We start from the raw sequence: 57,089 nt of genomic DNA on the forward strand, positions 1-57,089 counted from the left end.
CGCGTGAACCACGCCAGATCCGAAGTCCACCACTCCCCGGGACGCTATCGCTCTCGCCGTACATCGGCCTGGTGGGCCAGTACTCGCCGACGGCGTTCATGGCCGGCATCCTCGCCGGCGAAGAGCCAATCGACCACTTCCAGAAGGGCATGATCCGCGAGGGCGCCAACCTGCCGCCGGCCGTGCTGCGCACCATGCAGATCCACATCGCCGAGGAAGCCCGCCACATCTCGTGGGCCAACGAATTTCTCAAGACCCACATGCCGGATCGGTCGTGGCGTTTCAAAGCCTTCGCCACCGTCGCCTTCCCGCTGACGCTGCGCTGGCTGGCGCACGAGATCATGGCCTCACCGAAGTCGTTCGGCAAGCAGTTCGACATCCCGGAAGACGTTATGCGGCAAGCATTCTGGCGCAGCCCACAGTCGCGCAAGATCATGGCGAGCTTCTTCGACGAGACCCGCGCGCTCGCCGAGGAGATCGGGCTGATGAACCGCGTCGGCCGCTGGATGTGGAAGCGCTGCGGCATCGCCGGCGAGACGGCCCGCTACCGCAGTGCCCCCAACCGCGAGGCACAGTTGATCGCCTGATGCCCCACGTCATCACGCAGTCCTGCTGCAGCGACGCGTCGTGCGTCTACGCCTGTCCGGTCAACTGCATTCACCCCACGCCCGACGAGCCCGACTTCCACACCGCCGAGATGCTGTACATCGACCCGGTGGAGTGTGTCGACTGTGGCGCGTGCGTGACGGCCTGCCCCGTCGACGCCATCAAGCACGACGGGTCGTTGACCCCGGCCGAGAAGGTCTTCCTCGACCTCAACGCCGACTTCTACAGAGAGCCCCGGATCCGCCCGCTGCTGGCGCCCGTCGTCCCCCCGCTGCAGGTCCGGGCACCCGGCGCCATCAGCGTGGCCATCGTCGGCTCCGGCCCCGCCGCAATGTACGCCGCGCACGAAGTCCTGACTATCCCGGCGGCACGCGTCCGGATGTACGAGCGGCTCCCTCAGACCGGCGGGCTGGCCCGCTTCGGCGTCGCACCCGATCACCAGCGCACCCGGGGCGTGTCCCGCCAGTTCGACACCATCTGTGCCGACCCACGGCTGGAACTGGTGACGGGTGTCGAGGTCGGCACCGACATCACCCACCAGCAGCTGCTCGCCGACCACGACGCCGTCATCTACGCCGTCGGCGCGTCGACGGACCGTCCGCTCGATGTGCCCGGCGCCGACCTGCCGGGCGTCAGTTCGGCCACCCGTTTCGTGGCGTGGTACAACGGCCATCCCGACTTCGCCGGCGCCGACTTCGATCTGTCTCAGCCGCGCGCCGTCGTCATCGGCAACGGCAACGTCGCGCTCGACGTCGCCCGCATTCTCACCACCGATCCGGATCGCCTCGCCGCCACCGACATCGCACCACATGCCCTGAAAGCATTGCGCCAGAGCAACATTGAAGAGGTCGTCGTCGTGGGACGACGGGGCCTCGCGCAGTCGGCGTTCACCGTTCCGGAGCTCGTCGGCCTGACGTCCATGCCCGACGTCGACATCGTCGTCTCCCCGCAGGATCTGGCGTCACTGCCCGACACCGACCCGCGTGCCCGCATCCTCAGCGACCTGCCACAACGGCCCGGCAATCGCCGCATCACTTTGGAGTACCTGCAGTCACCCACGGCGATTCGAAGCACCTCGGCCGGACTGGAAGTCGAATTCGCCCGCAACGAACTCGTGGCGGCGGCCGACGGCACCACGAAGGTCAAGCCGACCGGTGAGCTGAACCCCGTCACCGCCGGGCTGGTACTGACGTCCATCGGCTACCGCGGCCGGCCGCTGGCCGGCCTGCCGTTCGACGACGCACGCGGCACCGTCCCCAACGACAAGGGCCGCGTCGACGGCGTCGCCGCAACCTACGTGACCGGCTGGATCAAACGCGGACCGACGGGCTTCATCGGCACCAACAAGTCGTGCGCGCAGGAGACGGTGCGCAGCCTCGTGGCCGACTACAACTCGGGCTTGCTGGCCTGACCCGCCAGCGCGGCGACCACGGCGACCAGCGGCTCGTCACGGCTGACCTCGAATCCGATGGCCCGCGCAGCCCCGTCGAGGACATACCAGGTGAAGTCGGCCAGGTGCGCGACCATCTCGTCGCGCGTGTGCGTCGGCGCCGGGCTGCGCACCCACGTGAACAGCGTCTCCTCGACCATGGTGACGATCGCCAGCGGCGCGAGCTTGAACGCGCTGTCGTCGACGCCGATGGCCAAGGTGATGGCGGCGATGATGCCGTCGGCGCGTTCGATGATGCGCAGCTTCAGCTCACCGACGGCGTCGAGCGTCTGGTCCCCCTCGAACGACGGGCCGCTGCGCGCGAACTCGTTCAACCGCGGATGGTCGATCATCCAGTCCGCGACGGCTTCGATGGTCCGGGTCAGGATCTCGCGCAGCGAACCGTCGGTGATATCGAGCTTGCCGACCAGGACGGACCCGAAGTCGTCGATCAGGTACGACCGCACCCGACGCTCCAGTTCCTCCTTGCCGGAGGTCTGCCGGTAGATGACCGACTTGGCGACGCCGGCGCGCTTGGCGATGGCCGCGACGGAGATGTCGGCGCCAGGTGGGCTCTCCTCCAGCAGCTCGATCATGGCCAGCAGGATCTGGGACCGGCGTTCGGCGTTGTGCTGCTCCCACCGCGCCTCGTAGCCACTCACCGACGCGGGGTTCGGGGCCACAGACATGTGTGCCACGGTAGTCGGTGGCCTTTTACGTGACGCCCGCCACACCCCGTCACACATCGCGCTGCTGCCTCGTCCACCAGATATGACGACATCAACACGCATCGAGCCCCTGCCCCCGCAACGTGCCGGCCTGCTGACCCGGCTCATGTACCGCTACGCCAAGCGTGAGTTCGGCGAGGTGCCCGAGCCCTTCGCCGTCGCGGCACATCACCCGCGACTGCTGGTCGCCAATGCCGTGCACGAGGGCCTGTTGAAGAGCGGCTCGAAGACGCTGCCGGATTCGGTCCGCGATCTCGCCGTGTTCTGGACCGCGCGGACCGTGGGCTGCTCCTGGTGCGTCGACTTCGGCACCATGCTGATGCGCCTGGAGAGCCTGGACGTCGACCGGCTCAAGCACATAGATAGTTATGCGACTTCTCCTTTGTTCACCGACGACGAGCGGGCCGCCATCGCCTACGCCGACGCGATGACCACCGATCCGCACAACGTGACCGACGAACAGGTCGACGATCTCAAGCGCCGGTTCGGCGAGGCCGGGGTGATCGAGCTGACCTATCAGATCGGCGTGGAGAACATGCGGTCGCGGATGTACGCCGCGCTCGGGATCACCGAGCAGGGCTTCAGCTCGGGCGACGCGTGCCGGGTGCCTTGGGAGACCCAGGCCGAGTGATCCGAGGGCGCTGGCTTCGCGCCCCAGCCAGGTGGTAGAACACGTTACAGAAATGGCGGGCAACGCCGCCGAAACCACCTGCTCAGCAAGGAGCACCCATGCACTGGTACACCGGAAACACGTTCTATGACACGGTGCTGACCGCTGCCTTCGGGTTCGCCGTGTTCGTGATCATCGGCGGTTTTTTCGCGCAGAGTTCGTACGGGCGGTTCTCGACGACGAAGCTCGGCCTGAACCTCAACCCGAAGCTCGGCTGGTGGCTGATGGAGATCCCGGCGACGGTGGTGTTCCTCATCAGCTACCTGGCCGGGCCGCACCGCTTCGAGCCGACGTCGCTGGTGCTGGCCGGCATCTGGCTGCTGCACTACGCCAACCGGGGCTGGTTCTTCCCGCTGGCCATCCGCCAGGTACCCGGCAAGCGCGGCACCTTCAACGTCTCGGTGATCGTGATGGGCATGCTGGTCACGTCGATGCACGGCTACCTCAACGGGACGCTGTTCAGCCACGACTTCTTCGGGCAGTACACCACCGCTTGGCTGACCGACCCGCGGTTCCTGGTGGGGCTGGCGATCTACCTGTGCGGTTTCGCGCTGCTGGTCAATTCTGAGTCGATCGTGCGAAACCTGCGCGACAAGAACAATCCGGGCGGTGCGGAGTACCGGATTCCGTTCGGCGGCGGGTTCCGGTTCGTCACCAGCCCGGCGTACCTGGGCGAGCTCATCGCCTGGTCCGGCTTCGCGCTGCTGACCTGGGCGCTGCCCGGCGTCGTCATCCTGTTGATCACCGCGGGCAACCTGATTCCCCGGGCGCTGGGCACCCACACCTGGTACCAGGAGAAGTTCCCCGAGTACCCCACCGATCGCAAGGCGTTGATCCCCTACGTCCTGTGACCACTAGCCCGATTTCAGCGGTGACGCTGTGAACTTGTCCGGGTTCGCGATGTCCCACAGCGCGACGACCTTGCCGTCGCGCACGGTCAGTGCGGTGACGCGCGGCAGCATCTCGGGATGCTCGCCGTCGGCCGGCAGGCCGGGGTTGTACGCGCCGAGCTCGCCGTTGATGAGTGCCAACTGGGACGTCGAAAGCCATTGCGGCCCATAGCGCCTGGCCAAGCCGAACAGGAACCGCGCCACCTTGTCCGCGCCGACGATGGTGCGGGGTGCCGTGGGTGCCCGCCGGTTGGAGTCGCCGGTGAACGTCGCCTCGGGGTGCAGCAGTTCGACGACGGCAGCCATGTCACCACCGGCCAGCGCGGCCATCAGCTTGCCGACGACCTCGTTGTGCCCGGCGTCCGGCGGCGGTGCGGGTGCCGCGGCCACTGCGCGTCGCGCCCGTGACGCGAGCTGCCGCGCACTCGCGTCGCTCACGCCGAGCACCGACGCGATCTCGGAGAACGGCACCGCGAAGCCGTCATGTAGCACGAAGGCCACCCGCTGGTCGGGCGTCAGCCGCTCCAGCACCACCATCGCGGCGAAGCGGGCGTCCTCCCCCGCGACCACGGCGGCCAATGGGTCGGACGCGTCGAAGCCCGTCACCACCGGCTCGGGCAGCCATTCGCCGAAATACGCCTCGCGCCGGTGCGCGGCCGAGCGCAGCCGGTCCAGGCCGAGACGACTCACGACGGTCGTCAGCCAGGCACGCGGCTCTTCGATGGCGTCGACATCCGCACTGTGCCAGCGCAACCAGGCGTCCTGCACGATGTCCTCGGCGTCGGCGTACACGCCGGTCAACCGGTAGGCGACAGACAGCAGGTGCGGGCGCAACCGCTCGAACTCGTCGGTGTCCTGCGCAGTGGTCACCGTTGCCTCCTCGTGAGTAAACGTGAGTGCGTTTCTCCCATCAGGCTGCCTCGCCTTGCGGTGAGGCGCTTCCATTGCTGGATTCAGGTTTCACAGCCACCAGCGCCGCCGAAGCGGTCGTCTTACGGTCGGCTCCACCATTGTCGAAGCAGGCACTCTGCTCCGCCCGCGCTATGCGCGCGAGGTTGATCGCGGCGTTGAGATCACGGTCGATCCTCAACCCGCAGTTCTCGTGCTCACAGACGTAGGTACGTTCTGACAGATTCAGCTTGGCTTTCACCGAACCGCAGCCAGAACACGTCTTCGAGCTTGGATACCACCGATCGGCTTGCACACGACGCGAGCCATACCACGCGGTTTTGTAGTCGAGCTGGCGGGAGAACTCACCCAGCCCAGCGTCAGCGATCGAACGATTCAGCCCACGCTTGCCAGAACCGCCTTTGGCCATCATGTTCTTCACCGCGAGCGTCTCGGTACCGATCACATCGAAGGACAGCGCCAACAGCGTGGTCAGTTTGTGCAGGCGATCACGACGCAGGTTCGCCACCCGAGCGTGCTGCGCACCGATCCCCTGTTGGGTCCGCGTCCACGCCTTCGACGGCTCCCGCCGGGTCCCGGCCGCCGCATCCCACGGCCCAGCTTGCCGGGCGGCTTTGCGCTGCAACGCCCGCAGCATGCGCGACGCCCGCGCGAACTCTCTGGGCGCGGCGACCCGCAGGAGTTCGCGGCCGTCGGGTGTGGCCACCACGATCAGGTCTTTGACACCGAGATCAACACCAACCACGCCGGCGCGGCGTGTGACATGAGCGGGCCGTTTCGCCGCTCGCTCGACCACGCACGTGAAGCTCACCAGCCAGCGGCCCCGCTCGAACCGCACCGTGGCCTTCAACACCCGCGCCGAACCTTGCTCCAGTCGTCGGGCGAGTTTGCGGGTGGACTCGTGCACCCGCAGAGAGCCCAGCCGCGGCAGCGTCACATGGTGGCGGTCCGGCTCGATGCGGATCGCGCCGGTGGTGAAAGCGAAGACCTTGGTCGATCGCTTGGACTTGAACGACGGGAAACCGACGCGGGGGCCTTTGCGTGTTCCCTTGCGGGAAGTGGACCAGTTCGTCAACGCCGACGAGAGGTTCTTGCAGGCGTTCGCGTACGCCTCTTTGGAGTTCTCACCCCACCACGGTGTCCCGTCATCACGCACCGCGACAACGTGTTTGCGCCGATTGAAGTCATTACGCAAAGACTGGAACGACCACGACAGCAGCGGCGTGAGATCGGTATCGGCCCAGCCGTAGGACCGCTCGGCCGCACGCTGGCTCAGGTTGTCCTTCACCGCCCGCAGCATCGTGTTGTAGGCGAACCGCGCCGCGCCGGCGTGCGACTCCAGCAGTGCGGTTTGTGCGTCAGTCGGATCGAGGGCGTACTGATACGCCTGCAACACCCAGCCCGTAGGAACGTCGAACTTCTCGGCCATCACGGCGCCCCGGTGTCGGAGGCCTTGGTGGCGGTGAGCGCCCGCATCGCCCGGTTTCGCGCTCCGCGCCGCCCGTAGCGGCGGGCGCACATCGAGGTCAGCACCTCGATCATGTCCCGGACCAGATCGTCGCCGGTCTTACCGGTGTCGGGCACCACGATGCGGCGGCCCTGCGCGGACAGGGCCGCCTCCAGGTGCTCGACCCCGAAACGAGCCAGCCGGTCGCGGTGCTCCACAACAACCACACTCGCACAGGGGTCAGACAAAACCCGACGGATCTTCCGACGCCTTGATCACATTTACCCACACATCACCGAACAGTTCGCAACCCCACCAACCTACGACTCGTCGCTTCGCGGCGGCGAACCGTAGCATCTCTTCGGCAATGAACCGGGGATGAGCAGGGAGCAGATGACAACAACAGCGCCAAACATCGTGGTCGAGGACAAAGGCCTCAAGCGGGGTGCCCTCGGCCTGGTGTCCAGCGTGGTGGTCGGGCTGGCGTCGACGGCGCCCGCCTACAGCCTGGCCGCGACGCTCGGCCTGGTCATCGCGGCCGGTGGCACGCTGCTGGCCGGCGTCAAAGCCCCTGCGATCATGCTCATTTCGTTCGTGCCGATGTACCTCATCGCCGTCGCCTACCAGGAGCTGAACAAGGCAGAGCCCGACTGCGGCACCACGTTCACTTGGGCCGCAAGGGCTTTCGGGCCGGTGGTCGGGTGGCTCGGCGGGTGGGGCATCATCGCCTCCGACGTCATCGTGATGGCCAATCTGGCACAGATCGCCGGGTCATACTCCTTCACATTCGTCGGTGACCTGGGCTGGCATTCGGCCGCCGGTCTGGCGAACAGCACCCTGTGGTCGACGGTGGCGGGCGTCATCTGGATCGTCCTCATGACGTACATCTGCTACCGCGGCATCGAGGTGTCGGCCCGGTTGCAGTACGTGCTGTTGACCGTCGAAGTGGTCGTGCTGATCGTGGTGTCTGTCGGGGCGCTGGTGAAGGTGTACACGCACCACGGGTACGCCTACTCGATCATGCCGTCCTGGTCCTGGTTCTGGCCTGGCGGAATGGATTTCGGCACCGTGATTGCCCCGGCGGTCCTGGCCACCATCTTCATCTACTGGGGTTGGGATACCGCGGTGGCGTGCAACGAGGAGTCCGACGATCCTGGCCGCACTCCCGGACGCGCCGCCGTCATCTCGACGTTCCTGCTGCTGGCCACCTATGCGTTGGTGACGGTCTCGACCATCGCGTTCGCCGGCGTGGGCACCGAAGGCATCGGGCTGGGCAACCAGGAGAACGCCAAGGACGTGTTCACTGCGATCGGTCCATCGTTGTTCGGCGACAGCGTGATCGGGAAGATCGGCATGCTGCTCCTGTCGGCGTCGATCCTGACGTCGGCGGCGGCCTCGACGCAGACCACCATCATGCCGACCGCACGTACCACCCTGTCGATGGGCGTATACCGGGCGCTGCCAGAGAGTTTCGCGAAGATTCATCGCCAGTACCTGACGCCCACCACCTCAACCATCGTGATGGGCGTGGTGTCGGTGCTGTGCTACGTGCTGTTCACCGCGATCAGTGCCGATCTGTTGACGGCCCTCATCGGTTCGGTCGGCCTGATGATCGCGTTCTACTACGCGCTGACCGGGTTCGCCTGCGCCTGGTTCTACCGAAAGACGTTGACCCGCAACGCGCGTGACTTCGTGATGCGTGGCGTGTTGCCGGTGGTCGGTGGCATCACGCTGTCCGTGGTGTTCGGGTACGGCCTGGTCCAGTACAGCAAGCCGGATTGGCTGAAGGACGAAAACCACCACGACGTCACCATTTTCGGCTTCGGCGCGGTGGGTGTGGTCGGCGTCGTCGGACTGCTGCTCGGTGTGGTGCTGATGTTCGCCTGGCGTCTCGTGCGTCCGGAGTACTTCCGCGGACTGACGTTGCCACAGCGCCATGACCTGGTGCTGGATTCGCCGGTGGTAGCGCACTTCGGGCTGCCGGACTCCGGTGACATACCGACGGTCATCGCGCCCGACCTGTCGAACCTGCCGCCGGGCGAGACCGCAGTGGACGCCGCGACGGGCAAGCAGATCCGGCGGGACGATCCCGCCGGCTAGATGCAATGGTGTTCAGCCGGCTCCTGCCCGCCGTACACCGCACACCCTCCGCCGCCGGACCGCTTGACCCCGTACATGGCGGCGTCTGCGCGGCGGATCACGTCCTCGAGCAGGAAGTGCCGCGCCGACGTCGTCGCCACGGCAACGCCGATGCTCGTTGAGAGCGTTTCCCCGCGATCCAGATCGAGTTGCGTCAGCGTCGTCAAACGGGTGAGCAGCCCGGGTATGTCGGCCTCGCCGGTCGTGAACGTCACCAGGATGAGTTCGTCGCCGCCGATCCGGGCGGCGATCTCACCGGGCCGGGCAATCGACCGCAAGCTGTCTGCCAATGCGATCAGCGCGGCATCGCCGGCAGCGTGACCGTGCTGGTCATTGAGCCGTTTGAAGCGATCGATATCGATAACCGCCACCACGAGATGCGTCGGCGCCGACTCTGGGGCCAGGACCCGATTGACGACGTGGTGCATGCCGCGCCGATTGCGGAGCCCCGTCAGCTGATCCGCCTGTGCCGACCGCGCCATTCTGATGATCGCGCGCCGGCCCCTGTCGATCAGTAGGCAACCGCCGATCGGGATGCACACCACCCAGGCAAATGCCGGCATGTAGATCACGAACAGCCCGAACCAGCTGGCGTGGTGTTCGACCACCGCCCAAGCGGTGATTCCGGCAATGAGCAACGCACCGAATACGCAGTGCGCGGCCAGCACCCGCGCCCCCAGCAGAAACCCGATGAATCCCCCGATGACGCCCAGATACAGCGTCGTGCACAACCGTGCCTCCACGGTGGACATGGTCAACGCGACGGCGGCGATTGCAATGTCGGCCCAGACCACGAACGCGATTGCGCCCGCGTATCCGGGCCACGGCCACCGCAGCCATCGGCAGCCGTACCCGACGGCGGAGACAATCGCGACCACCTGCACCGCGTGCGGAACCACCCCGGTGGGTCCGGCGGGGTGGAATTGCACAACCGCGGCCAAGCCGGCCAGCATGAAGCACCCGACGACCACCACATGGCTGAATGCGCGCATGAATTTGCCTTCGCGAAGTGCGTTGGTAGCAAATCTGAACTCGGCCCCGCCCACCGCCACTCCCCGCGTCAATCAGGTGCACAATCTTGTTGCACGACATGCTATATGCCGTTTGTGACAGCCAAATATGCCGGGCGAAACATGACCACCCAGACGGCTATTGGCACATTTCATATACATTGCCATAACTGCATCAGCCGACCAGTCTCGCATAGCGACCTCGTGGCTCCCACCGGCGAGTTACCGTTCATGCGTGCCGAACAAGCCGTCCATCAATCCGGTGCGCTGGACCCCGCCGCCGGTCGACGCCCTCCCCGATTTCCCATCCGCGGAACTGACCATCGTGCCGATGCCGGGCGACGCCCCGGAAGACGTCGTCGTCGACGGTGACGGCGCGCTGTGGACGGGCCTGGTCGACGGCCGGATCGTGCGGGTATCCGCCGATGGCACCACGGATGTGGTGGCCGATACCGGCGGCCGGCCGCTGGGGCTGCATGTCGCCCGCGACGGCCGGGTGCTGGTCTGCGACAGCTATCGCGGGCTGATGGCGCTGGACCCCACCACCGGCGCCCTCGATGTGCTGGTGCCCGATATCGACGGCCGACCGCTGCGATTCTGCTCGAACGTCACCGAAACCGACGACGGCACAATCTATTTCACTGAGTCGACCAGCTCGTTCCATTACGAGCATTTCCGCGCGGCCATCCTGGAGGCCCGTGGCGACGGTGGCCTGTACAAGCTGGCGACCGACGGCACGGTGAGCACGGTGCGCGACGGCCTGTACTTCGCCAACGGCGTCACCGTCACGGCCGACGGCACTGCGCTGGTGTTCGCCGAGACGCAGGGCCGTCGACTGTCGAAGTACTGGCTGTCCGGGCCGCAGGCCGGCACCATCACTCCGCTGGCGGTCAATCTCCCCGGTATGCCCGACAACATCTCGACGGGCGCCGACGGCCGGATCTGGGTCGCGTTGGTCACCCCGGTCAACGCCGCAGCGGAATGGCTGGCACCGCGGCCGACCATCCTGCGCCAGCTGGTCTGGCGGTTGCCCGACGCGCTGCAGCCGCAGATGCCGCTGGAGGTGTGGGCCGTCGCCTTCGACCCCGACAGTGGCGAGGCCGTCTCCGGGGTACGCATGCCGCACCGGCAATTCGGACAGGTCACCGGACTGGTCGAGCGTGACGGGCAGCTGTGGATGAGCTCCATCGGCGTCCCCGCGCTGGCGTACTGCGCGATCCCGGAACGCCGGTAGCCGCCCGTTACCCAATTCACATTTGTAACTTCAACCCCAATTGTCACAGCGCGGCAACATCGTTTCCGGGGCTCCGTCGCCTAATCTGGCGAGACCATGGCGACCACCCGATCGACGGCACAACGCGCTGCAGCCCTGGCAGCAGCGTTTTTCCTGACGGCTGCACCGGCAGTGGCCTTTGCCGAACCCGACCCACCGGCCGCCGACCCCTGCCCGTACCGGGTGAACACCCCGCCCGCGGTCGACCAGTCCGAGGTTCCCAAAGCCGGCGACCCGCCGGCCCCGATTCCCGTACCGGCCACACCGCTCGGCGGCGAGCTGATGGCGAGCTGCGGCATCGTCGCCGCGCCCGACATGCCGCCCCTGCCCGGCGACGTCTCGGCTGATGCCTGGCTGCTGGCCGACCTGGACAGCGGCGACATCATCGCGGCGAAGGACCCGCACGGCCGGCACCGCCCGGCCTCCATCATCAAGGTGCTCATCGCGACCCAGGCCCTGCGTGAACTGCCCATCAACAAGCGCGTCACCGGCACGCCGGACGACGCTGCGGCCGAGGGCACCCGGGTAGGCGTCGATGACGGCGGCGTCTACACCGTCAACGACCTGCTGCACGGCCTGCTCATGCACTCGGGCAACGACGCCGCCCACGCCCTGGCGATGCAGGTCGGCGGGATGGACACCGCGATCACGAAGATCAACGACCTGGCCTCCAAGCTGGGCGGCCGCGACACCCGGGCGGCCACGCCGTCCGGCCTCGACGGCCCCGGCATGAGCACCTCGGCCTACGACATGGGCCTGTTCTACCGCTACGCCTGGCAGAACCCGACGTTCGCGTCCATCGTCTCGACCCAGAAGTACAACTTCCCGGGACATCCCGCGAAGCCCGGCGAGCCCGGTGACCACCCCGGCTACGAGCTCGAGAACGACAACAAGCTGCTCTACAACTACCCGGGCGCACTGGGCGGCAAGACCGGATACACCGACGACGCCGGGCAGACGTTCGTCGGCGCGGCTGATCGCGGTGGACGCCGTCTGGTCGCGATCCTGCTGCACGGCACCCGGGTCCCGATCGCGCCGTGGGAGCAGGCCGCACGGCTCCTGGACTACGGCTTCGCCACCCCGCCGGGCACCAAGGTGGGCACGTTGATCGAGCCGGACCCGTCGCTCACCCAGCGCAAGCCCGACGCCAAGCATCCGGCGGCCGCACAGGCCCTCGATGGCCTGCCGCCCGTCGACGCACTGCCGATCCGCGTCGGCGTCGGCGTCGTCGGGGCCGCGATCGTGCTGTCGCTGATGCTGGCGGCCCGTTCGATCAATCGGCGCCCCCAGCACGCCAACAGGTAGAGAATGACCGGCGATGACGCTCATCTCGGCCGGGACCGTTGTTTTGGGAGGCTCAGCGCTTGACGCTGTGTGCCGGCCCGGGTGGCTGGAGATCAGCGGCAACCGGATTCTCACGTGCGGTAGCGGCGCCGCGCCGCGCAGCGTCGACGTCGACTTCCCGGAAGGCGTTGTGGTGCCGGGCTTCGTGGACATGCATGTGCACGGCGGCGGCGGATTCTCCTACAGCACCGACGACCCCGGCGAGGTGGCGCGCGCCGCCGAATTTCACCGCGCCCACGGCACGACCACGACCCTGGCCAGTTTGGTCACCGCGGCGCCGGAAGTGTTGCTGGCGCAGGTGCAGACCCTGGCCGACGCGGTACGCGATGGCATTGTCGCCGGCATCCACCTGGAAGGTCCGTGGCTGAGTTCCGCGCGGTGCGGCGCACACGACGTGACACAGCTGCGGGAACCCGACCCCGCCGAGATCGACAGCCTGCTCGCCGCGGCCGACGGGACCATCCGGATGGTGACAATCGCCCCCGAGCTACCCGGCGCCGACGTCGCGATCGAACGCTTCGTCGACGCGGGAGTCATTGTGGCCGTGGGCCATACCGACGCCAGCTACGAGGAGACCAAACGGGCGTTGCAGCTGGGCGCCACCGTCGGCACCCACGTGTTCAACGGCATGCGTCCATTGCACCACCGTGATCCCGGCCCGGCGCTGGCCCTGCTGGAGGACACCCGGGTGACGGTCGAGCTCATCGCCGACGGCGTGCACCTGCACCCGGCGCTCGTCCACCAGGTCGCCGTCACCGCGGGCTCGGACCGCGTCGCGCTGATCACCGATGCGATGGCGGCCGCCGGCATGCCCGACGGGTCGTACCAACTGGGCGGCCTCGATGTCGAGGTCAGCGGCTCGGTGGCGCGGCTGCGCGAACGATCCACCATTGCGGGCAGCACCGCGACCATGGACGCCCTGTTCCGCACGGCGGCAACGGGTTTGGAGTCCTTATCCGATACGGCGTTGCAGCACGCGGTACTGATGACGGCGACGACCCCGGCGCGCACACTCGGATTCGACGACACCGGCGCACTGCGGCCCGGCGCGTCGGCCGACCTGGTCGTGCTGGACCGCAAACTGCACGTGCGGGCGGTGGTGCGGCGCGGGGTGTGGTCGGCGCCCGAAGCCATCCTCTCTCGTTGACCCTGTATCCAGGGCGCATTTGTTCGAGTGACTCGCGCCGCCATGTCAGGATCAACGACGGTGACCGCTGACACCGCGAGCGGGCACCTGGGCCCTCAGATCACCGTGAGCGGCAAGGCCTTTCCCAAATCAGTGCCCGCGGCGATGGACATCCGCTGACGCCCCAGAGCCGGCCACGCCTGCACCGCGCAGAACGGCGCGCACTGGTCCTGGCTGGAACGGGTACCGACATGCACGCAGCACTGCACCAGGCGCTCCTCGATCATGGTCGAGATGTCCATGAACGGTTTGACGGTGATGCGAACAACCCTCTCCCCCAACAGCTTCCGCACCCGATTCTTGCCACCGGGCAGCGCCGACGAGGATAGGGCCAGCAGCGTGGGCATGCCGAGATCGCAGTTCTGGCAGATGGTCCGCCACACATCGCCGATCCCGGGGTGCGACAGCGAGGACTGTTCAGAGAGCAAGCCGAGCAGCGATTCACGCACCGCCAGTTGCAGTTCCTGCGGCAGCTCGCTGTCGGCAATTCTGTTGGACACCAACCCGAGTCGGTCCTTGAGGGTGTCGTGACCGATCAGCGACACCAGCGACCGCCACCGCCCGGCATCGTCGCGCAGCACGTAGCCCACCGAGCAGCAGTGCGGATGCGAGCACGGCAGCGCGGTCAGGTCACGCCACGTCACCAGGCCGTCGGTCTGCGGGCCGAGCCGGCTGAGCACACCGGTGTGCGTCAGCCGGTCGCGCGCGTCCAGGCTCCCGGAGCGCCCCGAACCGAACTGCGGCTGAATGGTGATGCCACCGACGTACGGGGTACCCAGCGCCAGCTGCACCATGTCACCGATCTCGTTGTCGTTGACGCCCAGCGCGGCGGCCATCACCAGGGTCGTAAAGATCTGCTGAGACGAAAGGCGCTGCAGCACCTGCTGTTTGAGCCGTCGCAGATCGCCGCCGCGATGATGCCGGTGCGCCGCCTCGGACAGGCCGTCGTACTGCAGGTACACCTCGACCCGCTGCCGATGGGAGCTGATCAGCTGAAGCAGGGCGTCATCGGTCGCGATGCGAACTCCGTTGGTGTTGATCAGGATTCGCGTGATGGGCCGGCGGGTGAGTTCGTCGAGCAGTTCTGCCAGGTCGGGATGCAGCGTCGGTTCTCCGCCGGAGAGCATCAGCACGTCCAGTCGCCCATTCTCCCGGGCCAGCCGCTGGTCGACGTTCGCGAGCACCTCGGCAACCGGCACGACGTTGCGCAGATCGGGCGACGAATCGGTGAAGCACGTGGGGCATCGCAGGTTGCAGGCCTCGGCGATGTCTTCGAGCAGGATGCAGGTGTGCTGGGTCTGCATCTCCGGCAGTCCGCGCAGATAGGCCGACGGGATCGGATCGAAATTGCCTGCCACATCGGGGATGTGCGCCTTGGTCGGCGCCGTCCACTCCTCCAGATACGACAGAATCTCCGGGTTCTCGTCGTAGAGCGTGCTCACCAGACCGTGCGCCGGGCAGCCCCGCTCCAGCCACACCCGTCCGTCGCGTTCGACCAGCCGGCCGGACAGGCGCGCGACGTCGGCAAGCGGCCGTTCCGGCGCTTCATAGTGGCAGTTCGGGCAGTACGCCGTCACGTAGCGCAGCAGCCGGTCACCGCGCAGACCCATCCCGGCCGTCATGTGTACATCGTCGGGTTCAGGCCGGTGCAATAACCGACGGTCAGGATCGAGGTGAGCGCCCAGCCGATCATCAGACCGAGGCCGAGCCCCTTGGGTACCGGGCTGCCGGTCTTCCACAACGCGAAGCCGCCCCCGAACGCGATGAGCGCCAACAGCGCAGCGCCGAACGCCAGCAGCGCCTTCCCCTGGTCGGCGAGCATCACCGTGACGAACCCGATGCCGAGGTTCAGCACCGGAAAGATGAAGACCCCGCCGATGACGGCGCCGACCGAGACCCCGTTCGGGTTCTGCACCGGCGGCGGCGGATAGCCGTACTGCGGGTATTGCGGCGGGTACTGAGGGTATTGCGGATACTGCGGCGGGTACTGGGGATACGGCGGATTCTGACCGGGCGGCATGCCATTGCCGGGCTCATCGTCTGGATAATCAATTGGCGGCTCGGACACGGTCGCCCTCCTTGTCTGCCGACGAAATCGGGTAGTAGCCACGGCAATAGCCGCGCCATATCCGGAACCCCAAGAGCGCCAATGATGGCAGCAGAAACCATTGCGGCCGTGTCAGATCCAGCCACACCGTCTGGTTGGCACGGACGAACTCCACGAAGAAGCGGAACACCGCGTACGCGGCGATGTAGATGACGAACAGCTCGCCGGGATGGGTGATGCGGGGCCGCAACCACATGAGCACAGCGAAAGCCGCCAGCTGGAAGACGATTTCGTACACGAACGACGGGTGCATGGCCAGTCCCGCCACGCACCCTGGGCACTCGGGGGTGCTCGCCGGGGCGTGCACCCCCCAGGGCAGCGTCGTCGGCCGTCCGGGTGCCTCGGTCAGCAGACAGCCGATTCGGCCTACCGCCATCCCGAGGGCGACCGCCGGCGCGAACAGGTCGCCGGTCTTACCTCGGTACCCCCCAATTCGCTTGGCGACCAAGACGCCGAGGTAAGCGCCGAGTAGCCCACCGAGGATGCTCTTGGACCCGTACTCCCACGCCTGCGCGACAGTCGGGTTGGCACTGAAATCCAGGTGACGCGCCAACCCCGACGCCCGCATGCCGATCGCCCCGCCGACGAGGGCGCCGGTGACGGCCACGAGTGACTGTTCGTTCACCGCACCGCGGCGGCGCGCCTCGTGGACGAACACGATCACGGCGGCCAGCACGCCCAGCCCCACGAACAGACCGTGCACCGGTACCTGCACCGGTCCGATCTGCCACTGCGGGATCACCGAGATCACGCGGTCCAAGCTACAACCCGGTTCGGTCAGTGCACGATGATCCCGCGAATGTTCTTACCCTCCCGAAGGTCCTGGTAGCCCTGATTGACCTCTTCGAGGGTGTACCGCGTGGTCACCAGGTCATCGAGTTGGAGCTGGCCGTCGTTGTAGAGGCGCAGCAACCGGATGATGTCGTACTGCGGGTTGGCCGAGCCGAACAACGAGCCGCGAATGGTCTTCTCGAACAACGTCAGCTCCAGGCCTGAGACATGAATGGTGAGTTTCTCGGGGTTTGCCATGCCGATGACGACGACGGTGCCGCCCTTGCCGATGGCGTGGAATGCCGAGGTGACGACGTCCTCGTCGACGGTCCCGACGCAGATGATGGCCTGGTCGGCGCCCTGGCCCCACGACAGCTCGTTGATCTTCTCGGCCGCGGCCTCGGCGCTCGCAAAGACATGTGTGGCACCGAATTTCAGCGCGGTATCGCGCTTGAAGGCCACCGGGTCCACGGCCACAATGTATTTCGCGCCGGCGTGCGCGGCGCCCTGGACGGCGTTGATACCGATGCCGCCGATGCCGTAGACGACGGTGATGTCGCCCGGCCGCACATTTCCGGCATACGTGGCGCCGCCCCAGCCGGTCGGCACCCCGCAGCCGACGAGCACGGCGGTTTCCAGCGGCAGCCAGTCGTCGACCTTGACCACCGAGTGCTGCGAGATGGTGGCTTTCTTGGCGAACGTGCCCAGCATGCACATGGCACCGAAATCCGTGCCGCCCTTGTGAAATCGGAACGAACCGTCCGGCATGGAGCCTTCGAGGATGGTCGCGCCCATGTCGCACAGGGCCTGCCTGCCGGTCGAGCAGTACCGGCAGTGGCCACAGCTCGGGATGAAACTGCACACGACGTGGTCGCCGGGCTTGACCTTGGTGACGCCGGGGCCGACGTCCTCGATGATGCCGGCGCCCTCGTGCCCACCGACGATGGGATAGCGCGGCGGGAGGTCACCGTCGGACAGGTGCAGGTCGGAGTGACACAGTCCCGCGGCGGTGTAGTTGATCAGCACCTCGCCGGGGCCGGGGCCATCGAGATCGAGTTCCATGATCTCAAAGGGCTTGCCCGGCTCCAGGAGTACGGCTGCGGTGGTCTTCATCGATCAATTCCTTTCAGGCAGAGTGGGTTTCGTACAGGTGGCCTTGTGTCGGCGCCAGATCGCGCTTGAGGAAGTCGAGCTGGTCGGCCAGAGCCCGCTGTTGCCAGGGACCGTCGTAGAAGTCGAGATGGTCGGTGGGGTACTCCCGCAGCTGCGCCCAGTACCCGGCGCGACGGGCCGCCTTCCGCGCCGCGACCGCCGGCGCGATGCGGTCGTCGGTGCCGGGCTGCACGAGAATCGGACAGTTCAACTTGCCGGCCTTCGTGATCGGTCGGTTGAACGCGACGCCGAGGGCGTGCCGGCCGCGCACCTCGTTGCGCCACGTCGGCCCGGCGACGGGCAGCCAGGCCTCCTCCGATCCCGACGTCGCGATCACCGCGTTCGATCCGGGCTGCCCGACCACCGGCACCATGTGCGCGGGCCGCCCGAGCGCGCTGCCGATCACGTCCCGCAGGGCGTTGACCGTCGAGCGCACCAGGTAGCCGGTCCCGCAGGTACGACGCAGATGCGCCAGCGTGGCGACACCGTCGACTGCCGGATTCATCGAGATGACGGCCGCGACGCGCTGATCGCGAGCTGCGACAGCGATGACGTGACCGCCCGCGTACGACGTGCCCCACAGCACGATGCGGTCCGGGTCCACCCCGGGCAGGTGCCGCGCCGCGGCGATGGCGGCATGGTAGTCCTGCCGCTGGCGAGGAATCGAAATGTCCTGCCGGGGAACGCCTTCGGACTCACCGAACCCGCGGTAGTCGAACACCAGAACATCCAGCCCGGCGGCGGCGAAGGGCTCGGCGAAGCCGAGCAGCGCGGTGTCCTTGGTCCCACTGAAGCCGTGGGCCATCACCACGCACGGCCGGCCGGACTCACCGGCCAGCGCGTCGGTGGCGGCGGTCAGATGCCAAGCGGCGCAACGCACCCCGTGGCTGTAGAAGTAGAGCTGTTTCATGATGATCCTTTACGACGCGAACGCGACAGACTTGACGGATGAGAACCGCAGGCCCGGGTCTTCGATGTCGCCGTTGCGCAACCGCTCGGCGTCCATCTCGTAGGCGTGCTTGACCAGCCACGAACCGCTGTCGCCGCTGCGGGGGAACTGCTGGATTCCGCGCTGGACGTAGCCCGACGACAGGTCCATCAGCGGGCCACGCTCCATGTCGGGGTTCTCGACCACGGGGACGACGACGTCGTGCCCGTGGGCCTCCATGTGGTCCAGCAGTCGGCAGAAGTGCTCGCAGACCAGGTCGACCTTGAGGGTCCAGGCGATGTTGGTGTACCCCATCGCGAATGCCATGTTGGGCACGTCGGAGATCATCATCGCCTTGTAGACGGTGTGGTCCGGCATGCTGAGTACCTGATCGTCAACGCTCAGCGCGATCTTCCCGAACGCCGACATGTTCAAACCCGTTGCGGTGACGATGATGTCGGCCTCCAGCTCCTGGCCGGATTTCAGCAGGATGCCGCGCTTGGTGAACCGCTCGATCTGGTCGGTGACCACCGATGCCTTGCCGGCCTTGACCGCCTTGAACAGATCGCCGTCGGGCACCATGGCGAGGCGCTGCTCCCACGGGTTGTACCGCGGTGTGAAGTGCGTATCGACGTCGAAGCCCTTGGGTAGCTGCCGGGCGACGTTGGCGATCAACAGCTTTCGCATCAGCTTTGGGTATTTCTGGCACAGCTTGAACAACCCACGGCTGGTCGCGATGTTCTTGCGCCGCACGATCGGGAACGCGCGCTCGTGGCCCAGTACCTTGTTGAGGGTGTTGGTGATCGGGTCGGCGGCCGGCACCGACAGCACATAGCTCGGGGACCGCTGCAGCATGGTGATGTGAGCGGTCTTGTCCGCCATCGACGGGATCAGCGTGACAGCCGTTGCGCCACTACCGATCACGACGACCTTCTTGCCGGCGTAGTCCAGGTCCTCCGGCCACAGCTGCGGATGGATCACCGGGCCCTCGAAGTCGTCCTTGCCGGGGAAGTCGGGAATGAAGGGCTTTTCGTAGTCGTAATATCCGGTGCCCAGGAACAGGAAGCGGCCGGTGAAGGTCGACGTCTGGCCGCCGTGCGTGGTGGTGACGGTCCAGCGCCCGGTGTCCGAGTCGAAGTTCGCGTTCTGCACGTGCTGGCCGAATCGGATGTGCTCGTCGATCCCGTTCTCGTCGACGGCCTGCTGCAGGTAGTCCAGGATGATGTGGCCGTCGGCGATGGACTTGCGGTGTGTCCACGGCTTGAAGCCGAAGCCGAAGGTGGGCATGTCGGAGTCCGAGCGGATGCCGGGATACTTGTGCAGGCTCCAGGTGCCGCCGATGGCGTCGCGCCCCTCGATGATCAGGAACGACGTACCCGGGCGGTTCGCCTTCAGGTGGTACGCCGCGCCGATGCCGGAGATACCCGCTCCGATGATCAACACATCGACATCGCGCGTCTCGGACCGCTTCATTGAGGTGGACACTGTGACTCCTGATCGGTTGGAGGTGATGGTGTGATGGCACTAACGCTATGGATGTTGCGACACACAGCACAGGTGCGACGGCCCAGTACTCACGCAGTGATATGTGCAGGCGCATACTGCGTTGATGGCCGCTGAGACCCCATCACCTGAGGTCATCAACCTCATGGGAGACGTCGCCGAACTGATGCTGGCCGAGATCGACGACCTGGTCGCCGAGATGGACGCCGCCGAGGTCGCGCTGACCCCCGCCGCCGGGTCCGACGCGGCCGTGCTGGCGGACACCTCGGCCAGTAACCGCGCCAACGCAGCCCGGCTGCTGTCGATGTACGCCCGCCGCGAGGCCAAGATGGCGGCCATCGACATCCCGCCCGAGGCCCTCGATGTCGCCCGCACGGTTGCCCGGCGCGGCATGGACCTCGACGTGATCTTCCAGTCCTACCGGCGCGGCCAGAACGTGGCGTGGCGGCGCTACATGGCGCACGCCACCCAGCTCGTGCCGTCCGGCCCGCTGCTGATCGAGCTGCTGGAAGTGGCGTCGGGGCGCATGTTCGAGTACGTGGACCACGTCGTCGCCAACGTCATCGCCGCGGCGCAACGCGAGCGGGAGGAGGTCCTCGGCGGGGCCATCGCCCGCCGCGCCGAGACCATCAGGCTCATCCTCGACGGCGCCGCCATCGATGCGGCGAGAGCCGGCGAACGCCTGGGCTACGACCTGCGTCAGCGCCACACCGCGCTGGTGCTGTGGACGCCACCGCACGGCGACGTGCAGGGCGCGCTGGAATCGGCGGCGGCTGTGCTGGCGCGAGCCGCGGGCACGCGTCCGCCGCTGACGCTGTCCGTCGGCCCGTCGACGTTGTGGGCCTGGCTGGGCAGCACCAACGAGCCGGCCGTCGACTCCCTATCTGACGCAATCAACCAGGCGCAGAACCATATTCGCGTCGCGGTGGGACCGACCCGGCCGGGCATCGCCGGCTTCCGCCGCTCCCACGAGGCGGCGGTGTCCATCCAGAGTCTGCTCGCCGGGCACCCCGGTGGCGCACGCGTCGCGCTGTTCCGTGACCTGGAGGTCACGGCGCTGGCGGCCCAGAATGCCGACCGCGCAGCCGAATTCGTCGCCGCCACACTGGGCCCGCTCGCCGAGGACACGTCGGCGGCGGCCCGCCTGCGCGATACCCTGCGCGTCTTCCTCGACGAGGCCGACAACGCGCCGCGCGCCGCCAGCCGGCTGCACACCCACCGCAACACCGTGCTGCAGCGCGTGGCCCGCGCGACCGAGCTGCTCGGCTACCAGCCGGGCGAACGGCGCCTGGCCATGGAACTGGCACTGGAACTGGCGCACCAGCTCGGTCCCAGGGTGCTCACCGCGGGTCCGCCCGACGCCTGACGATCACGCCGTCGGCAGCGTCACATCCAGCCGGAACCCGCCGGGCACGTGGGCAGCGGAAACCTCGCCGCCGTGCGCCTCGACGATGCCCCGCACGATGGCCAGGCCGATGCCGGCGCCCGCCCCACCGTCTTCCGGGGTGCGGGCCGCGGTGCCACGCCAGCCCATGTCGAACATCCGGCCCAGATCCTGGGACTGCACGCCTGGTCCCTGGTCCAGCACCGTGAGCACAATCCGGTCGCCGTCGAGCCGCTGCGCCGAGACCTCGATCTCGGAGTGCTCCGGCGCATGCCGAATGCTGTTGACCAACAGGTTCGCCACCACCCGGGACAGCTCTCCGGCGTCAGCATGCAGCACCGCGTCGGCCATCCCCGCGTGGGTGATGCGGATGCCGCGGGTGGCCGCGAGGGCCTGCATGTCGGACACGACGTCGGAGACGAGGTCCAGGAGCACCACAGGCTCCTTGCTGAGCTTCAGCATGCCGCTCTGAATCTTGGACAATTCGAACAGCCCGTCGACCATGCGATTGACCGAGTCCACCTGATCGCGGATTTGCCGGATGTACTCGGCCGGGTCGTCGACCACGCCTTCCTCGAGCGCTTCGGCCATCGCGCGCATCCCGGCCAGCGGCGTCCGCAGGTCATGCGAAACCCAGGCGACCAGCTGGCGGCGGGACTGATCCAGCTGCTCGACTTCCGCGCGGGCAGCGGCCAGTTGCGCGGAGGATTGCGCGAGCTGGCTGGACAATTCGGCGAATTCCCTTGAGCTTTCGACGTCCGCTGTGACGATCTCACCGCTGCCGATCTGTTGCGCAGCCTGCTGCAGCCGGGCCAGCGACCGCCGCAGCCGGCGCAGCATGAACCCGGCGGCGAGAGCGGCCATCAGTGCGGAGATGCCGATCACCGCCAGCAGCACCTGTAGGTCGTGCGACGACAGGTACATCTCGATGGAGATCGCCACCGTGGAGGCGACGATCGCGATGATGGTCGCGCAGATCAACGTCGCCACGTGCGTGGCGATGGACCCGCGCCGATTGACTTGCATGACGACGACGGCCGCCCCCGTGGCGAGCGACGTGCAGATCAGTGCCGTCACCGCGATGACGACGAGGTCGGCGGCAGCAAGAATCATCACGACCTCCCCGACGGCGTGAACCGGTATCCCGAGCCCCACTCGGTGCGCAGGTAGACGGGATCGCGCGGGTCGGCTTCGAGCTTCTCCCGCAACCGCCGGATGTGCACCGTCACGGTCGACGCATCGCCGGTGCTCCAGCCCCATACCTCCCGCAGCATCTCGTCGCGGGAAACGACGCGGTCGGGGTTCTTGAGCAGGAAGAGCAGCAGCTCGTATTCGCGCGCGGTCAGCTCGACATCGGCGCTGCCGCAGGTGATCCGGCGCATCGTCGGGTCGATGCGGAATCGACCGACCACGAACGGCGCGAGCGGTGACTGTTGGGAGACCCTGTGCCGCAACAGTTTCGAAATCCGCAGTTGCAGTTCACGCAGCGCGAACGGTTTGGCGAGGTAGTCGTCGGCGCCGAGTTCGAGACCATCGATGCGGTGTCCGCTGGCACCGAGTGCGGTGAGCATGATGACCGGAACGTCCGAGCGGGTCCGAATCTCGCGCAGCAGGTCATCACCCGACAGCCCCGGCAGCATGCGGTCGAGGACCAGCACGTCGGGCTCCGAACGCTGCACGGCGTCCCGCGCGGTTTCCCCGTCGGCGTACTCGTCGATCCGAAAACCTTTGGCGCGCAGGTACGCCGCCACAGCCGTGCGCACCCGGCGGTCGTCTTCGACCAGCATGATGTGCGCTCCGCCACCGTCGTCCGACGTCACGGGCGCATCCATGTCGCACCTCTCATGGTGCCGAGCCTAGACAGGCGGCGGCACGACGGGCCGGTTCTTACGGTTCTGAAATGTTTGTCGAACGCGCCCGGCGCCCTCCCTAACTTCATCGGCGACGGGGTGATCGGCACCCCACGACGCTCGAAGGAGTTCCACATGGTCATCAAGCCGATCGTGGCGACAGCGGCTGCGGTGTTCGCCCTGACCCTCACCGCGTGCGGTGCCAATGAGATGAAGTCGGCTGGTTCGTCCAGCCCGGCCAGTGCCGCCATGACCTCAGCCATGACCTCGGCGGCCATGACCCCGAGCGCCACGACCCGCATGGGCGAGTTCACCGGCCTGAACGGCAAGCACGTCGCCGGCGCGGCGAAGGTGACCGGCGGCAATCTGGAGTTCAGCAACTTCACCTCGGACGAGGGCCCGGACCTGCACGTGTACCTGACGAAGGGCTCCACCGAGTCCGACGTCGCGGCGGGCAAGCAGATTTCGGCCATCAAGTACGACCAGGCGACGCAGTCGTTCCCGCTGACCGGCATCGACACCGCCGGCTACACCACGGTCGTCATCCACTGCGACAAGGCGAAGGCAGTCTTCGGTGCTGCCTCGCTGATGTGATGACCGGCCTGATGACCACCCGCGCACTGACCACGCGCGACCGTGCCGACCTGGCCGCGTCGATACTGTTCGGCGCGGTCCGGGTCGGGCTCGGGCTGCTGTGGCTGCACGAGGGATACGTGAAGTTCCGGGCGCACTTCGGGCGCGCGGACATCCTGCTCGTCGTCGACGGCGCGTCGGCGAATTCGCGTGTGCCGGAATACTTCCGGTTCGTGGCCGAGCACCTGCTGCGGCCGACGGCAGACCTGGCCGGCATCATGACGCCGCTGACCGAGGTGACACTGGGCCTGGTCCTGGTGCTCGGAGTGTTCAGCACGGCGGCCGCAACCGCCTCAGCGGGATTGCTCGCCGTCTACTGGAGTTCGGACCAGCTCATCGCGCAGTACCCGATCATGGCGATGCTGAGCGTGGGTGTGCTTGTTGGACAGGGATATTCGAATCGCTGGTCGATCATGACGCTGGCGCGTCGGCGGGCTTCCCACACGGGAGAGGGATGACAGGAAGGCCGTCGGTCCTCGTCGACATCGTGTGCCCCGGCGGCTGCTGACGGCGGGGCACACCGGGATCACAGCTTGCCGGTGCGCAGGTCCTGGCTGCTCTTCAGGACGGCCGAGTCCAGACTCCAGTTCTCCGGCTGGACCCGCTCCCACAGGCTGCCCTTCCCGTTCTCTCTGCCGACTTCGTCCTCACGCCTGAACCACTGCTCGGCGGTGCGAATCCGGTTCGGGTGGATTTCGTCGAGCAGCGCGTAGTTCCGTTCGATGACGCCGTCTTTCCACAGATTCCAGAAACCGGTGAAGTTGGCTCGAAATGTCATGGTGCTCGGTTCATTCGGGTCGGCGTTGTATCCGGCCGGGCTGTCGGCGACGCCACCGAGCGGTCCCCGCCAGTACGCGTCCATGTCGGTGTCGACGTAGCGGGCGGGATGGCCGGTAACGGTCTCGAATGCCCGCGCAAGTTCGCGATACGGGATGTGGTCGATCGCCACTTCGAGGTCCATGCCATTGGACCGGTCGGTGTTGTCGAAGAGCCATCGGACGTAGTAGCCGCAATCATCGAGTGCGACATGGGGCACCGCACCGTCGCCGAGTGGCACCCGCCAGGTGACCACGCCGTCTTCGACGCTGGGCGCCATGGGGGTCAGGGGCGAGATCGTCATTTCGATGTACGGGCCCGAGGTGAAGATGGCGGCGCCCATCCGATCCGAATTCGCCTGATTCTGCAGCAGGATCCATTCGGCGATGCGCCCTTTGCCGTCGTAGTGACCGGCGCGGTACCTCGAGTCAAAGCCGGCCTTCTTCAGCGCGTAGTCGAGGTTCCCGTACACGAAGAATTTGACGCCTTCCTCGATGGCGATCTCGTAGGCGCGGATGGCCCAGTACATCTCGGTCTTCTCGCCTGCGTTGAATCCGTCGATGTTGACGAACGCGCCGTCGCATTCGCGGAAGCCTTCTCGCAGCGCCGATTCGTCGGTGAACGTGCCTTCGAGCGCCGAGACGTTTCCCAGTTCGAGCAATGATTTGGCCCGGGCACTCGTGGCGTCACGAGTGAGAAATCGTACGGAGTACTTCCCGTCGGCGACGAGGGCGCGGGCAACCGGGATGCCCTGTGCCCCTGTCGCTCCGATCATGAAGATCTTCGAAGTGGGATGTGTGGACATTGCGACTCCTTATTATAGTGTATATACAACATTTGGACATCGAGATCGGCGCCCGTGGACCGATTGCGCTAGTCGCCGAGCGGCAGGCCGACGTTGGTCGCGAGGGATCGGACCGCCTTGACGCCGCCCGCCCCCAGCAGTTCAGCAGCTTCTTGTTGTGCCCGTTGCCATTCCGGCATCACGTCATCGACCTTCTCGAAGCCCGATGAGGTCAGCGCGACCTCTCGCACCCCCTTGGCGTTCGCAGAGACCGCCTCCACCCAGCCGTGCTTGATCAACAGACTCAGGTTGCGACTGACGGTCGACCGTTCCAACTGCAACACCTCGCCGATACGCGCCGGCGAACTGGGGCCCATCTTCCCCAACGCAGCCATGAGGTTGATCTGGGCGATGCTGACGCCATGATCTTCAAGCGCGTGGTCGTAGAGACTCGTCACCGCTCGGCCGAGTAGCCGGACACGAACCGCCAGGCAGTTGGCGGCAATCTCGTCGGCAGCGGAATGGACCACGCCACCATTGTTGCATATACATCATCGGGTGAGCAACGGGCGTCCGCCGAACCGGGTGACCGAAACGGCCATCACGAACTTGACGGGCGTCAACCGGGTGCTACGTTCACTGGACCGCACCGCCCGACAGGTATCGACAGGAGGACCGTGCCTGCACCGTCAGCATTCCGGTGGCCGGAGGCACGCGAGGCCGGGCCGCATGCCCGAATCCGCCACGCGCTCAAGCGAATCACCCGTTTTGACCTGTTCCCGGGCGACGAGATCGTCGATGGTTACGCTCGCCTGCTCACCACCGGCGATCCGGTTGCCGAGCGGTTCGTCGACGAGACCTTCCTCGGCGATCTCGGACCGGAACAGTCCCGCGCGCTGCTGAACAAGGCGCTCGACCTCGGCATCGACCAGGTGCCGGAGGCGCCGGATTCCATGCGGCAGCTGTTCGCCGAATTCGAGGTGATCCCCGACTGGGTGGACCCGGAGCTCATCGAGCAGGGCGCCGCGGTGTGGCGCCGCTGGGGTTACACCCTGGGTGCCATCGGCAACGCGGGCACCCTCGACACCTATACCGAGGGCTCGCTGGCCGTGCCGCTCTCGCTCTCGGGCGGCTACGCGGGTGCGTCGGCGCTGAACCGCTACCTGGAGACCACCCGCTGGTGGATCGAGGTATGCCGACCCGGTGCGGCGCTCACTCCGGGCTCGCTGGGCCGACGCATCTCGATGCAGGTCCGGGTGATGCACGTCAGCGTCCGCCTGCGGGTGGCGGAGAACGCGGAATGGGACAGCACCCGCTGGGGACTGCCGATCAGCCAGGCCGAGATGATGCTGACTCTGCTCGGCGGCAGCGTGGGCCCCGCGCTGGGTCTGTATTCGCTGGGCTACCTCACGTCGCCGCAGGAAATCCGGGCAGCCATGCATTTCAACCGCTACCTCGGCCACCTGGTCGGGGTGCAGTCCGAGGTCTTCCCCAAGACCGTCGCCGACGGGGTGCGGATGCTGTATCTGTTCGACGCCACCCGGTCGCATGACTCGGGCGCGGCCGGTACCGAACTGGTGGAGTCGTTCGTGCCGTCCTTCGCGCCCCGCCCGGACCAGACCGGGCTGCAGCGGTGGCGCGCCAAACTGCATCTCCACATCCAGTCCGGCTACACCCGACTGTTCATGCTGCCCTGGAACCGCAGGCAGTACCGGTTGCCGTCGCCGTGGCTGGGGTTGACGCTGCTGCTGGCCCGGGCCCCGTTCATCACGGTGCTGGAGATCGCCCGGCGGGTCAGCCCGGCAGTCGACGCGGCCTGGCAACGGCGCTCGGTGCAGGCCTGGGAGCGGTGGCAGCGCTGGGCCTCGGAACACAAGCCCGAGCAGTACATCGCCACGAATCCGTTGCGACGCTGAGTTTCTAGCGGCGGCGCGTCAACCGCGAAAGGCCAAGCCCGCCAAGCAGACCCATCGCCGCACCGACAGCGGCACTGCTGGCGTCGATGCCCTCCCGTTCGCGGTAGCGGGTGACGATCGCGGCCGGTCCGGGCGGCGCGACGGGGGCCAGCGCCATGGTGTCCGCGGCCGTCGCCGCCCACGCCGTCGAGAACAGGATGAGCCGCGCGGTGATGTAGGCGAACACCATCAGACCCAGCACGGGACCGAACGTCGCGCCCGCCGGCCCGTGCATGACGGTCCGCAGGTAGATCGACGCGACCTGTTTGAAGAGTTCGAAGCCCACCGCGGCGATGAGCGCGGCGCGGGCCGAGCTGCGCAGGCTGACCTTCTCGCGCGGCAGCCGGGCGATGATCCAGGTGAACATCAGCCACGCCACAAGGAACGACACCGTCAGCGACGCCACCCGCAGCAGCATCCCGAGGCCGGGCACGTGGCCGACGCCGAACCAGTGCAGCACCGTCGTCATCAAGCCGGTGTCGCCCAGGGCGGTCAGCGCGATGGTGACGACGATGGCCACGAACGCCGAGACCAACGCCAACAGATCCGACAGTTTGGTGCCGACCCAGCCATCGGGTTCGCTCTGTTGCTCCCACATCTCGGTCAGGGCCTTGCGCAGGTTGGCCATCCAGCCCAGCCCCGCCCAGGCCGCGGTCGCCAGACCGATGACGCCGACCGAGGTGCGCGATTTCACGGCGGAATCCATCAAGCCGACCAGCTGATTGCCGAAGTCGCCGGCGACCGCCGACCGGATGTGCGTCTCGAGCTCGGCCAGCAGATCCGGGCGGGAGGCCAGCACGAAGCCACCCACCGCGAAACCGACCATGAGCAGCGGGAACAGGGCGAACACTGTGAAGTAGGTGATGCCGGCGGCGTAGAAATCGCCGTTGCAGTCCTGGTAGCGGTCTTGAGCCCGCATGATCCGATCCAGCCACGCGTGCCGCTCACGCAGTCGGTCGAGAAGGCCCGGCTGGTCCGAGTCGGTCATCTCAGGCAAACCCCCTTGTTTGCCGAAAGCCTAGTGTGCGACGCCGCAGGTGTCCCGGCGCGGCGTCCGCACCGTCACCGCCGGCGCGGCAGGAAGCCCAGCCGGTCGTTGACCCGCTGCAGCGTCTTGGCGGCCACCTGTTCGGCACGTTCGGCACCGGTGGCCAGCACCGATTCGAGTTCGGCGGGGTCGGCCAGGAGCTCGTCGACCCGGTTCTTGATCGGGGTGACGTACTCGACGACGGCCTCGGCGGTTTCCTTCTTCAGATCGCCGTAGCCGCGCCCGTCATACCCGGCCACCAGTGTGTCGATGGCGGTGCCGGTGACGGCCGACTGGATGGTCAGCAGGTTGGAGATACCCGGCTTGGCCTCGGTGTCGAAGCGGATTTCGCGCTCGCTGTCGGTCACGGCCGAGCGGATCTTCTTGGCGCTCTTGGCCGGATCGTCGAGCAGATTGATCAGGCCCGCGTCGGTGGCGGCCGACTTGCTCATCTTGGCGGTCGGGTCCTGCAGGTCGTAGATCTTCGCGGTGGCCTTCGGGATCATCGCCTCGGGCACCACGAACGTGTCGGGGAAGCGCGCGTTGAACCGCTGCGCCAGGTCGCGGGCCAGTTCCAGGTGCTGACGCTGGTCCTCGCCGACGGGCACCAGGTCGGTGTCGTACAGCAGGATGTCGGCAGCCATCAGCACCGGGTAGGTGAACAGGCCGATCGTGGTGGCGTCGGCGCCCTGCTTCTGCGACTTGTCCTTGAACTGCGTCATGCGCGACGCCTGGCCGAAGCCCGTGAAGCAGCCCAGCAACCAGGCCAGCTGCGTGTGTTCAGCGACGTGGCTCTGCACGAACACCGTGCTGCGGGCCGGGTCGATGCCGAGCGCCAGGTACTGCGCCGCGGTCACCAGGGTGCGACGACGCAGCGTCTCGGGATCCTGCGGGACGGTGATGGCATGCAGGTCGACGACGCAGAAAAACGCGTCGTAGCCGTCCTGCAGGTGGGCCCAGTTCTGCACCGCGCCCAGGGCATTGCCCAGGTGCAGCGAGTCGGAGGTGGGCTGGGCCCCGGAAAAGACGACGCGCTGATCCGCGCCTGCACCGCTGTTGCTCATGATGGGTTCGATTTTCGCACTGCCGTCATCCGGTTTTGTCCGGGGCTGTGCTGATCATGCCCGCGCGACGAAGCGGAACCGGTCACCCCGGTACACCGAACGGGTCCATTCGACGACCCGTCCCGTCTTGTCGCGGCTCGTGCGGTGGACCAGCAGCATGGGCTGCCCCGTCGCGATCTGCAGCAGTTCGGCCTGGTCCGGAGTCGCCATGGCGGTCTCCACGGTGTCCTCGACCGAGTGCACGCCGCGGTCATAGTGGTCGCGCAGCGCCGCATAGAGCGAGCCGGTCTCCGCCAGCCGCGCCTCCAAGCGCGGCAGCGCCCCGGGCAGGTGGGCCTCCTCGACGGCCAGCGGTTCCCCGTCGACCAGGCGCAGTCGCGTCAGCACGTGAATCCGCTCCCCCGGCGGGATCTCCAGATGCTCGGCGACGGTCTTGTCCGCCTTCATCTGCTCCAACCCCAGAATCTGCGAAGAGGGTTGCATCCCTTCGGCTTTCAGGTCGTCGGTGAGCGACGACAGCTGCCGTACGTGCACCACCTTGGGCGGTGCGACGTAGTTCCCGCTGCCCTGGGTACGCCGCAGCACCCCCTCGCCGGCCAGCTCGGCCAGCGCCTTGCGCAGCGTGGTGCGGGAGGTGCCGAGTTGTTCGGCGAGCTGGCGCTCCGGCGGCAGGGACATGCCCCGGTCCAGTTCGGCGATGAGGTCCGCGAGGGCGAGCTTGACCTGGAAGTACCGCGGCTGCGTATCGGCCATGTCAGTTTCCTGCCATCGGCGTGTCACACCAGGCGTGTCGCCCTGCCTCCCGACACATGCCATCGGGAAGCGTCAACTTTCCTTGACCAGTCAACGAAAGTTGACGTTTGCCGGCGAAGGTCGCCACCGGACCCCGATGCCGAAGTTGCACGTGTGACTGCACGCGGTATGCCCACCTCACTCGCAAAAGCCGTTCCGATTTACCTCTTGACGGCCGTATTGGTATATGCCAATCTAGCACCTACCCAATTGGTATAGACCAATTTCCACTCCAGTGAGAGGACTCCACACGTGGGCACTACCGAGACAACAAGACGAACGTCGCGACTGGGCCTGCTCGTGGGGATCGCAGCGGCCAGCGTCGGCGTCATCTACGGCTACGACCTGTCCAACATCGCCGGCGCGATGCTGTTCATCCCCAAGGAGTTCGATCTCGACACCGCGGGCGTCCAGTGGATCACCACCATGGTGGTGATCGGCGAGATCGCCGGCGCCATCGTCGGCGGCTGGCTGGCCAACAAGATCGGTCGCAAGAAGTCGATGGTGCTGGTCGCCACCACCTATGCCGCCTTCGCTCTGATGTGTGCGCTGTCGGTGTCGGTGCCGATGCTCATGACTGCGCGGCTACTGCTGGGCCTGACGATCGGCGTCTCGGTGGTGGTCGTTCCGGTGTTCGTCGCTGAATCGGCCCCCGCGAACATCCGCGGGTCACTACTCGTCGCCTATCAGGTGGCGACCGTCATCGGCATCATCATCGGTTACCTCGCCGCCTACGCCCTGGCCGACTCCGGCAGCTGGCGCTGGATGCTGGGCCTGGCTTCCGTACCGGCTCTCCTGGTGGCCGTGATCCTGATGCGCATGCCCGACACCGCCCGGTGGTACATGCTCAAGGGCCGGGTCGACGAGGCACGTCGCACGCTGCAGATGGTCGAACCCGGCGCCGACGTCGACGCTGAGATCGCCGAGATCGGCCGGGCGCTGACCGAAGAACGCGGCGGCACCTTCCGCGAGATGCTGCGACCGCCCTACCTGCGCGCGACGGTCTTCGTCGTCGTCCTCGGGTTCTTCATCCAGATCACCGGCATCAACGCCATCGTCTACTACAGCCCGAAGCTGTTCGAGGCCATGGGTTTCCACGGCAACTTCGCGCTGCTGATCCTGCCCGCCCTGGTCCAGGTCGCCGCCCTCATCGCGGTGTTCGTGTCGCTGGTCCTGGTCGACCGCGTCGGCCGGCGACCGATCCTGCTCGGCGGCATCGGCATGATGATCGCCGCCAACGCCCTGCTCATCGGGGTGTTCCTGGCCGGATCGAACTTCGGTGGGGCACTCACGGCGCTCGGCTTCATCGGCGTGCTGCTGTTCACCGTCGGCTTCACGTTCGGATTCGGCGCCCTGGTCTGGGTCTACGCCGGGGAGAGCTTCCCGTCGCAGCTGCGCTCGATGGGGTCCAGCGCGATGCTGACCTCCGACCTGGTGGGCAACGCGATCGTCGCCGGCTTCTTCCTCACCATGCTCCAAACCCTCGGTGGCTCCGGCACATTCATGGTGTTCGGCGCGCTGGCCCTGGCCGCCTTCATCTTCGTGTACCGGTTCGCCCCCGAGACCAAGGGCCGCCAGCTCGAAGAAATCCGCCACTTCTGGGAGAACGGCGGCACCTGGCCGGCCGAAGGCGCAGACACCAAGGTCGCCCGGTGACCGTCATCGGATTCGACATCGGCGGTTCCAAGACCCAGGCAGTACGGGTCGAGAACGGCACCGTCGTCGCCGAGGCCCTGGCCGGCAGCGCGAACATCTCGTCGGTCGGCATCGACGAGGCCGGCCGCCAGCTGGACGTCATCCTGGAGCGGTTGGGCACCAAGGGAATCCAGGCAGTCTGCGCCGGAGCGGCCGGCGTCGAGACCCCGGCCGGCGAAGCCCGGCTGCGCGACCTGCTGGCGCAACGCCTGCCCTGCGCCCGCATCCGGGTCGTGCACGACAGCCAACTCATCCTCGCGGCCGCCGGCGTCCGCGACGGCATCGCCGTCATCTCCGGTACCGGCTCGGTCGCCTTCGGCCGCAACGGTGATCATTACAGCCGCGCCGGCGGGTGGGGCTATCTGCTCGGCGACGAGGGCAGCGGCTACTGGGTGGCGCGGGAAGCAGTGCGGCGCAGCATCGCTCGCATCGACCGCGGCGCCCCGGCCGACCGACTGGGACAGCAACTGGCGGCCGACTGCGGGCTGCAGTTCCCCGGCCAGCTGCTCGACCACTTCTACGACCAACCCGACCGGCGCTACTGGGCCGGCCGCGCCCGGGTCGTGTTCGAATTGGCCAGTGGCGGTGACACTGTGAGCCGTCAGATCATCGACGACGCCGGCACCGCGCTGGCCGACCTGGCCATCGCCGTCGGCACCCGGCTGGATTTCACCGGGCCGGTGGTCCTCGCCGGCGGCCTGGCAGTGCACCAACCGGCGCTGCAGAAAGTGGTGCGGCAACGCCTCACCGAGCAACAGTTCACCGATGTACGGGTGCTGGCCGTCGACCCGGTGCGCGGCGCGGTCGAACTCGCCCAACGACTACTACCGGATTGTGATTCCGACAAGGAGAAGAAGTGAGCACCGATCTGACATCCCCCGGCCACCTGATGGCCGCCGAAATCGCCGAACAGCCGCAGGTCTGGCGCCGGCTGCTCGACGAGGGCCGTGACCCCATCCGCGCCGCTGCCGCCCAGATCGCCGCAGCTGCACCACGATTCGTCCTGTTCGTGGCGCGCGGCACCAGCGACCACGCCGCGCTGTATGCGAAGTACCTCGTCGAGATCAAACACGGCCTGCCCGCCGGGCTGGTCTCGCCGTCGACCATGACGGTCTACGGCGCTCAACCCGACCTGCGCGACGTGCTGTACGTGGCGGTGAGCCAGTCCGGTGGTTCGCCGGACCTGGTGCGCTCGGTGGAGGTGGCCCGCGCGCAGGGCGCGCTGACGGTCGCCGTCACCAACAACGCGGCGTCGGATCTGGCTGCGGCAGCGCAGATTCACATCGATGTGCTGGCCGGTGCCGAGAAGTCGGTGGCCGCGACCAAGTCGTACACCGCGGAGTTGTTGGCACTCCAGCTGCTGCTCGGGCACGACGGCGACGGAGTCGGCGCCCTGCCCGACCTCGGCGAGCAGGTGCTCGCCTCCGGTGATCTGGTGCGCGACGTCGCGCAGCGGTACCGGTTCGCGCAGCGGCTCATCGCCACCGCCCGCGGCTACTCCTACCCCACCGCCCGCGAGGCCGCGCTCAAGCTGATGGAGACGTCGTACCTGTCCGCACAGGCATTTTCGGGTGCCGACCTGCTGCACGGACCACTCGCCACCGTCGACCCCCAGGTACCGGTGCTGGCAGTGGTTCCCGAGGGAGTCGGCGGCCAGGCCATGGCCCCGGTGCTGGAACGGCTGGCCGAGCGCAATGCCGACGTGTTCGGCGTCGGCGATCCCACGGCGCTGGCCGGGCTGGCCGGCGGCATCGCACTGCCCAGCGGTGTGTCCGACGAATTGTCCCCGCTGCTGGAAATCCTTCCGCTGCAACAACTTGCGCTGCACCTGGCGCTGGCCCGCGGCGGTGACCCCGACCAACCGCGCGGACTGCGGAAGGTCACGGAGACGCTATGACGCTCATCGCCGCGGGCGCGGTGGTGACCCCGGACGGAGTCCTCAGGCCGGGGTGGGTGGACACCCAGGGGAACCGCATCTTGGCAGTCGGGGCGGGCGCCCCACCGCGCCCGGCTGACCACGATTTCGCCGATGCGGTCGTGGTGCCCGGATTCGTCGACATCCACGTGCACGGGGGCGGCGGCGCGTCGTACACCGAGCCGTCGGCCGACGAAATCCACCGTGCGGCAACATTTCACCGCAGTCACGGCACCACGACCACACTGGCGAGCCTCGTCACGGCTCCCCCGGCCCCGTTGCTGACCCAGGTCCGTGCCCTCGCAGCCGCGAGCCGGGCCGGGGTGATCGCCGGCATCCATCTGGAAGGCCCATGGCTCAGCGCCGCCCGCTGCGGCGCACATGACGCCGGCCAGTTGCGTGACCCGGACCCCGCCGAGATCGACGCATTGTTGGATGCCGCCGATGGTGCCATCCGGATGGTGACGGTGGCGCCGGAGCTACCCAGTGGCCTGTCCGCGATCCAGCGCCTGGTCGCCGCGGGAGTTGTTGTCGCCGTGGGGCATACCGACGCCAGCTACGACCAGACCCGGGCCGCCATCGAGGCGGGCGCCACCGTCGGAACGCACGTCTTCAACGCCATGCGGCCACTGCACCACCGCGATCCGGGGCCGGCCATGGCCCTGCTGGAAGACCCGCGCGTCACCGTCGAGCTGATCGCCGACGGCGTCCACGTGCACGACGCGCTGCTCCGCCACGTCGTCGCCTCCGCGGGGGCCGCTCGGGTTGCGCTGATCACCGATGCCATGGCGGCCGCCGGGCTTCCCGATGGCTCCTTCCGGCTCGGCGCCCTCGACGTCGAGGTCCAGGATGCGATTGCGCGAGTGCGGGGTCAGTCGACGATCGCGGGCAGTACCGCCATGATGGACATGGTCTTTCGTGCCGCGGTACGGGATCCCGCCTCCGACGCGGAATTGATCGCCGCAGCCGCCATGACCGCGACGACGCCCGCCCGGACACTGGGGCTGGTCGACGTCGGCAGCATCGCGCCCGGCCTGGCCGCCGATCTCGTGGTGCTCGGCCCGGACCTGCACATCGCCGCCGTCATGGCCGACGGAGAGTTCGTGGTCAATCGAGCGTCGGTGCCAAACGCTGCAGCACTTTGAGGAAAACACGCCGCTCGTCGGCGCTCAACTCGCCGAGCCACTGCTCCTCACCGCGCTGGATGTCATGCTGCACGGCATCTTTGAGCCGGCGCCCGGCCGTCGTGATCGACAGGAGCCGCACCCGGCGGTCGTCGGGATCGGGCGTGCGCTCGATGTAACCGCGGCCCTGCAGGTCGTCGAGCGTGCGGATGATGCGCGTCTTGTCGGCGCCGATCGCCTGCGCCAACACCGCCTGCGACCGCATCGGATTCTCGTCGAGCGCCAGCAGCACGACGTAGCCCCACATGGTGACGCCGTGCGCGTCCAGGATGGGCTGCTCAGCGGCCATCAGCTCGCGCATCAGCGGTGCGAGCATCGCGGCGAGGTCCGGTCGCTTGGCTGACATCCTGCCATCGTAGGCATTGCCATATCGTATGCGCCTGCCTACGATAGGTTCATGCCTACAATTTCCACTGATCTTCTCAGCACCCATCGCGCGGCCGTCCTCGCCTCGGTCGACATTGTCAACGCCGTCGGCAGTTCCGACCTGACGCGACCAACCCCCTGCGCCGCTTGGGATTTGGCCGAACTACTGGCCCACATGACCGTCCAGCACCGCGGCTTCGCAGCCGCCGCCCGCGGCGGTGGTCAGGACCTCGCATTGTGGGATCCCGCAACGGTTCGCGACACGCACGACGCTGTCGGCGATTACGCCTCGGCGGCACAAGATGTATTGGATGCGTTCGCCGCCGCGGACCCCGAAAGCCAGTTCGCGCTGGTGGAAATGGGCACCTCGGTGCCGGCCGAGATGGCCGTCGGCTTCCATTTGATCGACTACCTGGTGCATGGCTGGGACGTCGCCGCCAGCCTCGGCATCCCCTTCACACCGAACGATGACGTCGTCGCCGCTGCGCTCCCCTTGACCCTGGCCGTGCCCGACGGGGACTTCCGCAGCATGCCCAATTCACCGTTCGGTCCGGCCCGTGATGGCCTGGCCACCAACGATTTCGATCACCTGCTTCGGCACCTCGGCCGCGACCCGCACTGGCGGGCCTAGCATTCGCCGAAACCGCATTACAGCAGACCGATACTCGACCTTCCCTGCGCCGAAGCAGCTTGGTCATTTCGCTCGAAAATTTGTCGTACCCCTCTGGTTTGATGGTGTCATGTCCAGCACCGCAACGGCTTTCGCTCCCGAGGCATCGCCGTGTGAGCGTCTGGATGCGTTCTTCGACGAGATCGGTGAGTTGACCGGGCAGCGCAATGCGATCGACGCGCGGTTGGTGGAGATCGTCGCCGAGATCGACCGTGACGGGTTGTGGGGCGCGACCGGTGCCCGGTCGCTCACGTCGTTGGTGGCGTGGAAGACCGGGGTGTCGCCGCGTAATGCGGAGGTCATGGTGGCGGTCGCGCACCGTCTGGAGGAGTTCCCGCGCTGCTCCGAGTCGATGCGTGAAGGCCGGTTGTCGTTGGATCAGGTCGGGGTGGTCGCCGAACATGCGGCCGACGGGTCGGATGAGCACTACGCGCAGTTCGCCGAAAGCGCCACCGTCACCCAGCTGCGGACGGCGGTGAAGCTGGAACCGCGACCGGAGCCCGAGCCGAAGCCTGAACCCGAACGGTCCATCGAAAAGACCACCCACGACGACGGGTCGACGACGTACACGATCCGGTTGCCGAAGCTGGAGGCCGCGAAGTTCGACGCCGCGTTGGCGTCGCATCAGGATGCGTTGGCCGCGGACTGGAAACGCAACCACGGCGCTGGGGAAACCGGTGAGCCCGTGTCCGAGCAGGTGCCGCCGTTCCCGAACCAGGTGGACGCGTTCATGAGCCTGGTCGACGCCGGCTGGGACTGTGATGTGGCGCGCCGCCCGCACGGTCAGCACACCACCGTCGTCGTGCATTTCGATCTTGAACGCGACCGCGCCGCACTGCATCTGGGCTCGGTACTCACCGACGACGAACGTCGACTGCTGTTGTGCGATGCGACGTGCGAGGTGTGGCTGGAGAAGCATGGGCAGCCGATCGGCGCCGGGCGTAGTACTCGCACCATCAGTCGCCGCCTGCGCCGGGCGCTGGAACACCGCGACCGGTGTTGCCGGGTGCCGGGGTGCGGGGCCACCCGGGGTCTGCATGTCCACCACGTAATCCATTGGGAGGACGGCGGGGAAACCGAACTGCACAACCTGGTGCTGGTGTGCCCGTATCACCACCGGTTGCACCACAAAGGCGGCATCACGATCACCGGCCCCGCCGACCGGCTCGTCATTACCGATGCCGCCGGACGACTGCTCACCAACAGATCGCTGGCACGCCCACCCACCACCCCGCCACCGGACGTGCCGCCGTGCCCCGGACCGACCGGCGAACGCGCCCAATGGTGGTGGTACCAACCATTCGAACCACCACCAACTGCAGCCGCCAACTAGACGTTGCCACTCGGCCGCACTACCTGTGCCGCGCCGATTCCTGCGCAAGTTGCATCCGTGACGTCAGCCCGAGTTTGTTGTAGACGTGCGTGAGGTGCGTCTGCACCGTGCGCGGTGACACGAAAAGTCTCGTGCCGATGTCCTTGTTGGACAGCCCCTCGTTGACGAGCCGCACGACGTCCAGCTCTGTCGGGGTGAGCGAGGCCCAGCCAGTCGCCGGGCGTTTACGTTCACCGCGACCGCGTTGGGCGTACGCGATCGCCTCGCCCCAGGACAGTGCGGCGCCTTCATCCCAAACCGATGCAAAGTCACTCTCGCCCAGGGCATCACGTAGCGCCGCGATCGACGCGTCATAGTCCGCTTGATAGATGCGGAAGCGAACCTCGCCGGTTCGTTGGCGCATGGCTGATGCTGCGCCGAAGAGCCTCACTGCTTCTCGTTGGTTGCCGGCGTCCGCGGCCACGGCCGCCAGGCAGTCGATGACGTCGGGAATGCCAAGCGCAGCTTGAACTTCGGCGCCACACACCAGCGCGGCGTGGAGGTCACGCTCGGCCTGTCCAAATTGACCCTGCGCCATGGCAACCCGTGAACGGAGCGTCAAGGCCACCATCTTGTGCCAGCCGTTTGTCGTGCCCACGGCGTCGTCGGCCAATCGAAGCGCCGTCGACAGGTCGCCTTCCGCGAGGGCTACCTGGACCATCGGCGCGATGAACGTCGCTGCGACGTCAGGTTGGAGACTCATATCTGGCCAACCTGCCCGGCTGGCAGCTGCGGCTGCGGCGACGTCGCCCGCGGCGAGTGCCGCATTCGTCACCGCGCAGTAGGCAACACCTAGATAGATCCCGCCCGCTTCCCCGGCAGCGTGGAGCGCATCGCGGCCCCCGGCGTCTGCTGCACAGATATCACCCCGATACGCCAGTGCCTGAACCTGCATTTGGAGGGCGATTGCTTTTGCAACGGCGTCTCCTACAGCGTCGGACTCGGCTGCGAGCTGACCAAATCGGCCGATCGCCTCAGTCAGGCCGCCGCGCCACATCTGAGCCCACGCCAGATACAAACGGCACATCCGCGAATCGAAGGGGCTACCGATCGCAATCGCGAGATCACGCCCCTCTTCGGCCGCCACGGAGATGGCCGTCGCGTCGCCCGCGACAAATGCACCGAGCCCCTGCCACGTGAGGATTTGGCTCAGTGTCCACTCATCGCCCAGCGCCCGGGCGAGGTCGACCGCCTCGGTGAAATACGGCACGGCGACCTCCGCCGTGAAACCACCGGTATAGCAGCAGGCCGTGAGCGCGCGGGCCGACACGACTCGGTCGCCCACTGCGCGAGCGATGTCCAAGGCCTGTTGGGCTGGACGGATGCTGTCCTCGACGCCCCACTCTCCCATCCAGGCGTGGATCAGGGCATTCTCGGCCAATGCGCGCGCTCGTACCGCCGCCGAGACAGCGGGGTCATCGCGAACGGCGTCGGCGATGACCGAATCGAACCAGGACATCCCCTCCCGGAGCCTCCCACGGCCCGTCCAGAGTCGTTGCAGCGACGAAGCGAGCACCAGTGCCGACTCTGTTTCGGATCGTTCGCGACTCCAGGCAAATGCCGCTCGCAAGTTGTCGATCTCAGTCTCTACTTGTGCAAGGAGCAGCGCGTTGGTTGTCCGCCCCGCCGTGTCAAGCTGGACAGCCAAAGCGTTGTAGTGGTCGCGGTGACGGGTACGGACCTCATCGGATTCCCCTGACTCACCCAGCTTTTCCAGCGCGTATTGGCGCACGGTCTCCAGCAGCCGATAACGCGTACGCCCCTCGGTGTCTTCCGCGACAACGAGTGACTTGTCGACCAGCAGCGTGAGCTGGTCCAGCACCTGGTAGCGCTGCAGCTCGCCGCCACCGGCGACAACTTGCGCGGCCTCGAGGTCGAAGCCGCCCAGGAATGCCGCCAGGCGGCGAAGAAGGACCCGTTCGGGTTCGGTCAGGAGCGCATGGGACCAATCCACCGAGGCGCGCAGCGTCTGCTGACGGCGCACCGCTGTGCGCGCACCACCGGTGAGCAGACGGAACCGATCATGAAGGCTCGCAACGATTTCGGCTAGCGACAACGCCCGTACCCGGGCGGCGGCGAGCTCGATTGCCAGCGGCATGCCGTCGAGACGCCGGCAGATCTCTGCCACCGCAACCGAGTTCTCCTCGGTGACAACGAAGTCGGGGCGCGCAAGGCGTGCGCGATCGGTGAACAATTCGACCGCCTCGTCGGCCAGCGACAGCGACGGCACCTGTCGTGTCACCTCTCCCGGCACCCCGATGGGTTCGCGGCTGGTGGCCAGCACTGTCACCGCCGGGCAGGACGCGAGGATCGCGATGACCAGTGTCGCGCTCGCATCGAGCAGATGCTCGCAGTTGTCCAGCACCACAAGCAGATTCCGGTCGCCGACGAAACGCAGCAGCGCGTCCATCGTCGAGCGCCCCGGCTGGTCCGGCAGACCCAGCGTGCGGGCAGCCGCGATCGGCACGACGTCCGGATCGGTGATCGGCGCGAGGTCGATGTAGCACACACCGTCACGCCAGTCCGGCGCCATGCGAGCCGCAACCTCGATCGCAAGCCGCGTCTTGCCCGCTCCACCGGCACCGGTCAGTGTCACCAGCCGGCTGTCGACAAGCAGTCGCGCCACGTCGGCCAGTTCCGCCTCACGGCCCACGAAGCTCGTCAGCTGTATCGGAAGATTCGCGGCACCAACGGCTTTGGCGGTGCGCAGCGGCGGGAAATCGTTTTGGAGATCGGGGTGGCACAGCTGCACCACTCGCTCAGGTCGCGGCAGGTCCCGCAGCGCATGAGTGCCCAGATCGATCAGAAATGCCTCCGCCGGGAGCCGATCGATGACCATGTCGCTGGTGGTGCCCGACAGCACCGTCTGGCCACCGTGCGCGAGGTCGCGCAGCCGCGCCGTCCGGTTGATGGTGGGGCCGGCGTAGTTGCCCTCGTCGCGCAGCTGAATGTCGCCGGTGTGCACGCCGATACGCAGCCGGATCGGCGCCACCGATGCCCGCTGCAACTCCAGCGCGCAGGCCACCGCGTCGCCGGCACGGGAGAACGCCGCGACGAAGCTGTCGCCCTCGCCTTGTTCAACGGGGCGCACCCCGCCATGGGCAGCGATGATGTCGGATATCCGGCGATCGAACTCAGCCACCGCGGCGGCCATCTCGTCCGGTTGGGTCTCCCACAGCCGTGTCGAGCCCTCGACGTCGGCCAGCAGCAACGTCACGGTTCCTGTCGGCAGCAACCCACTCACGGCCAGATCGCTCCAGTTCAACGGCATATCCGCTGGTGTTTCAATCTGGCTCATGCTAGCCAGCATCGCGCCGCGCCGGGCGCATTACATCAGCGCATGCGCGTAGAAAACGTCAGCGGTACTCGACCGTCACCGGTGCGTGATCGGACCAGCGCAGCGCATACGCCGCGGCCCGCTCCACCCGTGCCGCATGGGCCTTGGGCGCCAGCCTGGCGTTGGCCAGGTGGTAGTCGATGCGCCACCCGGCGTCATTGTCGAAGGCCTTGCCGCGCCATGACCACCAGCTGTACGGCCCGGCGACATCCGGGTGCAGCTCCCGCACCACGTCGGTCCAGCCTGAAGCCATCAGCTCGGCCAACCACTGCCGCTCGCTGGGCAGGAACCCGGACTTCTTGACGTTGGCCTTCCAGGCCTTGAGGTCCAGCTCCGTCGCGCAGATGTTCCAGTCACCACAGATCACGACGTCCCGGCGCTTGCGGCTCAGCTCGGCCATCCGGCCGGCCAGCGCGACCATGAAGCGTTCCTTCTCGACCTGCTTGTCGGTCTCCGCCTCACCAGTGGGCACGTACACGCTGGCGACCGTGGCACCGTCGGTGTCGGCCTCCAGGTACCGCCCGTGCGCGACGAATTCGCAGTCCGGCGTCAGTCCCACCCGCACCGCGGTGATCGGGGCCCGCGACAGCACGGCAACCCCGTTGCGGCCCTTGGCAGACGGTTCGGCCGACGCCAGGTGCCAGCCGGCGTCCAGCGCCGGCGCCAGGGCCTGCGTCAGCTGCGTGTCGTCGGCCCGGGTCTCCTGCAGGCAGATGACATCGGACTTTGTCTCGGCCAGCCACGGCAGCAACCCGAGGTTCTCCTCGGAGCGCTCTTTGACCGCGGCGCGGATGCCATTGACGTTGATGGTGGTGACGATCACGAAGCAGAACCTTAACGTCCGGGTACGACAGTGCACCCGGGGCAAGAGCGCCCCGGGTGCACGTCGTGCGCTATGCGATTACTCCTGAACGGAAGCCAGCGCCGCGTTGAAGGTGGCGCTCGGCCGCATCACGGCCGACGTCTTCTCCGGATCCGGCGCGTAGTAGCCACCGATGTCTGCCGGGCTGCCTTGCGCCGCAGCCAGTTCCGCGACGATCTTCTCCTCGTTCTCGGCCAGCGTCTTGGCCAGCGGGGCGAACTTGGCGGCCAGCTCGGCATCCTCGGTCTGCTTGGCCAGCTCCTGCGCCCAGTACATGGCCAGGTAGAACTGGCTGCCCCGGTTGTCCAGCTCACCGGTGCGGCGCGACGGACTCTTGTTCTCCTCCAACAGCTTTCCGGTCGCCGCGTCGAGGGTCTTGGCCAGCAGCAGCGCCCGGGCATCGTCGGTCTTGTTGCCCAGGTCGTCCAGGCTGGCGCCGAGGGCCAGGAACTCGCCCAACGAGTCCCAGCGCAGGTGGTTCTCTTCGACCAGCTGCTGCACGTGCTTGGGCGCCGAACCACCGGCGCCGGTCTCGTACAGGCCGCCGCCGGCCATCAGCGGCACGATCGACAGCATCTTGGCGCTGGTGCCCAGCTCCAGGATCGGGAAGAGGTCGGTGAGGTAGTCACGCAGGATGTTGCCGGTCGCGGCGATGGTGTCCTGACCGCGCATGGCCCGCTCGATGGTGTGCCGCATGGCGCGCTCCTGCGACATGACGGAGATATCGAGGCCCTCGGTGTCGTGGTCCTTGAGGTAGGTCGCGACCTTCTTGCGCAGTTCGGCCTCGTGCGGACGCTCCTGGTCCAGCCAGAACACCACGGGCATGCCGGAGAGCCGGGCGCGGGTGACGGCCAACTTGACCCAGTCCCGGATCGGCAGGTCCTTGACGACGGGCATGCGCCAGATGTCGCCCTCTTCGACGGCCGTGGTCAGCAGGACCTCGCCGGTATCGATGTCGACGATGTTGGCGACGCCGTCCTCGGGAATTTCGAAGGTCTTGTCGTGGCTGCCGTACTCCTCGGCCTTCTGCGCCATCAGACCGACGTTGGGCACGGTGCCCATGGTCCGAGGATCGAACTGGCCGTGCGTCTTACAGAAGTTGATGATCTCCTGGTACATCCGGGAGAACGTCGACTCGGGGTTGACGGCCTTGGTGTCCTTGAGCTTTCCGTCGGCGCCGTACATCTTGCCGCCGAGCCGGATCATGGCCGGCATCGAGGCGTCGACGATGACGTCGGACGGCGAGTGGAAGTTCGTGATGCCGCGGGCCGAGTCGACCATGGCCAGCTCGGGACGGTGCTCGTGGCACTTGTGCAGGTCGTCGACGATCTCGTCGTGCAGCGACTTGGGCAGCGTCGAAATCTTGTCGTACAGGTCCGAGAGCCCGTTGTTGACGTTGACACCCAGCTCGTCAAACAGCTTCTGGTGCTTGGCGAATGCGTCCTTGTAGAAGATGCGCACGGCGTGGCCGAAGACGATCGGGTGGCTGACCTTCATCATGGTCGCCTTGACGTGCAGGGAGAACATGACGCCCGTCTTGTAGGCGTCCTCCATCTGCTCCTCGTAGAACTGGATGAGCGCCTTCTTGCTCATGTACATCGAGTCGATGATGTCGCCGGCGTCCAGCTTGACCTCGGGCTTGAGCTCAATTGTCTTGCCGGTCTTGGTCTTCAGCACCATCTTCACCCGGCGGGCCTTGTCGAGCGTCATGGACTGCTCGCCGTGGTAGAAGTCGCCGGTCTTCATGGTGGCGACGTGCGTGCGGGAGGCCTGCGACCACTCACCCATGCTGTGCGGGTGCTTGCGGGCGTACTCCTTGACGGCCTTCGGCGCGCGACGGTCCGAGTTGCCTTCGCGCAGAACGGGGTTCACCGCGCTGCCGAGACACTTGCCGTAGCGATCCTTGATCGCCTTCTCTTCGTCGGTCTTCGGGTCGCCCGGGTAGTCGGGCAGGTTGTAGCCCTTCTCCTTGAGCTCCTTGATCGCGGCGACCAGCTGCGGCACCGAAGCGCTGATGTTCGGCAGCTTGATGATGTTGGTGTCCGGGAACTGGGTCAGCCGGCCCAGTTCGCCCAGGTTGTCGGGGACCTTCTGCTCATCGGTCAGGTAGTCGCTGAACTCGGCGAGGATGCGGGCCGCCACCGAGATGTCACTGGTCTGGACGTCGATGCCGGCGGCACCGGCGAAGGTGCGCACGACCGGCAGGAAGGCGTACGTCGCGAGCAGCGGCGCCTCGTCGGTCAACGTGTAGATGATGGATGGTTTCTCGCCACTCATGGTCACTCTCCCGGCGTCACGGACAGTACGTACGAAAATCTATGTCGAGTCCGGCGTCTGCACATGACTACCCCGTCGACGACGGATACGAAGTTACCGTGACCGGGACAACAAGCTTCCGGTGGACCGGCATCAGCGCACAGAACTGGATCGATACGGACAGACTGCGCGAACGCCGGCCGGCACCGACACGCCGTCTCCCACCCACCGGACGGCACCAGCTAGCAGATGCCGAGCTACTTGAGATACCCTCAGAACCGGTCATGAGTGCCAGCGTCAAGCCCCGGCTTGCTGGCCGGCAACCCTCCATCCGCGGTGGGGTGCCCCGGGAGACGACCAGGTTGAGCAAGCCGCACAGCGGCTGCGAGGCAAGCGCGGGTCCGCCACACGGACCCGGATGACTGGGTGAGTGGAGGCTTTCTATGCGTCGCTGTCTGTGATTCGTGCGAGTTCCCGCACCCATTCGTCGTACCTAAAAACTCACAGGAGACACCCCTAACATGACCACTGAGGCCATCGATCCCACCGCGCGCTGGAGCTTCGAGACGAAGCAGATCCACGCAGGTCAGAGCCCCGACAGCGCCACCAATGCCCGTGCGCTGCCGATCTACCAGACGACGTCGTACACGTTCCGCGACACCGACCACGCCGCCGCGCTCTTCGGGTTGGCCGAGCCGGGCAACATCTACACCCGCATCATGAACCCGACCACCGACGTGGTCGAGCAGCGCGTCGCCGCTCTCGAGGGCGGCGTGGCCGCGCTGTTCCTGTCGTCCGGACAGGCTGCCGCGACCTTCGCGATCCTCAACATCGCCGGCACCGGCGACCACGTCGTGGCCTCGCCCCGGCTGTATGGCGGCACCTACAACCTGCTGCACTACACGCTGCCCAAGCTCGGCGTCGACGTCAGCTTCGTCGCGGACCCCGACGATCTGGACTCGTGGCGCGCCGCCGTCCGGCCGAACACCAAGGCGTTCTTCGCCGAGACCATCTCCAACCCGAAGATCGACATCCTCGACATCCCGGGCGTCTCGGGCGTCGCGCACGACAACGGCGTGCCGCTGATCGTCGACAACACCGTCGCCACGCCGTACCTGATCCAGCCGCTGGCGCACGGCGCCGACATCGTCGTGCACTCGGCCACCAAGTACCTCGGCGGACACGGCTCGGCGATCGCCGGCGTCATCGTCGACGGTGGCAACTTCGACTGGACCAACGGCAAGTTCCCCGGTTTCACCGAGCCCGACCCGAGCTACCACGGTGTGGTGTTCGCCGACCTGGGCGCACCGGCCTACGCGCTCAAGGCGCGCGTGCAGTTGCTGCGCGATCTGGGCAGTGCCCTGGCGCCGTTCAACGCCTTCCTCATCGCGCAGGGATTGGAAACGCTGTCGCTGCGCGTTGAACGCCATGTGTCCAACGCGCAGAAGGTCGCCGAGTACCTGGAAGGCCGCCCCGACGTGCTCGCGGTGAACTACGCCGGCCTGCCGTCGTCGCCGTGGTACGAGCTGGGCCGCAAGCTGGCCCCCAAGGGCACCGGTGCGGTGCTGTCGTTCGAACTGACCGGCGGCGTCGAAGCGGGCAAGGCGTTCGTGAACGCGCTGACGCTGCACAGCCACGTCGCCAACATCGGTGACGTCCGGTCGCTGGTGATCCACCCGGCGTCGACGACGCACCAGCAGCTGACCGCCGAGGAGCAGCTGGCCTCCGGCGTCACCCCCGGCCTGGTGCGCCTGGCGGTCGGCATCGAGGGCATCGAGGACATCCTCGCCGACCTGGAGCAGGGTTTCGCTGCCGCCGGATCGGTGGGGGGTGCCGACCGAAAGGCGGCCTTGGTGTGACGATTATCGACGTGCCCGTGTCTGACGTATCCGCAGCGCCGCCGCTGCCCGCCGAGGGCGAGATCGGTGTGGTGAACATCGGCTCGCTGACATTGGAGAGCGGCGTCGTGCTGCCCGACGTGTCCATCGCGGTGCAGCGCTGGGGTCAGCTGTCCCCCACCGCCGACAACGTGGTGATGGTGCTGCACGCGCTGACCGGTGACTCCCACGTCACCGGTCCGGCCGGGCCCGACCATCCGACGGGCGGCTGGTGGGACGGCGTCGCGGGCCCGGGCGCGCCGATCGACACCGACCGCTGGTGCGCCATCGCCACCAACGTGCTCGGCGGCTGCCGCGGCTCCACGGGTCCGAGTTCGCTCGCTCCCGATGGAAAGCCCTGGGGCTCACGGTTTCCCGCCATCACCGTGCGCGACCAGGTGAACGCCGATCTGGCGGCCCTGGCCGCCCTCGGCATCACCCAGGTCGCCGCGGTTGTCGGTGGCTCGATGGGCGGCGCACGGGCGCTGGAATGGCTTGTGGGACACCCCGATACGGTGCGCGCCGGCCTCGTGCTGGCGGTCGGCGCCCGGGCCACCGCCGACCAGATCGGCACGCAGTGCGCCCAGGTCGCGGCCATCAAGGCCGACCCGAACTGGAACGGCGGCGACTACTACCTGACGGGGCGCACGCCGGACGACGGCATCCAGATCGCCCGCCGGTTCGCGCATCTGACCTACCGCGGCGAGAAGGAACTCGACGACCGGTTCCGCAACACCGCGCAGAACCATGAAAAGAGTTCTGCCGATGGCCTTTACGCCGTCGAGAGCTACCTGGAGTACCAGGGCCGCAAGCTGGCCGCACGGTTCGACGCCGGCACCTACGTGGCGCTGACGGACGCGCTGAGCAGTCACGACGTCGGGCGTGGGCGCGGTGGAGTCGCAGCGGCGTTGCGGTCTTGTCCGGTCCCGGTGATCGTCGGAGGCATCACCTCCGACCGGCTGTATCCCATTCGGCTGCAAGAGGAACTGGCCACCTTCCTGCCGAATTGTCCGGGCCTCGAGGTCATCGAGTCCGACTACGGCCACGACGGCTTCCTGGTCGAGACCGACAAGGTGGGTCTGCTGATCCGCCAGACACTGGATTTGGCCTCGCGGTGACGGGCGAACGCTCACTGTCCTTCGGAGAGCAGGCCGCCGCCTACGAGCGGGGGCGGCCGTCGTATCCGCCGGAGTCCATCAACTGGCTGCTGCCCACGGGGGCCGTCGACGTGCTCGACCTCGGCGCCGGCACCGGCAAGCTGACCGTCCGGCTGGCTGAGCGCGGACTGACGGTGACGGCCGTCGACCCCATCCCCGAGATGCTCGAGGTGCTCAGCGGGTCGCTGCCATCGGTGCCGGCACTGCTCGGCACAGCCGAGGAAATCCCGTTGCCCGACAACAGTGTTGACGCGGTACTGGTGGCGCAGGCCTGGCACTGGTTCGATCCGGAGCGGGCCGCCGCCGAAGTGGCCCGGGTGTTGCGACCGGGCGGTCGCCTGGGCCTGGTGTGGAACATCCGCGACGAGCGCCTGGGCTGGGTCAAGGAACTGAACCGCATCATCGGCTGCGAGCACGACCCGTCCGCCGACTCACTGTGCGGCGATTTCACCGACATCGAGACGCACCGCTTCGAGTGGACGAGTTACCTGACGCCGCAAGCGCTTCTGGACCTCGTCGCGTCCCGGAGCTACTGCATCACCTCACCCGCCGACGTGCGGCGCAAGGTGTTGGGCGAGGTGCGCGAGCTGCTGAACACACACCCGGCGCTGGCCAACAGCGCCGGCCTGGCACTGCCGTACGTGACGCACTGCGTGCGGGCGACGCTGGCCTAGGCACCCGGTTCGCCGGGAGCCAGAAATGTTCCGATGACCGCGGTGCCCGGGCCGACCCGCGCCCCAGGCCCGGGAACCGCGGTCGTCGACAGCGCCTCGAGTTCCCCGCCACATTCGGCGCAGACGGTCTTCGCCGTTGTGACACAGCCGCATTCGTCATGAACCAGTAGCGCCGGAGGCCCGGCATCCCCGGCGGTCCATCTGTCTCCCCAGGCGAGCAGGCTGACGATCACCGGGTAGAGGTCGCGGCCCTTGTCGGTGAGGATGTATTCGAAACGCGTTGGCGCGCTCTGATATTGGCGCCGTTCGACTACCGCGTGGCGCTCGAGGTCGTCGAGGCGCGCGGCCAGGACGTTCGAGGCGATGCCCAGATCGCGGCGGAGGTCCTCGAACCGCGTCATGCCCGCGAACAGGTCCCGCAGCACCAGGGCCGTCCACCGTTGGCCCACCACGTCGAGCGTCCGCGCGATCGAACAGGAAATGTCGCCAAAGGACTGTTTGGACACTCGGCCAGGTTAGTCCATTGCTTTCTGCAATGGACTCTGTTTAGGTGAATTGCAAATAGCAAGTGACCCGCAGGGGGTTCTGATGACGACCAGCACCGATTCCGTCGCGACGTTCTGCGCGGCGACCCGCAGCGGCGACGTCGACCGCTTCATCGCCACCCTCGCGCCCGACGCGGAGCTGATCTCTCCACTGTCCGGACGCATGGTGTTCCGCGGCCGGGACGATCTTCGCGTCCTGCTGACCGCGGTCTACGCCGGGATGCGAAACCTGGAGTGGGAGAATGTCATCGGCGACGGCCCCACACGCGTCGCCGTGAGCCGCGGACGTATCGCCGGCCTCACCATCACCGATGCCCTGGTGTTCGAACTCGACGATGCGGGGTTGATCCGCCGGCTGCGCCCGCACCTGCGGCCATGGCTTGCGGTGACGATCTTCGCCCTACTGCTCGGCCCCAGGCTCGCCGCCCACCCGGGCGTCGCGCGGCGCGCGCTCAGGCACTGATCTCAGCCGGACCGAACCAGCGCTCCAGGGCCGCACGTAGGTCCTCGGCATCCGCCGCGGCGAAAGCGTCTGCGGCCCAGGCGACATAGCCGTCAGGCCGGATCAGCATGGCAGCGGGCCCGTCGGCCATGGCGGCGACCACCGTGTCGACGCGGCGGTCCCACGGCGCGGCGACCGCGGCCACCACACCCCCGGACAGGTCGAGCACCACGCCCCGGCCACCGTGCAGCAGGTCGGTGAGCCGACGCCCGTCGTCCAACGCCTCGTCCGGCACCATGAATCCCGTCAGCCGGTGTGAAGTGTCACCCATCTCGTAGCGAACGTCCGCACCCGCCAGTAGTCCGGCCATGTGGGCGGTGACATCGGGCAGCTGGAAGAGTTCACCGAGCAGCGTGCGCAAGGCGCGTACCTCGGGCCCTGGCGCGGTGAGCGCGATCTGGGCCAGTGAGTGCATCATGACGCGCTCGCCGACCGGATAGCGCTCGGACTCATAGGTGTCGATCAATTCCTCAGGTGCCCAGCCATTGATGACGGCAGCCAGCTTCCAGCCCAGGTTCAAGGTGTCCTGCAGACCGAGGTTCAGCCCGGGACCGCCCATTGCCGAATGCACATGTGCGGCATCACCGATCAGCAGGATCCGGCCGGACCGGTAGGCGTCGGCCTGCCGGGTGTTCTGGCCGTCGATGCGGCGCATCGCGAACGGCCCGGGTCCGGTCGGCAGGTCGAACGGCACGTCGACCCCGAGCACTCGGCGCAGGCTCTGCCGGAGTTCGTCATACGTCAACTCCCCCGGCGCGTCATCGGGCAGGGAGCCGAACTCGAGGGTGCCCAGCATCGGCGGATCTCCGTGGGCCTCGAAGAAGATCACCATTCCGGTGTCATAGCGGTTGTGCCCGAACGGAATCCGTCCGAATCCGGGTACATCGAGCTCGCCGTCGGGGCCGCGGAACCCGTCGGCGATGCGCACGTGCGCCAACCGGGCCACCGTCGGCGACGTGTGTCCGGGAAAGCCGATGCCCGACTGCTTGCGGACGGTGCTGCGCCCACCGTCGGCACCCACCAGCCAATCGGCCTCCAGCACATAGGCGGCGTCGGGTGCGGCCACGTCAACGGTGACGCCGTTGGGCCCGGCCGACAGCGCGGTCACGGTATGCCCCCACCGCACCTCAACCCCGAGAGCCTGGGCCCGCTCGTACAGCAACTGGACCAACCGGGGCTGCTTCATCAGCAGCGCCCGCATCGGATTGCTTTCGACGCCAACAAAATTCAGCGACAGGCCGGAGAATATCCAGCCGTAGGCAGGTGCCGGAGGGCTGGGGTCGCCCGTGAACGCCTGGTAGAGGCCACGCATGTCGAGCTGCCGGATCACCTGTCCGACAAGGCCGTTGGCCTTGGGCTCATCGCCGGGCCCGGGCAGCGCGTCGAGCACGACCGGTTTGACGCCGGCGAGGGCGAGTTCGCAGGCCATCATCAGTCCATTCGGTCCGGCGCCGGAGATCACGACATCAGCGGGCATGCTCACTCCTTCGTTCTGTTCGGTTCAGGCAGTCCCGCGATGACGGCATCGAAACCCGCGCGCATCAGCTGGGTGATGGACACCGGCGGATCGGCGTTGGCGTACGCCTCCATCGCGGTGTCCCCGATGGCGCGGACCACGGCCACCACCAGGCGCGGGTACATGTCGTCGGGGCCGAGGCCCGTTCGCTCGGCGATGGCCGCCACCCAGTCCTGGTAGAGGATCTGCGGCACCGCATTGCGAACCTCGGTTCGCATCAGCAGTTTTCGGACTTCGACGAGTTCGCGGCGGTCCGGGATGAGATCGGCACCCGTGATGTCGACCATCTCTTCTTCCAGCGTGCCCGTCACGGCCACGATGATCGACGTCCACAGCGGTTCGTCGGCCGGCCGCGACCGGAACGTCGTAACACTGCGCTGCATCCGCTCGGCAATGCGATAAGCCAGCGCCTCGTACTTGCCACTGAAGTAGTTGTTGAACGTCCGCAGGGACACTCCCGCCAGCGCCGCGATCTCCTCGCGAGTGACGGCGTCCAGTCCGCCGCGGTCGAACGCCAGCTGCAGCGCCGCGTCACTGAGTGCCCGGCGGGTGTCGAGCTTCTTCCGTTCGCGCAGACCAGTTGTGGCCGATTCGGGCATGCCGCCACCGTACAGATAATTTTGCACGTCGGGCAAGTTTGCCTAGCGGGCACTTTTGAGCGATTTGTGCACGGTTTTCCGCGGTGACCGCGGAAAACCGTGCACAAAACCCCGTGGATCAGAAGGCGTAGACGCCGAACCGGCCCCAGGAGACGAACAACGCCAGGCCCAGCAGTACGACGTTGATGGCCACGTTCGGGTACTCCTTGCGACGGCCGTGCGTGACGATCGCGCCGACCATGACCGCCGCGAGGCCGACGGCGGCCAGCGGGGTGAGCACCGGGAGGATGTGCACCAGCGGCGGCACGATCAGGCCGATCGCACCGGCCACTTCGGCCGCGCCGATCCCGCGGATGGCGTTCGGGTCCACATCCGCAAGTCCGCCCAGCCCCTGCGCAACCAGCTTCTCCTTGGGCAGAACCAGCTTCATGACGCCGCTTCCGACGAAGACGAAAGCCAGTACGACGGCGACGATCCACAGCGCAGTGTTCATGTTGAGCTCCTCGGGTGATGTGGGGGCAAGCCTGAAACCAATAAACGGACTTTAGTCCGATTTATTTCCACATCGCATGCCGAGGAACTAGGCAGTCCCCAACGGGTTGATGGTCCACGCCACGTACAACATCACGGCGCTGACCGAGGCCGTCGTCGCGACGTCGATGATCCGGCTGCGCACGACGAGCAGGCCGGCGCGGTCATCGGCCAGGAGCAGCCGCATGACCGCCGCGAGCCCGACGCCGATGGCCATCACCAGTGCGCCGCGGCGCCAGTAGCCACCGATCACGAGCGCGAACGCGACGACGAAGAACACGCCCACCGACAGGATCGGCCATTGGCCGCGGAGCACTTTTCCCGTCGCTCCACTCGCCTCGGCTACCTTGCGGGCGAATTCCTTTGCCGTCAAGACAGTTTCGCCTCTTCCGCCTCGACCACATTGGCCAGCAGGAAGGCCCGGGTCAGCGGTCCGACGCCGCCGGGGTTCGGCGAGATGGCACCGGCCACCTCCCACACATCGGGGTGCACGTCACCGGCGAGCTTGCCGTCGACCCGGCTGACGCCCACGTCGACGACGGCCGCGCCCGGCTTGACCATGTCAGCGGTCAGCATGTGCGGTACACCGACGGCGGCAATGATGATGTCGGCCTGGCGGGTCAGCGCCGGCAGGTCACGAGTTCCCGTGTGGCACAACGTCACTGTCGCGTTCTCCGAACGCCGGGTGAGCAGCAGCCCCATCGGCCGGCCCACGGTGACGCCGCGGCCGATCACCACGACGTGCGCGCCGGCGATCGGTACCTCGAAACGGCGCAGCAGGTGCACGATGCCGCGCGGCGTGCACGGCAACGGTGCGGGCTCATTGAGGACCAGCCGACCCAGGTTGGTCGGGTGCAGCCCGTCGGCGTCCTTGTCGGGGTCGATGCGTTCCAGCGCGGCGTTCTCGTCGAGATGCTTGGGCAGCGGCAACTGCACGATGTAGCCCGTGCACTCCGGGTTGGCGTTCAGCTCGTCGATGACGGCGTTCAGCTCGGCCTGGCTGATGTCGGCGGGCAGGTCCCGGCGGATCGAGTTGATCCCGACCTTGGCGCAGTCGGCGTGCTTGCCGCGCACGTAGGCGTGCGACCCCGGGTCGTCGCCGACCAGCACAGTGCCCAGACCCGGCGTCCGGCCGGCAGCGGTCAGCGCCGCCACCCGCTTGGTCAGGTCAGTGAAGATCTCGTCGCGTGTGGCCTTGCCGTCCAGCGTGATTGCACCCACGGCGAACATTGTGTCAGGCCCGCAGGAACTGCCGTTGACACCACCCAGGTGACCGGCAAGCCCTACTGACGCGGCTGGTCCCGAGGAAAGTCCCCGGCAACCGATAGAGTTGCCTTCGATGACTGGACCAGCCGCACTGCCAGCGCTAACCGTTCGCCATGACGCCACCACGCGTACGTTTGCCCCGGGAAACGATGTCGTCGTCGGCCGCGATCTGCGCGCCGACTTCCGCGTCGCCCACCCACTGATCTCGCGCGCGCACCTGATGCTGCGCTTCGATCACGGCCGCTGGGTCGCCGTCGACAACGGCAGCCTCAACGGCATGTACGTCAACGGGCAGCGTGTTCCGGCCGCTGATCTGCACAACGGCTCGGCGCTGAACATGGGTAACCCCGATGGGCCGCTGCTGACCTTCGAGGTCGGCCAGCACCTGGGCCCGGCCGGCACGCCGCCGACGACGTCCATGCCCGTCACCCCGACACCGTCGACCAACAACCGGCCCAGCGCGACCTGGCCCAGCCAGCAGCCGTACACGCCGCCATCGGCGGCACAGCAGCGTTACCCGAGCGGGCCGCCGACCTTCAGCCCGTCGGGTCCGCAGCCGCAATATCCGAGCGGGCCGCAGCCCCAGTACCCGAGCGGGCCGCAGCAGCAATACGGTCAGCCGCGCTACCCGACCGCGCCGCAGCAGTACGCGCCGCCGTCTGCGCCCCTGTCGCGGCCGGCGCCGGCGCAGGTCGCACCTGCTCGTGAAGAGTCGAGTTCACCGGCCACGCAGTTCGGGCCGACCGCCGTGGCACGGCCCAGCGAGAACAACCTCGGCACGACGATGCTCAAGATCCTGCGGCCCGGCCGCAACGCCGAGGTGCCGGCGGGGGCCATCAAGATCGGTCGCGGCACCGACAACGACATCGTCATCCCCGACGTCCTGGCATCGCGACACCACGCGACCTTGGTTCCGTCTGCGGGCGGCGGCGCCCAGATCATCGACAACCGCAGCATCAACGGCACCTTCGTCAACGGCCAGCGGGTCGAAGAGGCGATGCTCCGCGACGGCGACACCGTCACCATCGGTAACGTCGACCTCGTCTACAGCGGTGGCACCCTGGCCCGCCGCACCGTCACCACCGCGGACACCCGCACCGGTGGGCTCGAGGTCCACGGCCTGACGTGGACCATCGAGGGCAACAAGACCCTGCTGAACAACATCTCGCTGGACGCCCGCCCCGGCACGCTGACCGCGGTGATCGGCCCGTCGGGCGCCGGCAAGTCGACGTTCTCCAAGCAGGTCGCCGGCCTGACGCATCCGACCAGTGGCACCGTCACGTTCGAGGGCCACGACATCCATGCCGAGTACGCCTCGCTGCGGTCCCGAATCGGCATGGTGCCGCAGGACGATGTGGTGCACGGTTCGTTGACCGTCCGGCAGGCCCTGATGTACGCCGCCGAGCTGCGGCTGCCACCGGACACCACGAAGGAAGACCGCGAGCAGGTCGTCATGCAGGTGCTCGAAGAGCTCGAGATGACGAAGCATCTGGACACCCGGGTGGAGAAACTCTCCGGCGGTCAGCGCAAGCGTGCTTCGGTGGCGCTCGAGCTGCTGACCGGGCCGTCGTTGCTGATCCTGGATGAGCCGACGTCCGGTCTGGACCCGGCGCTGGACCGCCAGGTGATGACCATGCTGCGCCAGCTGGCCGATGCCGGTCGTGTGGTTCTGGTGGTCACGCACTCGCTGACCTACCTGGACGTCTGCGATCAGGTGCTGCTGTTGGCACCGGGCGGCATGACGGCCTTCTGCGGCCCGCCGAGCCAGATCGGTCCCGAACTGGGCACCACCAACTGGGCCGACATTTTCTCGTCGGTTGCCGGCGATCCGGAAGCGGCCCACCAACGATTCCTGGAACGCTCCGGCCCGCCGCCGCCGCAGCCACCCGCGGCAACACCGGCAGACCTGGGTGCGCCGGCGAAGACGTCGCTGCTGCGCCAGTTCTCCACCATCGCCCGACGACAGGTGAAGCTGGTCCTGGCCGACCGCGCCTACACCGCGTTCCTGCTGTTCTTGCCGTTCATCATGGGCGTGCTGTCACTGTCGGTGCCCGGCGGCGGCCCGAACAAGTCCAGCGTGGGCTTCGGCAAACCGCTCCCGGCCGGCCCGCCTGATTTCGGCGCCGCGCCGAGCGAGCCGGGCCAGATCCTGGTGATGATGAACGTCGGCGCCATCTTCATGGGCACCGCACTGACCATTCGCGCTCTGATCGGTGAGCGGGCGATCTTCCGTCGGGAACAGGCCGTCGGCCTCTCGACCACCGCGTACCTGGCGGCCAAGATCGCGGTGTTCACCGCATTCGCTGTTGTCCAGTCCTCGATCGTGGTGGCCATCACGATCCTGGGTAAGGGCTGGGGTGCGGGCGCAGTCACCAACGGCGCGGTGATACCCAGTCGCAACATCGAGATGTTCATCGATATCTCGATGACGTGTGTGGCCGCCGCCATGACGGGTCTGGCACTGTCCGGTTTGGCCAAATCTGCCGAGCAGATCATGCCGTTGCTGGTCGTGGCGGTGATGAGCCAGTTGGTGTTCTCCGGCGGTTTGATTCCGGTGACCGGCCGCGTCGTGCTCGATCAGTTGTCGTGGCTCACCCCGGCACGGTGGGGTTTCGCGTCGTCGTCGTCGACCATCGATCTGACCAGATTGGTGCCCGAGCCGCTGCTGCCCAATGACAAGTTCTGGCATCACACCACCGGCGCGTGGTGGTTCGACATCGGTGCCCTCGTGCTGCTGTCGGCATGCTATCTCGGCTTCGTGCGCTGGAGGATTCGCCTCAAGGCCGACTAAGGCGTGTAGACGGTGACGGTTTCGTTCGGGCCGGCCACCGCATCACTGCCGGAGCCGACGGCGCTGGCGTTGCTGTCGGGGCCATTGGCCGTGGCGGTATTGAAGTACCCGGGGCCGGCGAAGGCAGTGCTGTTGTCGCCGTTGACAATTGCCAGGTTGTGGTAGGAACCGAAGGCTGTGGCGGTGCTGTTGTCACCGTCGACGTAGGCCCCGTTGGTAGAACCGTGGCCGGCTTCGCCGAGGTTGCTATTTCCGTCTATCGACACAAAATTGGCGACGTCACCGCCACCGAAGCCGGCGTGCGCCTCGTTGCCGTCACCGTAGATCTTCACGCCACTGTTACTGCCCTGGACGGTGGCGACATTGTTGTCACCGACGATGGTGCTTTCGCTGCCGTGCACCTGTGCGTCATAGCCGGAGCTGTTCACGGTGAGCGTGTTGTTGTCGCCTTCCACCACCGTCTGGTTATGGCTGCCGAACACCACGACGTTGTTGTTGTCACCTGTCACATCGGCCGACGCGGCGTGGTCGGCATCGGCGTCCTGGCTGCCGTGGACCGCCACAGTGTTGTCTGACCCGAGCACCTGTACAGCCGACTGGCCGTAGGCCGACACCGTGTTGTCACTCCCAAGTGCCGCAGCGTGAGAGTTGTCGTCCACGGCGGACACCGTGTTGTTGGTCCCATTCGCAATGGCCACACTGTGCTCGCCAGACGCAGTGGCCGTGTTGTCGAACCCGACCGCGGAGGCGAAGCTCTCGTCCCCGGAGGCGATCGCGGTGTTGCCGGAACCGGCGGCGACCGCGGCGCTGCCGTCGCCGCTGGCAATCGCCTTGTTGGGCTTACTCGCGCAATCACACCGTCCCGCATCGGCAATGGCACTGGCCCCATCACCCCTGGCGAACGCCTTCGACCCGCCCGAGGCAATCGCGGTCGCGTCGATACCCTGCGCCCTGGCCACCGAACCCTTGCCGTCGGATGTCGCGGTGGCCGTGCCCCTTTCGACTCGCACCACCCCGTTGGTGGCGACGGCCATGTTCTGCCCGGGCGCAGTACGTCGGGGAGTCCGTGGTCGGCGGCGAATCCGACGTCGGTGACGCAGCATCTGACGACGAAGAGGCCGGCTTGGCCGCGGCGATACCGGGTGTCGCCATCAGTGCCACCCCGATACCCAACGCAGCGGCCAACGCGCCGACCCGTCCAATGCAGCTGGCATGCCTCATGATTCACTCCTCGCCTGCATCGCAACGCCGACGGTTGCCCTGGGTCGAAAGATAAGTCCGGCGAGAGTGAGATTCTGAGGTAAGGCTGTACCCCAGTTGCCTAGTCCAGCTAGGTTCCTGGGGTACAGGACCGCTTAGGTCAGGACGACAGGTCAGGACGACAGGTCCAGGCCATGGGCAACGGCGTAGGCAATGGCCTGGTCGACGTCGATCCGGGCGCCCCGCAGCCCGGCGGTGGTCCAGAACGTCGCATCAGTGCGGGCCGAGCGCAGATCGGCTTGCTCGAACTTCGCGTCCTGCACCCGCGCGCCGCGTAGATCGGCGGCGCGTAGCACGGCCTTGCGCAGGTCGGTGCC

The 57,089-nt window shown here is 67.2% G+C and carries 51 protein-coding genes, 2 pseudogenes and 1 riboswitch (1 of these 54 running past the window's edge); of the genes and pseudogenes, 23 read left to right on the forward strand and 30 right to left on the reverse strand.

The window, feature by feature from the left end; translation table 11 throughout:
* Nucleotides 1-587 (forward strand): diiron oxygenase (locus EB75_RS13455; protein ID WP_142239591.1); only part of this gene is annotated, 587 nt, incomplete at its 5' end.
* On the forward strand, nt 587-2,017 hold the full coding sequence (locus tag EB75_RS13460; protein ID WP_073695892.1) for an FAD-dependent oxidoreductase: 1,431 nt from the start codon (nt 587-589) through the stop codon (nt 2,015-2,017). The genes EB75_RS13455 and EB75_RS13460, both read left to right, overlap by 1 nt.
* On the opposite strand, the gene EB75_RS13465 is transcribed toward EB75_RS13460, so the two are convergent.
* Complete coding sequence (locus EB75_RS13465) at nt 1,993-2,724, reverse strand: TetR/AcrR family transcriptional regulator (RefSeq protein WP_073695893.1); 732 nt, start codon at nt 2,722-2,724, stop codon at nt 1,993-1,995. The two genes, EB75_RS13460 and EB75_RS13465, sit on opposite strands and share 25 nt — an antisense overlap.
* Nucleotides 2,725-2,791: 67 nt before the next feature.
* Between EB75_RS13465 and EB75_RS13470 the strand changes: the two are divergent.
* Both EB75_RS13470 and EB75_RS13475 read left to right on the forward strand, forming a co-directional pair.
* A pseudogene (locus tag EB75_RS13470) lies at nt 2,792-3,394 on the forward strand (carboxymuconolactone decarboxylase family protein); the annotation flags it as partial.
* A gap of 98 nt (nt 3,395-3,492) precedes the next feature.
* Nucleotides 3,493-4,284, forward strand: coding sequence for a phosphatidylethanolamine N-methyltransferase family domain-containing protein (locus EB75_RS13475; RefSeq protein WP_073695895.1), 792 nt, complete (start codon nt 3,493-3,495; stop codon nt 4,282-4,284).
* Nucleotides 4,285-4,287: 3 nt separating this feature from the next.
* Here EB75_RS13475 and EB75_RS13480 read toward each other — a convergent pair whose 3' ends face one another.
* From EB75_RS13480 to EB75_RS13490, 3 genes and pseudogenes are all read right to left on the reverse strand, one after another.
* Nucleotides 4,288-5,193: a sigma-70 family RNA polymerase sigma factor gene (locus EB75_RS13480; RefSeq protein WP_073695896.1), complete on the reverse strand. Its 906-nt coding sequence runs from the start codon at nt 5,191-5,193 to the stop codon at nt 4,288-4,290.
* A gap of 40 nt (nt 5,194-5,233) precedes the next feature.
* A complete protein-coding gene (tnpB, locus tag EB75_RS13485) occupies nt 5,234-6,661 on the reverse strand; it encodes an IS607 family element RNA-guided endonuclease TnpB (RefSeq protein ID WP_073695897.1) in 1,428 nt (475 codons plus the stop codon).
* Nucleotides 6,661-6,951: pseudogene (locus EB75_RS13490) on the reverse strand (recombinase family protein); the annotation flags it as partial. The pseudogene EB75_RS13490 and the gene tnpB, both read right to left, overlap by 1 nt.
* Before the next feature lie 121 nt (nt 6,952-7,072).
* On the opposite strand from EB75_RS13490, the gene EB75_RS13495 reads away from it, so the two are divergent.
* Entirely contained in the window at nt 7,073-8,779 is a 1,707-nt protein-coding gene (locus EB75_RS13495; RefSeq protein ID WP_142239592.1) for an APC family permease, read from the forward strand.
* On the opposite strand, the gene EB75_RS13500 is transcribed toward EB75_RS13495, so the two are convergent.
* On the reverse strand, nt 8,776-9,810 hold the full coding sequence (locus EB75_RS13500) for a GGDEF domain-containing protein (protein WP_142239593.1): 1,035 nt from the start codon (nt 9,808-9,810) through the stop codon (nt 8,776-8,778). The genes EB75_RS13495 and EB75_RS13500 overlap by 4 nt on opposite strands.
* A gap of 253 nt (nt 9,811-10,063) precedes the next feature.
* Here EB75_RS13500 and EB75_RS13505 point away from each other — a divergent pair, with 253 nt between their 5' ends.
* From EB75_RS13505 to nagA (EB75_RS13515), 3 genes are all read left to right on the forward strand, one after another.
* Nucleotides 10,064-11,062 (forward strand): SMP-30/gluconolactonase/LRE family protein, encoded by a 999-nt coding sequence (locus tag EB75_RS13505; protein WP_073695900.1) that lies wholly within the window; start codon nt 10,064-10,066, stop codon nt 11,060-11,062.
* Nucleotides 11,063-11,158: 96 nt separating this feature from the next.
* Complete coding sequence (locus tag EB75_RS13510) at nt 11,159-12,406, forward strand: D-alanyl-D-alanine carboxypeptidase family protein (RefSeq protein WP_073695901.1); 1,248 nt, start codon at nt 11,159-11,161, stop codon at nt 12,404-12,406.
* Nucleotides 12,407-12,419: 13 nt separating this feature from the next.
* Nucleotides 12,420-13,592 carry an N-acetylglucosamine-6-phosphate deacetylase gene (nagA, locus tag EB75_RS13515; RefSeq protein ID WP_073695902.1) on the forward strand — a complete coding sequence of 391 codons (1,173 nt, stop codon included), beginning with the start codon at nt 12,420-12,422 and terminating at the stop codon, nt 13,590-13,592.
* 95 nt (nt 13,593-13,687) lie between these two features.
* Here the strand turns inward: nagA (EB75_RS13515) and EB75_RS13520 are convergent, their stop codons facing one another.
* From EB75_RS13520 to EB75_RS13545, 6 genes are read right to left on the reverse strand one after another with little or no spacing between them, the layout of a single operon-like run.
* Nucleotides 13,688-15,253 (reverse strand): radical SAM protein, encoded by a 1,566-nt coding sequence (locus EB75_RS13520; RefSeq protein WP_073695903.1) that lies wholly within the window; start codon nt 15,251-15,253, stop codon nt 13,688-13,690.
* Nucleotides 15,250-15,699 (reverse strand): hypothetical protein, encoded by a 450-nt coding sequence (locus EB75_RS13525; RefSeq protein ID WP_286150187.1) that lies wholly within the window; start codon nt 15,697-15,699, stop codon nt 15,250-15,252. The genes EB75_RS13520 and EB75_RS13525 overlap by 4 nt, the downstream gene beginning before the upstream one ends.
* Nucleotides 15,680-16,480 (reverse strand): prolipoprotein diacylglyceryl transferase, encoded by an 801-nt coding sequence (locus EB75_RS13530; protein WP_073695938.1) that lies wholly within the window; start codon nt 16,478-16,480, stop codon nt 15,680-15,682. The genes EB75_RS13525 and EB75_RS13530 overlap by 20 nt, the downstream gene beginning before the upstream one ends.
* 35 nt (nt 16,481-16,515) lie before the next feature.
* A complete protein-coding gene (locus EB75_RS13535) occupies nt 16,516-17,622 on the reverse strand; it encodes an NDMA-dependent alcohol dehydrogenase (RefSeq protein WP_073695904.1) in 1,107 nt (368 codons plus the stop codon).
* 13 nt (nt 17,623-17,635) lie between these two features.
* Entirely contained in the window at nt 17,636-18,571 is a 936-nt protein-coding gene (locus EB75_RS13540; RefSeq protein ID WP_073695905.1) for an alpha/beta hydrolase, read from the reverse strand.
* A 9-nt stretch (nt 18,572-18,580) separates the two neighbouring features.
* Nucleotides 18,581-20,062, reverse strand: coding sequence for a flavin-containing monooxygenase (locus EB75_RS13545; RefSeq protein WP_073695906.1), 1,482 nt, complete (start codon nt 20,060-20,062; stop codon nt 18,581-18,583).
* A 136-nt stretch (nt 20,063-20,198) separates the two neighbouring features.
* Between EB75_RS13545 and EB75_RS13550 the strand changes: the two genes are divergently transcribed.
* Nucleotides 20,199-21,458 carry a PucR family transcriptional regulator gene (locus tag EB75_RS13550; RefSeq protein WP_073695907.1) on the forward strand — a complete coding sequence of 420 codons (1,260 nt, stop codon included), beginning with the start codon at nt 20,199-20,201 and terminating at the stop codon, nt 21,456-21,458.
* 3 nt (nt 21,459-21,461) lie between these two features.
* Here EB75_RS13550 and EB75_RS13555 read toward each other — a convergent pair whose 3' ends face one another.
* Both EB75_RS13555 and EB75_RS13560 read right to left on the reverse strand, forming a co-directional pair.
* Nucleotides 21,462-22,589, reverse strand: a complete 1,128-nt coding sequence (locus EB75_RS13555) for a sensor histidine kinase (protein ID WP_083612255.1) — start codon at nt 22,587-22,589, stop codon at nt 21,462-21,464.
* Nucleotides 22,589-23,308, reverse strand: coding sequence for a response regulator transcription factor (locus EB75_RS13560; protein WP_083612239.1), 720 nt, complete (start codon nt 23,306-23,308; stop codon nt 22,589-22,591). The genes EB75_RS13555 and EB75_RS13560 overlap by 1 nt, the downstream gene beginning before the upstream one ends.
* Nucleotides 23,309-23,380: 72 nt before the next feature.
* On the opposite strand from EB75_RS13560, the gene EB75_RS13565 reads away from it, so the two are divergent.
* Both EB75_RS13565 and EB75_RS13570 read left to right on the forward strand, forming a co-directional pair.
* Nucleotides 23,381-23,920 carry a DM13 domain-containing protein gene (locus tag EB75_RS13565; protein ID WP_286150188.1) on the forward strand — a complete coding sequence of 180 codons (540 nt, stop codon included), beginning with the start codon at nt 23,381-23,383 and terminating at the stop codon, nt 23,918-23,920.
* Nucleotides 23,920-24,417 carry a DoxX family membrane protein gene (locus tag EB75_RS13570; RefSeq protein WP_083612242.1) on the forward strand — a complete coding sequence of 166 codons (498 nt, stop codon included), beginning with the start codon at nt 23,920-23,922 and terminating at the stop codon, nt 24,415-24,417. Before EB75_RS13565 ends, EB75_RS13570 begins: the two co-directional genes overlap by 1 nt.
* 68 nt (nt 24,418-24,485) lie before the next feature.
* Here EB75_RS13570 and EB75_RS13575 read toward each other — a convergent pair whose 3' ends face one another.
* Nucleotides 24,486-25,580, reverse strand: coding sequence for an NmrA family NAD(P)-binding protein (locus EB75_RS13575; RefSeq protein ID WP_073695908.1), 1,095 nt, complete (start codon nt 25,578-25,580; stop codon nt 24,486-24,488).
* Nucleotides 25,581-25,648: 68 nt separating this feature from the next.
* The gene (locus tag EB75_RS13580; RefSeq protein ID WP_073695909.1) at nt 25,649-26,089 is read right to left on the reverse strand and encodes a MarR family winged helix-turn-helix transcriptional regulator; all 441 of its coding nucleotides are present in this window, start codon (nt 26,087-26,089) and stop codon (nt 25,649-25,651) included.
* 147 nt (nt 26,090-26,236) lie between these two features.
* On the opposite strand from EB75_RS13580, the gene EB75_RS13585 reads away from it, so the two are divergent.
* Nucleotides 26,237-27,475 (forward strand): oxygenase MpaB family protein, encoded by a 1,239-nt coding sequence (locus EB75_RS13585; RefSeq protein ID WP_073695910.1) that lies wholly within the window; start codon nt 26,237-26,239, stop codon nt 27,473-27,475.
* Between the two features lie 4 nt (nt 27,476-27,479).
* Here the strand turns inward: EB75_RS13585 and yhjD are convergent, their stop codons facing one another.
* From yhjD to EB75_RS13600, 3 genes are all read right to left on the reverse strand, one after another.
* Entirely contained in the window at nt 27,480-28,502 is a 1,023-nt protein-coding gene (gene yhjD, locus EB75_RS13590) for an inner membrane protein YhjD (RefSeq protein ID WP_073695911.1), read from the reverse strand.
* Between the two features lie 74 nt (nt 28,503-28,576).
* The gene (trpS, locus tag EB75_RS13595) at nt 28,577-29,605 is read right to left on the reverse strand and encodes a tryptophan--tRNA ligase (protein ID WP_073695912.1); all 1,029 of its coding nucleotides are present in this window, start codon (nt 29,603-29,605) and stop codon (nt 28,577-28,579) included.
* A gap of 54 nt (nt 29,606-29,659) precedes the next feature.
* Nucleotides 29,660-30,358 (reverse strand): GntR family transcriptional regulator, encoded by a 699-nt coding sequence (locus EB75_RS13600; RefSeq protein ID WP_073695913.1) that lies wholly within the window; start codon nt 30,356-30,358, stop codon nt 29,660-29,662.
* Nucleotides 30,359-30,649: 291 nt separating this feature from the next.
* On the opposite strand from EB75_RS13600, the gene EB75_RS13605 reads away from it, so the two are divergent.
* Genes EB75_RS13605 through nagA (EB75_RS13620) form a run of 4 tightly spaced genes read left to right on the forward strand, consistent with a single transcriptional unit; the run spans nt 30,650 to nt 35,152 of the window.
* On the forward strand, nt 30,650-32,053 hold the full coding sequence (locus tag EB75_RS13605; protein ID WP_073695914.1) for a sugar porter family MFS transporter: 1,404 nt from the start codon (nt 30,650-30,652) through the stop codon (nt 32,051-32,053).
* The gene (locus EB75_RS13610; protein ID WP_083612247.1) at nt 32,050-32,952 is read left to right on the forward strand and encodes an N-acetylglucosamine kinase; all 903 of its coding nucleotides are present in this window, start codon (nt 32,050-32,052) and stop codon (nt 32,950-32,952) included. The genes EB75_RS13605 and EB75_RS13610 overlap by 4 nt, the downstream gene beginning before the upstream one ends.
* Before the next feature lie 29 nt (nt 32,953-32,981).
* Nucleotides 32,982-33,989 (forward strand): SIS domain-containing protein, encoded by a 1,008-nt coding sequence (locus EB75_RS13615; protein WP_083612257.1) that lies wholly within the window; start codon nt 32,982-32,984, stop codon nt 33,987-33,989.
* A complete protein-coding gene (gene nagA, locus EB75_RS13620; protein WP_073695917.1) occupies nt 33,986-35,152 on the forward strand; it encodes an N-acetylglucosamine-6-phosphate deacetylase in 1,167 nt (388 codons plus the stop codon). Before EB75_RS13615 ends, nagA (EB75_RS13620) begins: the two co-directional genes overlap by 4 nt.
* Here nagA (EB75_RS13620) and EB75_RS13625 read toward each other — a convergent pair.
* Nucleotides 35,115-35,537 carry a MarR family winged helix-turn-helix transcriptional regulator gene (locus tag EB75_RS13625; protein ID WP_073695918.1) on the reverse strand — a complete coding sequence of 141 codons (423 nt, stop codon included), beginning with the start codon at nt 35,535-35,537 and terminating at the stop codon, nt 35,115-35,117. The genes nagA (EB75_RS13620) and EB75_RS13625 overlap by 38 nt on opposite strands.
* Nucleotides 35,538-35,588: 51 nt before the next feature.
* On the opposite strand from EB75_RS13625, the gene EB75_RS13630 reads away from it, so the two are divergent.
* Both EB75_RS13630 and EB75_RS13635 read left to right on the forward strand, forming a co-directional pair.
* Nucleotides 35,589-36,188: a TIGR03086 family metal-binding protein gene (locus tag EB75_RS13630; protein WP_073695919.1), complete on the forward strand. Its 600-nt coding sequence runs from the start codon at nt 35,589-35,591 to the stop codon at nt 36,186-36,188.
* 109 nt (nt 36,189-36,297) lie between these two features.
* A complete protein-coding gene (locus EB75_RS13635) occupies nt 36,298-37,560 on the forward strand; it encodes an HNH endonuclease signature motif containing protein (RefSeq protein WP_073695920.1) in 1,263 nt (420 codons plus the stop codon).
* Nucleotides 37,561-37,579: 19 nt separating this feature from the next.
* Here EB75_RS13635 and EB75_RS13640 read toward each other — a convergent pair whose 3' ends face one another.
* From EB75_RS13640 to EB75_RS13650, 3 genes are all read right to left on the reverse strand, one after another.
* Entirely contained in the window at nt 37,580-40,843 is a 3,264-nt protein-coding gene (locus EB75_RS13640; RefSeq protein ID WP_073695943.1) for a helix-turn-helix transcriptional regulator, read from the reverse strand.
* A 112-nt stretch (nt 40,844-40,955) separates the two neighbouring features.
* Entirely contained in the window at nt 40,956-41,759 is an 804-nt protein-coding gene (locus EB75_RS13645; RefSeq protein WP_073695921.1) for an exodeoxyribonuclease III, read from the reverse strand.
* Nucleotides 41,760-41,837: 78 nt separating this feature from the next.
* A complete protein-coding gene (locus EB75_RS13650; RefSeq protein ID WP_073695922.1) occupies nt 41,838-44,075 on the reverse strand; it encodes an NADP-dependent isocitrate dehydrogenase in 2,238 nt (745 codons plus the stop codon).
* Between the two features lie 259 nt (nt 44,076-44,334).
* A riboswitch (SAM riboswitch) is annotated at nt 44,335-44,456 on the forward strand.
* Between the two features lie 119 nt (nt 44,457-44,575).
* Between EB75_RS13650 and EB75_RS13655 the strand changes: the two genes are divergently transcribed.
* Genes EB75_RS13655 through EB75_RS13665 form a run of 3 tightly spaced genes read left to right on the forward strand, consistent with a single transcriptional unit; the run spans nt 44,576 to nt 47,762 of the window.
* On the forward strand, nt 44,576-45,913 hold the full coding sequence (locus tag EB75_RS13655) for a bifunctional o-acetylhomoserine/o-acetylserine sulfhydrylase (RefSeq protein WP_073695923.1): 1,338 nt from the start codon (nt 44,576-44,578) through the stop codon (nt 45,911-45,913).
* Nucleotides 45,910-47,049 carry a homoserine O-acetyltransferase MetX gene (gene metX / locus EB75_RS13660; protein WP_073695924.1) on the forward strand — a complete coding sequence of 380 codons (1,140 nt, stop codon included), beginning with the start codon at nt 45,910-45,912 and terminating at the stop codon, nt 47,047-47,049. The genes EB75_RS13655 and metX overlap by 4 nt, the downstream gene beginning before the upstream one ends.
* Entirely contained in the window at nt 47,046-47,762 is a 717-nt protein-coding gene (locus EB75_RS13665; RefSeq protein ID WP_073695925.1) for a class I SAM-dependent methyltransferase, read from the forward strand. The genes metX and EB75_RS13665 overlap by 4 nt, the downstream gene beginning before the upstream one ends.
* Here EB75_RS13665 and EB75_RS13670 read toward each other — a convergent pair.
* Entirely contained in the window at nt 47,759-48,268 is a 510-nt protein-coding gene (locus tag EB75_RS13670) for a winged helix-turn-helix transcriptional regulator (protein ID WP_073695926.1), read from the reverse strand. The two genes, EB75_RS13665 and EB75_RS13670, sit on opposite strands and share 4 nt — an antisense overlap.
* An 82-nt stretch (nt 48,269-48,350) precedes the next feature.
* On the opposite strand from EB75_RS13670, the gene EB75_RS13675 reads away from it, so the two are divergent.
* A complete protein-coding gene (locus tag EB75_RS13675; RefSeq protein ID WP_073695927.1) occupies nt 48,351-48,770 on the forward strand; it encodes a nuclear transport factor 2 family protein in 420 nt (139 codons plus the stop codon).
* Here the strand turns inward: EB75_RS13675 and EB75_RS13680 are convergent.
* From EB75_RS13680 to EB75_RS13700, 5 genes are all read right to left on the reverse strand, one after another.
* Nucleotides 48,760-50,286 (reverse strand): FAD-dependent monooxygenase, encoded by a 1,527-nt coding sequence (locus tag EB75_RS13680; RefSeq protein WP_073695928.1) that lies wholly within the window; start codon nt 50,284-50,286, stop codon nt 48,760-48,762. The genes EB75_RS13675 and EB75_RS13680 overlap by 11 nt on opposite strands.
* Before the next feature lie 2 nt (nt 50,287-50,288).
* Nucleotides 50,289-50,924, reverse strand: coding sequence for a TetR/AcrR family transcriptional regulator (locus tag EB75_RS13685; protein ID WP_073695944.1), 636 nt, complete (start codon nt 50,922-50,924; stop codon nt 50,289-50,291).
* Between the two features lie 118 nt (nt 50,925-51,042).
* Entirely contained in the window at nt 51,043-51,417 is a 375-nt protein-coding gene (locus EB75_RS13690; protein WP_073695929.1) for a DoxX family protein, read from the reverse strand.
* An 87-nt stretch (nt 51,418-51,504) separates the two neighbouring features.
* Nucleotides 51,505-51,828: a DUF3017 domain-containing protein gene (locus EB75_RS13695; protein ID WP_502689371.1), complete on the reverse strand. Its 324-nt coding sequence runs from the start codon at nt 51,826-51,828 to the stop codon at nt 51,505-51,507.
* Nucleotides 51,825-52,676: a bifunctional methylenetetrahydrofolate dehydrogenase/methenyltetrahydrofolate cyclohydrolase gene (locus tag EB75_RS13700; RefSeq protein ID WP_073695945.1), complete on the reverse strand. Its 852-nt coding sequence runs from the start codon at nt 52,674-52,676 to the stop codon at nt 51,825-51,827. Before EB75_RS13700 ends, EB75_RS13695 begins: the two co-directional genes overlap by 4 nt.
* Nucleotides 52,677-52,794: 118 nt before the next feature.
* On the opposite strand from EB75_RS13700, the gene EB75_RS13705 reads away from it, so the two are divergent.
* Complete coding sequence (locus EB75_RS13705) at nt 52,795-55,512, forward strand: FHA domain-containing protein (RefSeq protein ID WP_073695931.1); 2,718 nt, start codon at nt 52,795-52,797, stop codon at nt 55,510-55,512.
* Here the strand turns inward: EB75_RS13705 and EB75_RS13710 are convergent.
* Together EB75_RS13710 and EB75_RS13715 are read right to left on the reverse strand one after the other, a co-directional pair.
* Nucleotides 55,509-56,546, reverse strand: a complete 1,038-nt coding sequence (locus EB75_RS13710; protein ID WP_073695932.1) for a DUF3060 domain-containing protein — start codon at nt 56,544-56,546, stop codon at nt 55,509-55,511. The two genes, EB75_RS13705 and EB75_RS13710, sit on opposite strands and share 4 nt — an antisense overlap.
* A 339-nt stretch (nt 56,547-56,885) precedes the next feature.
* Nucleotides 56,886-57,089: the final stretch of a pentapeptide repeat-containing protein gene (locus EB75_RS13715; RefSeq protein WP_073695933.1), read on the reverse strand. 366 nt of this gene lie beyond the right edge of the window; the window shows 204 of its 570 coding nt (coding positions 367-570); its start codon lies beyond the right edge, outside the window — the gene reads right to left on this strand; it ends in the stop codon at nt 56,886-56,888.

This window comes from Mycobacterium sp. ST-F2, from assembly GCF_001905655.1.
Taxonomy (GTDB): domain Bacteria; phylum Actinomycetota; class Actinomycetes; order Mycobacteriales; family Mycobacteriaceae; genus Mycobacterium.

What these genes read in the sequence shown, in the direction of transcription:
- EB75_RS13460 (WP_073695892.1), top strand. Translation starts at nt 587, where the DNA reads ATGCCCCACGTCATCACGCAGTCCTGCTGCAGCGACGCGTCGTGCGTC.
- EB75_RS13465 (WP_073695893.1), bottom strand. Translation starts at nt 2,724, where the DNA reads ATGTCTGTGGCCCCGAACCCCGCGTCGGTGAGTGGCTACGAGGCGCGG.
- EB75_RS13475 (WP_073695895.1), top strand. Translation starts at nt 3,493, where the DNA reads ATGCACTGGTACACCGGAAACACGTTCTATGACACGGTGCTGACCGCT.
- tnpB (WP_073695897.1), bottom strand. Translation starts at nt 6,661, where the DNA reads ATGGCCGAGAAGTTCGACGTTCCTACGGGCTGGGTGTTGCAGGCGTAT.
- EB75_RS13495 (WP_142239592.1), top strand. Translation starts at nt 7,073, where the DNA reads ATGACAACAACAGCGCCAAACATCGTGGTCGAGGACAAAGGCCTCAAG.
- EB75_RS13500 (WP_142239593.1), bottom strand. Translation starts at nt 9,810, where the DNA reads ATGCGCGCATTCAGCCATGTGGTGGTCGTCGGGTGCTTCATGCTGGCC.
- EB75_RS13510 (WP_073695901.1), top strand. Translation starts at nt 11,159, where the DNA reads ATGGCGACCACCCGATCGACGGCACAACGCGCTGCAGCCCTGGCAGCA.
- nagA (WP_073695902.1), top strand. Translation starts at nt 12,420, where the DNA reads ATGACGCTCATCTCGGCCGGGACCGTTGTTTTGGGAGGCTCAGCGCTT.
- EB75_RS13520 (WP_073695903.1), bottom strand. Translation starts at nt 15,253, where the DNA reads ATGACGGCCGGGATGGGTCTGCGCGGTGACCGGCTGCTGCGCTACGTG.
- EB75_RS13535 (WP_073695904.1), bottom strand. Translation starts at nt 17,622, where the DNA reads ATGAAGACCACCGCAGCCGTACTCCTGGAGCCGGGCAAGCCCTTTGAG.
- EB75_RS13540 (WP_073695905.1), bottom strand. Translation starts at nt 18,571, where the DNA reads ATGAAACAGCTCTACTTCTACAGCCACGGGGTGCGTTGCGCCGCTTGG.
- EB75_RS13545 (WP_073695906.1), bottom strand. Translation starts at nt 20,062, where the DNA reads ATGAAGCGGTCCGAGACGCGCGATGTCGATGTGTTGATCATCGGAGCG.
- EB75_RS13550 (WP_073695907.1), top strand. Translation starts at nt 20,199, where the DNA reads ATGGCCGCTGAGACCCCATCACCTGAGGTCATCAACCTCATGGGAGAC.
- EB75_RS13555 (WP_083612255.1), bottom strand. Translation starts at nt 22,589, where the DNA reads ATGATTCTTGCTGCCGCCGACCTCGTCGTCATCGCGGTGACGGCACTG.
- EB75_RS13560 (WP_083612239.1), bottom strand. Translation starts at nt 23,308, where the DNA reads ATGGATGCGCCCGTGACGTCGGACGACGGTGGCGGAGCGCACATCATG.
- EB75_RS13570 (WP_083612242.1), top strand. Translation starts at nt 23,920, where the DNA reads ATGACCGGCCTGATGACCACCCGCGCACTGACCACGCGCGACCGTGCC.
- EB75_RS13575 (WP_073695908.1), bottom strand. Translation starts at nt 25,580, where the DNA reads ATGTCCACACATCCCACTTCGAAGATCTTCATGATCGGAGCGACAGGG.
- yhjD (WP_073695911.1), bottom strand. Translation starts at nt 28,502, where the DNA reads ATGACCGACTCGGACCAGCCGGGCCTTCTCGACCGACTGCGTGAGCGG.
- trpS (WP_073695912.1), bottom strand. Translation starts at nt 29,605, where the DNA reads ATGAGCAACAGCGGTGCAGGCGCGGATCAGCGCGTCGTCTTTTCCGGG.
- EB75_RS13600 (WP_073695913.1), bottom strand. Translation starts at nt 30,358, where the DNA reads ATGGCCGATACGCAGCCGCGGTACTTCCAGGTCAAGCTCGCCCTCGCG.
- EB75_RS13615 (WP_083612257.1), top strand. Translation starts at nt 32,982, where the DNA reads ATGGCCGCCGAAATCGCCGAACAGCCGCAGGTCTGGCGCCGGCTGCTC.
- nagA (WP_073695917.1), top strand. Translation starts at nt 33,986, where the DNA reads ATGACGCTCATCGCCGCGGGCGCGGTGGTGACCCCGGACGGAGTCCTC.
- EB75_RS13625 (WP_073695918.1), bottom strand. Translation starts at nt 35,537, where the DNA reads ATGTCAGCCAAGCGACCGGACCTCGCCGCGATGCTCGCACCGCTGATG.
- EB75_RS13630 (WP_073695919.1), top strand. Translation starts at nt 35,589, where the DNA reads ATGCCTACAATTTCCACTGATCTTCTCAGCACCCATCGCGCGGCCGTC.
- EB75_RS13635 (WP_073695920.1), top strand. Translation starts at nt 36,298, where the DNA reads ATGTCCAGCACCGCAACGGCTTTCGCTCCCGAGGCATCGCCGTGTGAG.
- EB75_RS13650 (WP_073695922.1), bottom strand. Translation starts at nt 44,075, where the DNA reads ATGAGTGGCGAGAAACCATCCATCATCTACACGTTGACCGACGAGGCG.
- EB75_RS13655 (WP_073695923.1), top strand. Translation starts at nt 44,576, where the DNA reads ATGACCACTGAGGCCATCGATCCCACCGCGCGCTGGAGCTTCGAGACG.
- EB75_RS13675 (WP_073695927.1), top strand. Translation starts at nt 48,351, where the DNA reads ATGACGACCAGCACCGATTCCGTCGCGACGTTCTGCGCGGCGACCCGC.
- EB75_RS13680 (WP_073695928.1), bottom strand. Translation starts at nt 50,286, where the DNA reads ATGCCCGCTGATGTCGTGATCTCCGGCGCCGGACCGAATGGACTGATG.
- EB75_RS13685 (WP_073695944.1), bottom strand. Translation starts at nt 50,924, where the DNA reads ATGCCCGAATCGGCCACAACTGGTCTGCGCGAACGGAAGAAGCTCGAC.
- EB75_RS13690 (WP_073695929.1), bottom strand. Translation starts at nt 51,417, where the DNA reads ATGAACACTGCGCTGTGGATCGTCGCCGTCGTACTGGCTTTCGTCTTC.
- EB75_RS13705 (WP_073695931.1), top strand. Translation starts at nt 52,795, where the DNA reads ATGACTGGACCAGCCGCACTGCCAGCGCTAACCGTTCGCCATGACGCC.
- EB75_RS13710 (WP_073695932.1), bottom strand. Translation starts at nt 56,546, where the DNA reads ATGGCCGTCGCCACCAACGGGGTGGTGCGAGTCGAAAGGGGCACGGCC.